Annotated in this window: 45 protein-coding genes, 1 tRNA gene and 2 rRNA genes (2 of these 48 cut by a window edge); 34 read left to right on the top strand and 14 right to left on the bottom strand. The window is 65.3% G+C overall.

Translation table 11 applies throughout. The features are described from left to right. Positions 1-573: the 5' portion of an alpha/beta hydrolase gene (locus LWC34_RS55245; protein ID WP_233734749.1), read on the bottom strand. The gene continues 822 nt to the left of window position 1, outside the view; the window shows 573 of its 1,395 coding nt (coding positions 1-573); it begins with the start codon at positions 571-573; its stop codon lies beyond the left edge, outside the window. A 139-nt stretch (positions 574-712) separates the two neighbouring features. Here LWC34_RS55245 and lipA point away from each other — a divergent pair, with 139 nt between their 5' ends. The 6 genes from lipA to LWC34_RS55215 all read left to right on the top strand — a co-directional run bounded on the left by lipA (position 713) and on the right by LWC34_RS55215 (position 4,529). Beyond that, the gene (gene lipA, locus LWC34_RS55240; protein ID WP_233734747.1) at positions 713-1,714 is read left to right on the top strand and encodes a lipoyl synthase; all 1,002 of its coding nucleotides are present in this window, start codon (positions 713-715) and stop codon (positions 1,712-1,714) included. 98 nt (positions 1,715-1,812) lie between these two features. Beyond that, the gene (locus tag LWC34_RS55235) at positions 1,813-2,484 is read left to right on the top strand and encodes a DedA family protein (protein ID WP_233734745.1); all 672 of its coding nucleotides are present in this window, start codon (positions 1,813-1,815) and stop codon (positions 2,482-2,484) included. 69 nt (positions 2,485-2,553) lie between these two features. Beyond that, positions 2,554-2,877, top strand: coding sequence for a DUF6317 family protein (locus LWC34_RS55230; RefSeq protein WP_233734744.1), 324 nt, complete (start codon positions 2,554-2,556; stop codon positions 2,875-2,877). Then, the gene (locus tag LWC34_RS55225) at positions 2,874-4,061 is read left to right on the top strand and encodes a putative T7SS-secreted protein (protein WP_233734742.1); all 1,188 of its coding nucleotides are present in this window, start codon (positions 2,874-2,876) and stop codon (positions 4,059-4,061) included. Before LWC34_RS55230 ends, LWC34_RS55225 begins: the two co-directional genes overlap by 4 nt. An 11-nt stretch (positions 4,062-4,072) precedes the next feature. Next, positions 4,073-4,234: a hypothetical protein gene (locus LWC34_RS55220; protein ID WP_233734740.1), complete on the top strand. Its 162-nt coding sequence runs from the start codon at positions 4,073-4,075 to the stop codon at positions 4,232-4,234. Next, positions 4,224-4,529 (top strand): hypothetical protein, encoded by a 306-nt coding sequence (locus LWC34_RS55215; protein WP_233734739.1) that lies wholly within the window; start codon positions 4,224-4,226, stop codon positions 4,527-4,529. The genes LWC34_RS55220 and LWC34_RS55215 overlap by 11 nt, the downstream gene beginning before the upstream one ends. Here LWC34_RS55215 and LWC34_RS55210 read toward each other — a convergent pair. Further along, complete coding sequence (locus LWC34_RS55210) at positions 4,513-5,550, bottom strand: saccharopine dehydrogenase family protein (protein ID WP_233734737.1); 1,038 nt, start codon at positions 5,548-5,550, stop codon at positions 4,513-4,515. The two genes, LWC34_RS55215 and LWC34_RS55210, sit on opposite strands and share 17 nt — an antisense overlap. A gap of 37 nt (positions 5,551-5,587) precedes the next feature. On the opposite strand from LWC34_RS55210, the gene LWC34_RS55205 reads away from it, so the two are divergent. Further along, positions 5,588-6,763, top strand: coding sequence for a GNAT family N-acetyltransferase (locus LWC34_RS55205; RefSeq protein ID WP_233734735.1), 1,176 nt, complete (start codon positions 5,588-5,590; stop codon positions 6,761-6,763). 48 nt (positions 6,764-6,811) lie between these two features. On the opposite strand, the gene LWC34_RS55200 is transcribed toward LWC34_RS55205, so the two are convergent. Next, a complete protein-coding gene (locus tag LWC34_RS55200) occupies positions 6,812-11,257 on the bottom strand; it encodes a S8 family serine peptidase (RefSeq protein WP_233734733.1) in 4,446 nt (1,481 codons plus the stop codon). Between the two features lie 274 nt (positions 11,258-11,531). Between LWC34_RS55200 and LWC34_RS55195 the strand changes: the two genes are divergently transcribed. The 3 genes from LWC34_RS55195 (at position 11,532) to LWC34_RS55185 (ending at position 18,109) form a co-directional block, all read left to right on the top strand. Next, on the top strand, positions 11,532-12,506 hold the full coding sequence (locus tag LWC34_RS55195) for a helix-turn-helix transcriptional regulator (RefSeq protein WP_233734731.1): 975 nt from the start codon (positions 11,532-11,534) through the stop codon (positions 12,504-12,506). 90 nt (positions 12,507-12,596) lie between these two features. Further along, entirely contained in the window at positions 12,597-16,640 is a 4,044-nt protein-coding gene (locus LWC34_RS55190; RefSeq protein ID WP_233734729.1) for a LamG-like jellyroll fold domain-containing protein, read from the top strand. A 254-nt stretch (positions 16,641-16,894) separates the two neighbouring features. Continuing rightward, positions 16,895-18,109, top strand: a complete 1,215-nt coding sequence (locus tag LWC34_RS55185) for an HNH endonuclease signature motif containing protein (RefSeq protein WP_233734727.1) — start codon at positions 16,895-16,897, stop codon at positions 18,107-18,109. On the opposite strand, the gene LWC34_RS55180 is transcribed toward LWC34_RS55185, so the two are convergent. The 3 genes from LWC34_RS55180 to LWC34_RS55170 all read right to left on the bottom strand — a co-directional run bounded on the left by LWC34_RS55180 (position 18,106) and on the right by LWC34_RS55170 (position 22,724). Beyond that, positions 18,106-19,515 carry a GTPase family protein gene (locus tag LWC34_RS55180; protein ID WP_233734725.1) on the bottom strand — a complete coding sequence of 470 codons (1,410 nt, stop codon included), beginning with the start codon at positions 19,513-19,515 and terminating at the stop codon, positions 18,106-18,108. The genes LWC34_RS55185 and LWC34_RS55180 overlap by 4 nt on opposite strands. Further along, complete coding sequence (locus tag LWC34_RS55175) at positions 19,512-21,311, bottom strand: dynamin family protein (protein WP_233734723.1); 1,800 nt, start codon at positions 21,309-21,311, stop codon at positions 19,512-19,514. Before LWC34_RS55175 ends, LWC34_RS55180 begins: the two co-directional genes overlap by 4 nt. Before the next feature lie 117 nt (positions 21,312-21,428). Further along, a complete protein-coding gene (locus LWC34_RS55170; protein WP_233734721.1) occupies positions 21,429-22,724 on the bottom strand; it encodes an IniB N-terminal domain-containing protein in 1,296 nt (431 codons plus the stop codon). 456 nt (positions 22,725-23,180) lie between these two features. Here LWC34_RS55170 and LWC34_RS55165 point away from each other — a divergent pair, with 456 nt between their 5' ends. From LWC34_RS55165 to LWC34_RS55150, 4 genes are all read left to right on the top strand, one after another. Beyond that, entirely contained in the window at positions 23,181-24,644 is a 1,464-nt protein-coding gene (locus LWC34_RS55165; protein ID WP_233734719.1) for an Hsp70 family protein, read from the top strand. Positions 24,645-24,682: 38 nt separating this feature from the next. Then, entirely contained in the window at positions 24,683-27,049 is a 2,367-nt protein-coding gene (locus LWC34_RS55160) for a helix-turn-helix transcriptional regulator (protein WP_233734717.1), read from the top strand. Between the two features lie 232 nt (positions 27,050-27,281). Beyond that, complete coding sequence (locus LWC34_RS55155) at positions 27,282-28,517, top strand: M14 family metallopeptidase (protein WP_233734715.1); 1,236 nt, start codon at positions 27,282-27,284, stop codon at positions 28,515-28,517. 258 nt (positions 28,518-28,775) lie between these two features. After that, positions 28,776-30,044, top strand: coding sequence for an MFS transporter (locus tag LWC34_RS55150; RefSeq protein WP_233734713.1), 1,269 nt, complete (start codon positions 28,776-28,778; stop codon positions 30,042-30,044). Here the strand turns inward: LWC34_RS55150 and aceE are convergent. Continuing rightward, positions 29,987-32,761 carry a pyruvate dehydrogenase (acetyl-transferring), homodimeric type gene (gene aceE, locus LWC34_RS55145; RefSeq protein ID WP_233734712.1) on the bottom strand — a complete coding sequence of 925 codons (2,775 nt, stop codon included), beginning with the start codon at positions 32,759-32,761 and terminating at the stop codon, positions 29,987-29,989. The two genes, LWC34_RS55150 and aceE, sit on opposite strands and share 58 nt — an antisense overlap. A 345-nt stretch (positions 32,762-33,106) precedes the next feature. On the opposite strand from aceE, the gene LWC34_RS55140 reads away from it, so the two are divergent. The 4 genes from LWC34_RS55140 (at position 33,107) to LWC34_RS55125 (ending at position 35,421) form a co-directional block, all read left to right on the top strand. Then, positions 33,107-33,538: a DUF3052 domain-containing protein gene (locus LWC34_RS55140; RefSeq protein ID WP_233734710.1), complete on the top strand. Its 432-nt coding sequence runs from the start codon at positions 33,107-33,109 to the stop codon at positions 33,536-33,538. Positions 33,539-33,622: 84 nt separating this feature from the next. Further along, positions 33,623-34,084: a peroxiredoxin gene (locus LWC34_RS55135; protein ID WP_233734708.1), complete on the top strand. Its 462-nt coding sequence runs from the start codon at positions 33,623-33,625 to the stop codon at positions 34,082-34,084. Between the two features lie 37 nt (positions 34,085-34,121). Continuing rightward, positions 34,122-34,193 (top strand) — tRNA-Val (locus LWC34_RS55130). Positions 34,194-35,259: 1,066 nt separating this feature from the next. Further along, a complete protein-coding gene (locus LWC34_RS55125; RefSeq protein WP_233734706.1) occupies positions 35,260-35,421 on the top strand; it encodes a hypothetical protein in 162 nt (53 codons plus the stop codon). Between the two features lie 128 nt (positions 35,422-35,549). On the opposite strand, the gene LWC34_RS55120 is transcribed toward LWC34_RS55125, so the two are convergent. From LWC34_RS55120 to LWC34_RS55110, 3 genes are read right to left on the bottom strand one after another with little or no spacing between them, the layout of a single operon-like run. Then, on the bottom strand, positions 35,550-36,488 hold the full coding sequence (locus LWC34_RS55120; RefSeq protein ID WP_233734704.1) for a hypothetical protein: 939 nt from the start codon (positions 36,486-36,488) through the stop codon (positions 35,550-35,552). Between the two features lie 30 nt (positions 36,489-36,518). Next, on the bottom strand, positions 36,519-37,154 hold the full coding sequence (locus LWC34_RS55115; RefSeq protein ID WP_233734702.1) for a nicotinamide mononucleotide transporter family protein: 636 nt from the start codon (positions 37,152-37,154) through the stop codon (positions 36,519-36,521). Positions 37,155-37,170: 16 nt separating this feature from the next. Beyond that, the gene (locus tag LWC34_RS55110) at positions 37,171-38,493 is read right to left on the bottom strand and encodes an NAD(P)/FAD-dependent oxidoreductase (protein WP_233734700.1); all 1,323 of its coding nucleotides are present in this window, start codon (positions 38,491-38,493) and stop codon (positions 37,171-37,173) included. 501 nt (positions 38,494-38,994) lie between these two features. Between LWC34_RS55110 and LWC34_RS55105 the strand changes: the two genes are divergently transcribed. The 12 genes from LWC34_RS55105 to LWC34_RS55050 all read left to right on the top strand — a co-directional run bounded on the left by LWC34_RS55105 (position 38,995) and on the right by LWC34_RS55050 (position 50,580). After that, positions 38,995-40,203 carry a PucR family transcriptional regulator gene (locus LWC34_RS55105; protein ID WP_233734698.1) on the top strand — a complete coding sequence of 403 codons (1,209 nt, stop codon included), beginning with the start codon at positions 38,995-38,997 and terminating at the stop codon, positions 40,201-40,203. 251 nt (positions 40,204-40,454) lie between these two features. Then, positions 40,455-41,330, top strand: coding sequence for an ACP S-malonyltransferase (locus tag LWC34_RS55100; protein ID WP_235731510.1), 876 nt, complete (start codon positions 40,455-40,457; stop codon positions 41,328-41,330). After that, positions 41,327-42,304: a beta-ketoacyl-ACP synthase III gene (locus tag LWC34_RS55095; protein WP_233734694.1), complete on the top strand. Its 978-nt coding sequence runs from the start codon at positions 41,327-41,329 to the stop codon at positions 42,302-42,304. The genes LWC34_RS55100 and LWC34_RS55095 overlap by 4 nt, the downstream gene beginning before the upstream one ends. 83 nt (positions 42,305-42,387) lie before the next feature. Continuing rightward, on the top strand, positions 42,388-42,630 hold the full coding sequence (locus tag LWC34_RS55090; protein WP_233734692.1) for an acyl carrier protein: 243 nt from the start codon (positions 42,388-42,390) through the stop codon (positions 42,628-42,630). Positions 42,631-42,705: 75 nt separating this feature from the next. Continuing rightward, positions 42,706-43,935 (top strand): beta-ketoacyl-[acyl-carrier-protein] synthase family protein, encoded by a 1,230-nt coding sequence (locus LWC34_RS55085; RefSeq protein ID WP_233734690.1) that lies wholly within the window; start codon positions 42,706-42,708, stop codon positions 43,933-43,935. An 87-nt stretch (positions 43,936-44,022) separates the two neighbouring features. Next, positions 44,023-45,072 carry a BMP family lipoprotein gene (locus LWC34_RS55080; protein ID WP_233734688.1) on the top strand — a complete coding sequence of 350 codons (1,050 nt, stop codon included), beginning with the start codon at positions 44,023-44,025 and terminating at the stop codon, positions 45,070-45,072. Positions 45,073-45,074: 2 nt separating this feature from the next. Further along, the gene (locus LWC34_RS55075) at positions 45,075-46,538 is read left to right on the top strand and encodes an ABC transporter ATP-binding protein (RefSeq protein ID WP_233734686.1); all 1,464 of its coding nucleotides are present in this window, start codon (positions 45,075-45,077) and stop codon (positions 46,536-46,538) included. Between the two features lie 56 nt (positions 46,539-46,594). Then, entirely contained in the window at positions 46,595-47,545 is a 951-nt protein-coding gene (locus LWC34_RS55070) for an ABC transporter permease (RefSeq protein ID WP_233734684.1), read from the top strand. Then, a complete protein-coding gene (locus LWC34_RS55065) occupies positions 47,542-48,396 on the top strand; it encodes an ABC transporter permease (protein ID WP_233734682.1) in 855 nt (284 codons plus the stop codon). The genes LWC34_RS55070 and LWC34_RS55065 overlap by 4 nt, the downstream gene beginning before the upstream one ends. Before the next feature lie 36 nt (positions 48,397-48,432). Beyond that, on the top strand, positions 48,433-48,966 hold the full coding sequence (locus tag LWC34_RS55060) for a cysteine hydrolase family protein (RefSeq protein WP_235731423.1): 534 nt from the start codon (positions 48,433-48,435) through the stop codon (positions 48,964-48,966). Then, positions 48,963-49,832, top strand: coding sequence for a carbohydrate kinase family protein (locus tag LWC34_RS55055; RefSeq protein WP_233734678.1), 870 nt, complete (start codon positions 48,963-48,965; stop codon positions 49,830-49,832). Before LWC34_RS55060 ends, LWC34_RS55055 begins: the two co-directional genes overlap by 4 nt. Further along, the gene (locus LWC34_RS55050; protein WP_233734676.1) at positions 49,825-50,580 is read left to right on the top strand and encodes a nucleoside phosphorylase; all 756 of its coding nucleotides are present in this window, start codon (positions 49,825-49,827) and stop codon (positions 50,578-50,580) included. The genes LWC34_RS55055 and LWC34_RS55050 overlap by 8 nt, the downstream gene beginning before the upstream one ends. 18 nt (positions 50,581-50,598) lie before the next feature. Here the strand turns inward: LWC34_RS55050 and LWC34_RS55045 are convergent, their stop codons facing one another. Both LWC34_RS55045 and LWC34_RS55040 read right to left on the bottom strand, forming a co-directional pair. Then, positions 50,599-51,207, bottom strand: a complete 609-nt coding sequence (locus LWC34_RS55045) for a hypothetical protein (RefSeq protein ID WP_233734674.1) — start codon at positions 51,205-51,207, stop codon at positions 50,599-50,601. Positions 51,208-51,226: 19 nt separating this feature from the next. Beyond that, positions 51,227-51,730 carry a DUF3145 domain-containing protein gene (locus LWC34_RS55040; protein ID WP_233734672.1) on the bottom strand — a complete coding sequence of 168 codons (504 nt, stop codon included), beginning with the start codon at positions 51,728-51,730 and terminating at the stop codon, positions 51,227-51,229. A gap of 327 nt (positions 51,731-52,057) precedes the next feature. Here LWC34_RS55040 and LWC34_RS55035 point away from each other — a divergent pair, with 327 nt between their 5' ends. The 4 genes from LWC34_RS55035 (at position 52,058) to LWC34_RS55020 (ending at position 55,626) form a co-directional block, all read left to right on the top strand. Next, positions 52,058-53,347 carry a hypothetical protein gene (locus LWC34_RS55035; protein WP_233734670.1) on the top strand — a complete coding sequence of 430 codons (1,290 nt, stop codon included), beginning with the start codon at positions 52,058-52,060 and terminating at the stop codon, positions 53,345-53,347. A gap of 272 nt (positions 53,348-53,619) precedes the next feature. After that, positions 53,620-53,970 carry a histone-like nucleoid-structuring protein Lsr2 gene (locus LWC34_RS55030; RefSeq protein WP_233734668.1) on the top strand — a complete coding sequence of 117 codons (351 nt, stop codon included), beginning with the start codon at positions 53,620-53,622 and terminating at the stop codon, positions 53,968-53,970. A 126-nt stretch (positions 53,971-54,096) separates the two neighbouring features. Next, positions 54,097-55,014 (top strand): alpha/beta fold hydrolase, encoded by a 918-nt coding sequence (locus LWC34_RS55025; RefSeq protein WP_233734667.1) that lies wholly within the window; start codon positions 54,097-54,099, stop codon positions 55,012-55,014. A 33-nt stretch (positions 55,015-55,047) separates the two neighbouring features. Next, positions 55,048-55,626 (top strand): N-acetylmuramoyl-L-alanine amidase, encoded by a 579-nt coding sequence (locus LWC34_RS55020; protein ID WP_233734665.1) that lies wholly within the window; start codon positions 55,048-55,050, stop codon positions 55,624-55,626. A gap of 116 nt (positions 55,627-55,742) precedes the next feature. Here LWC34_RS55020 and rrf read toward each other — a convergent pair. Together rrf and LWC34_RS55010 are read right to left on the bottom strand one after the other, a co-directional pair. Next, positions 55,743-55,859: ribosomal RNA gene (rrf, locus tag LWC34_RS55015) — 5S ribosomal RNA — on the bottom strand. Positions 55,860-55,948: 89 nt separating this feature from the next. Then, a 23S ribosomal RNA gene (locus LWC34_RS55010) occupies positions 55,949-57,671 on the bottom strand; it runs 1,397 nt beyond the window's last position.

Here is a 57,671-nt window from a genome sequence, read left to right as displayed (position 1 = left end):
GTAGGACGTCCCGAAGTACGAGATCTTCCGTTCCCCCAACGCGACCCGGATGCGGTCCATGTCCCGGGCGGTGTTGGCCGTCGTGACGTGTGGCAGGAGGTCCCCGGAATGCTGGAAGCACTGCTTGGCGATCTGCCGCGCGTAGTCGGCCGACACGCGAATGTCGCCATTGGCCGCCGGATACCCGAGCATCTTGGTCATGTCCGTCTGCTCAGGCGTCAGCCCGCAGGACACAGGCGCGCTACGGCCGGTACCCCGTGGATCGAACCCGATCAGGTCGTACGCCTCGACCAGGGCAGGTGGCGCGACCTGTTCGACCGCCAGCGGCATGTCCCGCCCTCTGCCGCCTGGCCCGCCAGGGTTGAGCAGCAGGACGCCGCGCGGCTTCGCGGCTTTCTTGCGGGTCACCGCGATGTCGATCTTCCTACCGGCCGGTTGGCGGTAGTCGAGCGGCACGCTGACCGTCGCGCATTCCAGCGGCAGGTCAGGGCACGGTGTCCAGGTGGTCCCGGCCGCCGCGGCAGGCACCGCGGCAAGGCCCATGAGCAGGGACGTGATCACGAGTAGTCGCACTTTTCCCCCGAAATTCGGTGATGACCTGGGCGAGGTTAGGGATCACCCGGCACCGCGCGCGTCGTCCTTGTGGATCATGTGGGCCCCTAGGGGTCCGCGTGACCCCGGACACGTCACGGCAAGGCGTAACCTTTGATCCGTGACTGTGGCGCCGGAAGGACGAAAGCTGCTGCGTGTCGAGGTCCGCAACAGCCAGACGCCGATCGAGAGAAAGCCGCCGTGGATCAAGACCAAGGCGCGGATGGGCCCCGAGTACACCGAGCTGAAAAGCCTGGTGAAGCGCGAAGGCCTGCACACGGTGTGCGAGGAGGCCGGCTGTCCCAACATCTACGAGTGTTGGGAGGACCGTGAGGCCACGTTCCTGATCGGTGGCGACCAGTGCACCCGGCGCTGCGACTTCTGCCAGATCGACACCGGCAAACCCGCGTCGCTTGACCGCGAAGAGCCACGCAAGGTGGCCGAATCGGTCCAGGCGATGGGCCTGCGGTACTCGACCGTCACCGGCGTCGCCCGTGACGACCTGGAGGACGGCGGTGCTTGGCTGTACGCCGAGACGGTCCGTCAGATCCACGAGCTGAACCCGGGCACCGGCGTCGAGCTGCTGATCCCCGACTTCAACGCCGACCATGAGCAGCTGGCCGAGGTGTTCGGCTCGCGGCCGGAGGTGCTCGCGCACAACCTGGAGACCGTGCCGCGCATCTTCAAACGGATCCGGCCCGGCTTCCGCTACGAGCGCTCGCTCGATGTGATCACCAAGGCCCGTGAGTTCGGCCTGGTCACCAAGTCGAACCTGATCCTCGGCATGGGCGAGACGCCGGAAGAGGTCACCGAGGCGCTGCGTGACCTGCACGAAGCAGGCACCGACATCGTCACGATCACCCAGTACCTGCGCCCGTCGCCCCGGCACCACCCGATCGACCGGTGGGTCAAGCCCGAGGAGTTCGTCGAGCACAAGGAGACGGCCGAGAAGATCGGGTTCGCCGGTGTGATGGCCGGACCGTTGGTCCGTTCCTCGTACCGCGCGGGACGGCTGTACGCACAGGCCATGGCCCACCGCGGCCAGCCGGTCCCCGAGCACCTCGCGCACCTCGCTGACCAGGGTCCAGCCAGCCAGGAGATCGGCTCTCTGCTTTCCCGGTAGGGTGGAACCCAAGACAGCAGGGGGACGTCCGTGGAACCAGGGCACTGGTGTATGCGTCTCTCAAGGGCGAAATGCCTTGATCGGGGAGGACGAATCCAGTGGCCTTGGTGAGCGACGTACTCGAATGGCTCGCGGCGCTGCCGCAACCCGCGCTCGTCGGGGCGACCGGCGGCCTGATCCTCCTCGAGTGCACGATCGGGCTCGGGTTCATCGCTCCTGGCGAGGCCGGTCTGCTGGTCGCGTCGACCACGGTCTCCGCTGGTCCCGGTGGGTTCTCGCTGACCAGGTTCCTGATCCTCTGGGGAGTGGTCACGGTCGCCGCGGCCTGCGGTGACTCGATCGGGTACGCCATCGGCCGCAGATTCGGGCCGTCGCTGCGGGAAACCAAGCTGATCCAGAAGTACGGCGCGGAAGGCTGGGACAAGACCACCGGCATCCTGCGTAAACGCGGGGCGTGGGCGGTGTTCTTCGGCCGCTGGCTGCCGGTCGTGCGGACGTTGATGCCTGCCGCGGCGGGGACGGCTGGGCTGCCGTACCGCAAGTTCTTGCCTGCCGCGATGCTTGGCGCGGCTTCGTGGTCGCTTGTGCACATCTCGATCGGTGCGGCGCTGGGTGAAGCGGCCAAGCAGATCGAGAAGTACCTCAACACCGGTGGCTTGATCGTGGTCGCGGGTCTGGTGCTGGCGCTGTTCTTGGTGTGGACGATTCGTAAGCGCAAGAAGGCCAAGGCCGCGGCTGCCGAGAAGAAGCCGGTGACCGAATCCGCGTGATCCGGCACCACGGTGCGTGACTGATCACTATCCTCCCCTGAGACGTACACGCGGGGGGATTTGCAAAGAATGCCGGATTACACCGTCGACATCGGCGGCTTGGACGCGCTCGGCAAGAACCTGGGCCGGACCGTCGAGAACATCGACGGCGCGACCAAGCGGCTCGACGACCTCGGTCCCGACTCGATCGGCCCGGAAGAACTGGACGAAGCCTGCTCGGACTTCCGCAAGGACTGGCAGGAAGGCCTGGACAAGATCCGTGACGCGGTGAACGAGATCCGCGGCGGTATCAACCAGAGCAAGCAGGCGTACGCGGAGTTGGAAAACGCTCTGCGCCAAGCGATGACCCAGATGGCGAGCGACATCAGCACGGCATCGGGCGGCAAACCATGACCGCGTTCCCCGCACTGGGTTTCGACCCTGCGGCAGGCAATGTCGGCACAGTCCGCGAGCTTGCCAAGCAGATGACCGACACGGGCGGCTACGCGCGCGAGGCGAACGACGTCCTGAAGTCCGTCCAGGACAAGAAGGACGTCTGGACGGGCGAAGCCGCGAAGGCGTTCACCCAGAAACTCGGCGAACTGCCGAAGTACCTGGACGACGCGCACAAGTCGCTGGACGCCGCGGGCAAAGCGCTGTCGACGTGGAGCGACCGGCTGGCGGCGCACCAGAAACGCGCCCAAGAGCTGGAGCAGCAAGCAAAGCAGGCGAAAGCCGACGCCGAAGCCAAAGATTCCGGCGCTCGAAGTGCGCGCTCCGCCGCGATGAACGACACGTCAAACTCTGCCTTGCACGACGACGCCGTCAACAAGATCGGCGCCGCGAACGCCGCGTGGGACAAGCTCGATGACATCCGCGCCGAGGCCCGGAAACTCAGGGACACCTGGGAGGACGACGGCGCCACGTGTGCCAAGGCGCTGAACGACGCTGCGGAGGATGCGCCGAACAAGGCGTTCTTCGAGTCCTTCGGTGAGCTGTTCGATGACTTCGGCAAGTGGTTCAAGGACCATCTCGGCGATATCGGTGACATCGCGGGAATCGTCTCGGCTGTCGCCGGGGCGCTGTCGTTCATTCCGATCTTGGCCCCCATCTGCGGTCCGATCGCGCTGATCGCCGGTGGTGTCGCACTGGCGGCGCATGCTGCGGACATGACCGTCAACGAGAAGTGGGACGACCCCAATGCCTGGGTCTCGCTGGCTGGCGATGCGGTTGGACTCATTCCCGGCGCAACGGCCATCCGCATGGGTTTCGGTGCCGCCGCGGATGCCATCTCCGGTGCCGAGAAGGTCGCCGACATAGGCCAGGCGGTGTCCAAAGGCAGCCAGGCCTTCGCCGAGACCGCAGGGATCCCGCCGGACGCGTCCAGGTTGTTCACCTGGATCGCGGACAGGACCGTTGGCAGTCCGTTGGTTCACCCGATCGCGGACGTCGCAGCCAAGGGGATGCAGGGCGGTTCAGCGGTCGCACTGCAGATACCTGGCGCGATCGGATTGTTCGACAGCAACTCGTCCACAGTCGAGGCCAAGAACTGGTCTGGCGCGCGCGGCAACTCGGCGGCAATACAAGAACCGATCTGAATGAGACCTCGGTGGAGGTCTGGGACTGTTACCCGTTGACCGTTCCGATGATCCGGGAATTGGCCGAATCGATGGGATACACGTTCAAGGAGGAAGGGCTGAGCCGCAGAACCGCGGCGAAAGTCCTGGTGTTCACTCCGCCCCCACCGAAAAAGAGGCGTCTTGAGCTCTAACACCGTTGGCATCTTGATGATCGTGGGCTCGTTGGGCCTGTTCCTGCTCACGGTTGCGATCACCATCGTCGTCCCGCGAAAAGGGCCAAGGCAACGCAAGCACAGCGTGCAACGGACCGCGGCAGGCGACTTCTTCGGCACTGCGAGCGGCGACAGGCTGGAGGTCGACTGGTTTCAGTTCGGTGAGGTACCCAAGCAGGAGCTGGTGACGATCGCGAGCGAGTACCACTGGCAGTTCAAGTCTGATCAGATCACCGACTCCGGCTGGATTCTCCGGTTCACGAAAGTACCGTGACGGGCCCGGCGATCACCCCGTCCAAGGTTTTCACGAAGTCCGCGCCGAAAGCGGTGGCCGGAGTGTGCGAACCCGGCTTGACCCCGCCGATTCCCATAGCGATCCGAACCACAGCATCGGCCGTGATGTCGTAAGCGCTAGGCGTGACCAAAGTGGCGGTGGCGATGCGACCATCCGCGGAACGGGCCTCGCCCCAGAACTCGGAACGGTTGTCCGCGCGACGCTTCTCCCCCGGCCCGGAAACGAGCCCAACCACAGCCTTGCCGATCCGCTGAGCCAACGGCGTACGCATGAAAGGCGCGGAAAACCGCTGCACCCGGCTGACCACCCCGGCGGGTAGCCCTACGCCCATGTAATTGGTGATGTTCGGGATCCCAGTCGATCGGTAAGCCGTCGAAATATCGCCCCACGGCAACGAGAGCACGCTCCGCTTCCCGGACGGGAACGCGGCAACCAAGGTCGAATGTCCAACCGGGACAGTCACTAACGAACCGTCCTTACGGATCCGACCACCCGTGGCCATTCCCTCAACCGTGGTCTTCAAGGTGCCGCCGCTGAGCCCACCTCCCGCGATAAACGCCAGGTTCAACGACACCGCCGAAGGCAAAGCCGCCGCCAACATGGCCGCGAGGCAGTCACTCGGCACCACGTCAAACCCCGACCCAGGCAACAGCACGACGCCAGCCGCAGCTGCCTCGTCAGATCGGGCGAAGATGGCCTCGAACACGTCCACCTCGCCGGTCACGTCCAGGTAGTGCGTGCCCGTCGCCAGGCAGGCGTCCACCATCGGCTTGGAGGTCGCCGAGAACGGGCCAGCACAGTGCGCGACCGCGGAGATCCCGTCGAGGTTGTCCTCCGCTGCGGCCAGAGTGAAGATTCTGTGCTCGAGGCCCAGCTCAGCGGCCAGTTCTCGGACTTCGTGGCTGCGTCCGGCGAGTACTGGTCGTTCGCCGCGCGCCACCGCCAGCCGGGAAACCAACTTGCCGGTATACCCGTTCGCGCCGTACACCATCCACGTCATGCGCGAGATGCTACCGCCGAGTAGATAGGTTCACCGGATGCACATTCGCCGAGTCCCTGCCGAGCAACGCCAGGAATTCCGCACCTTGGAGTACGCCTTCTGGGGCTCGCCCATCTCGTCGGACGAGCGATCGAAGCAGCTGGACGCCATCGGAACCTACTGGGGCGAGAACGCGACTCTGGCTGTCGAGGAAGACGGGGTCGACGTCGCGGAAGGCACCTCGATCCCGATGCGCCAGAACCTCCGCGGCACGGTGTACCCGATGGCCGGTATCGCGGCCGTCGCCGCACAGCCGCACGTCCGGCGCAAGGGCTACATCCGGGCTCTGCTCAACGAGCTGTTCAGCCAGGCGCGTGACCAGGGCCAGGTCCTGTCGGTGCTGTATCCGTTCCGGTCCTCGTTCTACGAGAAGTTCGGCTTTGCCAGCACGCCCAAGACCCGCACGGTCCGGTTCAACCCCGCCGACCTCGGCCGGTTGATGCGGACCGACCTCGATGGCACCGTCGAATGGCAGCAGATCGACACCGCCTACCCCACCTATCGGGAGTTCACCGAACGATTCGTGACGCAACGACACGGCTTCTCGATCTTCCCGCCCGATCGGGATCTTCAACTGCGTGACAAGAACGAGAACTGGTTGCTTGTCGCCAAGTCGGGCGACGAGGTCATCGGCCTGTCGGTGTACCGCATCGCCGAACACGGCGGCACCCTTGAGGCGCGGAACCTGTTGTACACCAACCCGTTGGGCCGGGCGCTGCTGCTGCAGTTCTTCGCACGCCACGTCGATCAGGTCGCCGAGGTCAAGGTCAAGGTCGCGGCGGACGAGTTCCCTGAGCTGTGGGCAACCGACCTCGCGGTCCAGGTCGAGACCAAGGTGAAGTACCCCGTCACCGCCGCGCCAATGGCCAGGGTGCTGTCCGTCGAAGGGTTGCAGGGCCTCAAGGCTGGCCACGCCCGGGTCGGCATCGAGATCGTCGACGACGAGTTCATCGCCGGGAAGTACGTACTGGACGGCACATCCGGCCAGCTCGAAATCACCTCAGGCGACCCGACCGTGCAACTCACCGCGGCGGGTTTCTCCGGCCTGGTCTATGGCGTGCTCTCGCCCGACGAGATCGGCGTACGCGGCTTCGGTTCCGTACCAACAGAAGCGATTCCGGAGCTGGCGAAGCTGTTCCCGCGCGCTGTTCCGTACGTCTTTTCCGAGTTCTAGGAGCGAAGGTGGCCCTTGCCCGACGGCAAGGGCCACCTTCAAGGAGTGTTACGGAGTGGCCCGATCAGGCCGTTCGGTCACTCGCACGCCGTTGACGATCGGCGCGCCCGCCCGTGACACGAACCGGACGTTGAGCTGACCGTCGTCCACCTGGGCGAACTGCGAAGTGGCCAAGGCCGCGAAGCCACCGACCTCACCAGCGACGTCCAGCGCGGGCGTGACCAGCTTGCCCTCGATGATGACGTCGAACAGCCTGGCGTTCGGGTCCGTCCAGCCGAGCTCGGCGTAGTTCAGCTCGATCTGGTAGACGCCCTTCGCCAGCCCGTCGAATCGGTACTCGTAAGCACCTTCCCGCTGGGTCTGGTACAGCGACTGCTCGGACGTGCCGGAGATCGCCTCGGTCGTGCTCGCCGGCTTGGACGACTGGCCGAGCCAGCCGATTCCGCCGGTCGAGTACGCCTGATCCGCACTCCAGCTGTCGCCGAGCGCGTCGACGCCGCCGTTGCCACCGGCGTCGAGGCTGATCCTGGTCTTCGGCACGATCACCTTGACCGGGATCGAGATCGTCGAACGCTTGGCCGCGTTCGTGATCGCGAAGATGGTCGCGCCGTGCACGCCAGGCTTGAGGTTGGTCGCGTCGACCGTGATCTCGACCTGCTGACCCGCACCCGCTGCCAGGCTGCCGCCCGCGACGCTCTGCGAGAGCCACGGGACGTCGGCGAAGCTCGGGATCGGCGATTCGACCAGCGACGCCTTGCTCTTGCCGGTCGCCGACTGCGAGATCACCCACAGGTTTCCGGTCTCGTCGAGCTCAAGACCGGCACCGGAGAAGGTGGTCGTCGCGTCGGGGTCGGGAACCGTGGCCACCTGTGCACAGGTGTCCGGGTTCAACGCGGCGATCGTGTCGGTGCCCGAGTTCGTCGCCGCCCACAGCACGCCACGCGGCGACCAGGCCAGACCGGAGATCGCGGTCAGGCCGGTGCCCGGACGGCAACTGCTGACCAGCGCACCCGGGTCCGGATAGGACAGACCCTTGACCTTGTAGATCACGCCTTCGTTCCAGCCACCTATGTAGAACGTGTCATCGTCGGCCCGGTAGGCGAGACCACGCTGGGAGATCGCGCCCCACGGACTGCCGGTGATGCTGGCGACCAGCGCACCGGTGTCCGGGTTGAGGCACTTGATCCCGTTGTCCCCGCCGACCGTGACCTGGCAGACCAGGTTGCGGCCCGGCACGAACGCCAGGTCACCCGGCCAGCCGCCGAGGTTCGACGGGAACGTCGCACCGAACGTGCCTTCGGTGCCGTAGTTCGCGATCGAGCCCGAGATGGTGGCGCTCACGTCGGAGATCCACACCTTGCCCGAGCTGAAACCCGCGCCCCAGCCCTTGGTGAGTTCGTTGAGCGGGAACGTCTTCAGCACGTTGCCCGGTGCGTCCGGCGCCGCCGCCTTGCTCACGTCGGCGGTGTCCAAACCAACCGAGGTACGGCCGTTCGGGTCGTAGTTCTTCACGCCCTGTGCCTTGGCCTTGGCCGCCAAGCCCTTGGCCGCGGTGCCTGGGTCTTCCAGCACACCGCCGGAGACCTCCTTGAGCTCCCAGTTGCCGGTGGCGGAACCGGAGTTGCGGACGGTCACCGTGCGCTTGCGGGTCTCGCCTGCCGGGACGACGACCTCGAGCGCGGTCGGGTTGACCTCGAAGGACGACGACCGCAACGCGAAGTCCTTGGTCAGCAGAACGCCTTCGGAGCCGATCGTGAGGTTGGCCCGGTCGGACTCGTAGCCACGCTGGCTCGTGACAACGGTGAAGCTGCCAAGCGTGACCTCGGCCTGGAAGAACCCGGTCGAGTCGGAGACCGCGTTCACGGTCTTGCCCGCGCGCTGCAACGCCACCGAACCACCGGCGATCGGCTGCTTGTCGTTGGCATCGGTGATCGTGCCGCGGACCAGGCCGGTGTTCGGCACCCGCGCCGAAATCGCGGTGCCGTCGGCGAGGTGAGCCTTCTTCACCGAGTACGGCAGGGCGACCGTGCCGGTCTCGTTCTCGAGGCCGACCGTGGCGCCAGCACCGGCCTCAGCCGGGTTGGACGGGTCGATTCCCTGGTACTGCAACTGAAGACGGCCACCCTCGGTCAGGATCAGCTCGGCAGACAGGCGGCTGCCTGGCGCCGACTTCACCGTCACGTTGCGCCATTCCACAATGAACCGTCGGTTGGGCGCGGCACCGTCAGTGTGCGTGCGCACACTGGCCTGCGCGTCCACGACGAGGTCGTCCCAGAAGGCGTAGATCGCGCCGTTCGGGGTGGCCGGAGCCGGAATCGCGCCACCAGGCGCACCGACACCCGCGAACGCGAGGTAACCGTCGGTGTGCACGGCTGCGGTCTTGTATGTCTTGCCGTAGAAGGTAACCGGGAACGGCAGGTTGACGTTCGCCGATGCGTTGTCACCGGTCAGCGACAGCGCGGTCGACGTGTCAACCCACGACGGCGTGGCGTGCCGCGGGGTGTAGCCGTAAGCGTCCACCTTGGCCTCAAGACCGAAGTCCGCGGTCACGTTCCCGCTGACGTTCACGCTCTTGCGCCCTGGCTGCAGCCAGCGGCCGTAGTCGGCGACAACCTCGTACGTCCCAGCGGGAACGCTGAGCGTGTACGCGCCTGCCGGGTCGGTCTTCACCGCGGCCACCGGTGTGTTCGCCAGTGAGACCTCAGCGGCACCGAGCGCCGAGCCGTCCGGCGCCTTGACCGTGCCCTTGATCGTGAAGCTCGGCGCGGCGGGCAGGTCGAAGTCGGCCGATGCCGTCTTGCCTTCCTCGACGACGACCTTCACTTCCTTGGTGACAAGGCCGAACTTGCTCGCCTTGACGGTGTAGCTGCCGACCGGGGCCCGGTCGAGGCTGAACTTGCCGTCCGCGCCCGTGGTCCGCACGATCGAGGTCGGGCCACTGATCTCGATCTTCACACCGTCAGCAGGCTTGCCAGCGCTGACGACCGTGCCCGCGATGGCACCTGTCGGACCGCGCGGTGCGGCCTCGACTGAGATGAACGCGTCCAGTTTGCCTTCGCCCCAGACGTTGTTGTTCTCCGGTGTGCCACCGCACTGCGTGCTCGGTGTGTCCACAGCGGTCTGGTTCAGCAGCGCCTTCGTGGCATTGACGTCACCCGCGAGGGCCGGAGACGCCGACCAGATCAGCGCGACCGCGCCAGCCACATGTGGCGAGGCCATCGATGTCCCGCTGATCGCGCCGTAGCTGCCGTTGGCGATCGACGAACGGACCGCGACACCAGGCGCGGAGATGTTCGGCTTGATGATGCCGCCGGAACCGGGGCCACGCGACGAGAACGACGCGATGGCGTTGTTGACGTCGAACGCACCGGCCGAATAGGACACCGCGTAGTCACCGGGCGAGCCGGAGCTGTTGCAGCCCAACGCGCCGCTGTTGCCGTTGGAGAACGCCGGGAAGATACCGGCGGCGACCCACGCGTTCACGGTCGGCAGGTACCACTGGTTGCCGCCGCCACCGCCCCAGGAGTTGTTCACGATGTCCGGCGCGAGGTCTGGCCGCGGGTTCTGTCCATTCAGGTCAGTCGGGGCCACGATGAACTGACCGGACGACAGCAGCGCGGTGTCCGAGCAGCTGCTTGCCTCGCAGCCCTTGGCCGCGATCCACTTGGCGTTCGGCGCGACACCGATCTGGTTGGCGCCACCGTCGTCACCGACCATGGTGCCCATCGTGTGCGAACCGTGGTTGTTGTTGTCACACGGAGCAAGCGACGGGTTGCCGCAGACCCGGGACGGGTCGTGCCAGTTGTAGTTGTGGTCGAAGGTGCCGTCACCCTTGTTCCCGCGATACTTCCCAACCAGAGCGGGATGGGTGTACTGGACACCGGTGTCGATGTTGGCGACGACGACGTTCTCGCCCCGTACCGAGAAGTCGCTCCAGACCTTGTTGGCCCGCACCCGGTCGATGTTCCACTCGACGGCGTTGATCTGCGCCTGCTCCTGCGCTGGCGTCAGCTCCGGCACCGGGTAGAACCGCTCGGGCAGGATCTGCTTGACCTCAGGGCGCGTGGCGATCTCGTCGACCAGCGCGCCGTCCCCAGTTACCTTGATGGTGTTGGCGATCCAGAACGGGGTGAACTCGACACCCCGCGCGGTGAGCAGCTCCCGCAGTCCGGCCTGCGTCTGGTCCGCGTGGGATGTCAACGCGGCGAACACATCCGCGGTCCGCTGCGTGCCCGCCCGGCCGGTCGAGCTCACCGAGTTGAGGTTGGCCTGCGTGGCCAGTTCGACGAAGAACGTGACAAAACCGGCCTGTGTCAGTGATTTCGTGACCGCACTGTCAATCTTGGACGCCGGGTTGACCTGTCCGGCCGCTCCAGTACCGCTGTTCGGACCAGCGGCAAGGGCATGAGTCGAATACACGGTCGCAAGGACGAAGGCGAGCACGGCGACCAAAGCCGCTCGCAGTAACCCGCCACTCCGTCTACGCGTGGACATAGCGCTCCTGTCTCGCGGCAGCCCGCGAATGGGCCGTGTCATTGGGCCGCTCGGCCCAAAAACACCGCCGTCAAACCACTTTTCGACCCTCCGAGGAGGACGTTCACCTCCCATCGATCATCAAGACGTAACGCGGAGGGATCTTTCGGATTGTGTGCATTCGGATACGCTGCGCTCCATGCCTGACCGTGGCGGACTGATGACATGACGTGATTCCGTCACGTTTTCCGGCGAGAAAACGAAGTAGCAGGAAAAGAACCAACTAGGGGGTCGCGTGCACGACGTCGCAAGCCTGACCGCCACCGAGGAAACCGCCTACCGTGCCCTGCTGCGCTTGGCCGCGGCGACCGATCTCGAACTGGCCGAAGATCTGGCCATCGACCCGCTGCAAGCCGCGCACCTGCTGCTGTCGCTGGAATCCCGCGGCATGGCGACCGTCGTTCCCGGCCCTTCCGGGCGGTACAGACCTGCCCCACCGGACCTGGCATTCGGCCCACTCGTGCAGAGCAGGGAGCAGGAACTGCGCGAGATCCGCGCCCGGATCACCTTACTTACCAACGAGTATCGAAGCCGCGCTGACCCATTCGGGTTCGTTGAGGTCGTGCACGGCAGCAAAGCGATCGCACAGCGTGTGGATCAGTTGCAGCGCAACGCCCGCAAAGAGGTGCGCGGGCTCGTCAAGCCGCCAGTCGTGGCGGTCAGCGCGCAGGACAATGACGCTGAGTACGCCGTACTGGCCCAAGGCGTCCGGTTCCGGGTCATCTACGACCGCGAACTACTGTCGCTGCCTGGAGATCCGTACGAAGTCTCCGATGCCGTTTCCAGGGGCGAGGAGGCCCGTGTCGCCTTCGACCTGCCGCTGAAGCTGGCGATAGCCGACGAGGACCTCGCGATCGTCCCAGAGACCGAACCAGAGCCCGGTGGCGAGGCCAGCGCGATCCTGGTGCACCCCAGCGGGTTGCTTGACGCGTTGATCGCGTTGTTCGAAACCCTGTGGCGGTCCGCGACACCGATCCTGCTCGGCGCCAGCGGAGAACTGGACGAAGACCACGCCGCCGACGAGCCGACCGCGGGCGACATGCGGCTGATTTCCTTGCTACTGGCCGGTCTCACCGATCAGTCGATCGCCGCGCAACTGGGGTTGAGCACCCGCACGGTGCAACGACGGCTGCACGACCTGATCAAGATCACCGGTGTCCGTACCCGAATCCAACTCATCTGGCAAGCAACCAAACGCGGCTGGATCTAGTTCCCACTTTTCATTTGCCTGAAGCGTAACGGGAGAAGCGGCCGGAGCGGATAGTGGCGTATGCGGCCACAGTGGAAGCCTCTTGCCATCATGCTCGCCTTCAGTCTCGCGCCACTGGTCGTGCTTCCCGCGGCCGAAGCGCTGGCGCTGCCTGCCGGATTCACCGAACAGACCATCTTGCGCAACCTCGAAGCACCGATGGCGGTGGACTTCAGTGAGGACGGCCGCGTCTTCGTCGCCGAGAAAAGCGGTGTTATCAAGGTGTTTGACGGTCTCGGCGACACCACGCCGACCGTGTTCGCCGACATGCGAACGAAGGTCTACAACGAACTCGACCGCGGCATGATGGGCCTCGCACTGGCGCCAGGCTTCCCGGCCGACCCGTCGGTCTACGTGCTCTACGCACACGACGCGGCAATCGGCGCAACGGCTCCGCGTTGGGGTAGCCCGAACGCCACAAGCGATTCCTGCCCCAACCCGCCGGGCGCAACCGGCGACGGCTGCGTGATTTCCGGCCGTTTGTCCAGATTGGATGCGACGTCGGGTGCGGAACAAGTCCTGATCGAGGACTGGTGCCAGCAATATCCGAGCCACTCCGTCGGTGACCTGAAGTTCGGCCCGGACGGCTACCTCTACGCCAGTGGCGGCGACGGCGCGAGCTTCAACTGGGCGGACTACGGACAAGCCGGAAGCCCGAAAAACCCGTGCGGTGACCCGCCTGTTCCAGTTGGTGGAACGCAGTCCCCGCCGACGGCGGAGGGCGGCGCGTTGCGTTCGCAGGACTACCAGACGATGAGCGACCCCATGGGTCTCGACGGCACGGTGATCCGGATCGACCCGGCCACTGGCCAAGGCGCACCGGGCAACCCGATGATCAGCAGCACCGACGCGAACGCGCGCCGAGTTGTGGCCGCCGGGCTGCGTAACCCGTTCCGGTTCGCGTTCCGCCCTGGCACGAGCGAGATCTGGGCTGGCGACGTCGGCTGGGGAACCTGGGAGGAAGTCAACCGGATCACCAACCCGATCGACGGCTCGATCGACAACTTCGGCTGGCCCTGCATGGAAGGCAACCAGCGGTCCGGCGGCTACAACTTCGGTTTGACGATGTGCGAACGGATCTACAGCGGTGCCGTGCCGCACACTCCCCCGTACTACACGTACAACCACGCGGATCCTGTTGTGCCAGGCGACGGATGCTCGGACGCGACCGGCTCGTCGGTGTCCGGCGCGGCTTTCTACAACAAGGATTCGTATCCGGCGCAGTACAAGGGCGCGTTGTTCTTCGCCGACTACAGCAGGCGTTGCATCTGGACGATGTTCCCCGGCCCGGACGGCGCGCCGAACCCGGCGAACCGGATCGTGTTCAAGAACGACGCTTTCGCCGTGGATCTGAAGATCGGGCCGAACGGCGACTTGTTCTATGTGGACATCGCGGCTGGCGAGGTTCGGCGGTTCCGTTACAACTCGGGAAACCAGCCTCCGGTCGCTTCGATCACGGCCAACCCGACGCAGGGCCATCTGCCACTGACGGTGTCGTTCAGTGCGGCCGCTTCGAATGATCCCGAGGGCAGCACGCTTTCGTACGCCTGGGATCTGGACGGCGACGGGAACTTCAACGATGGCACGGGTGCCACGATTTCCCGGACCTATACGACCGCGAAGGTGTACAACGCCGCCGTGCGGGTCAGTGATCCCGGCGGGCTGAGTGATGTCGCGTCGAAGCAGATATTCGCGGGAACCAGGCCGCCCAACGTGACGATCAATACGCCGAGCACGTCATGGGCTGTCGGGGACACGGTCAATTTCAGTGGGACCGCGGTGGATCCCGAGGAGGGCGCCCTGCCCGCGTCCGCTTTGAACTGGAACGTGGTTCTGCATCACTGTCCGACCATCGACAACTGCCACCAGCATGAGCTGACGAGCTTCCCTGGCGTGTCCAGCGGGAGTTTCGCGGCGCCTGATCACGAGTATCCGGCCTATCTGGAGTTGCGGCTCACCGCGACCGATCAGACCGGCGCGGTTGCTAAGGCGAGCAAGCGATTGGATCCTCGCGTCAGCACTGTGCGGATCGAGACGAACCCGCCTGGACTGACGGCAACGGCGAGCGGCAAGTCCGGTCCGGCTCCGTTCACGTTGCAAGCAATTCACGGGTCTCGGCTGTCGTTGTCGGCGGCGCAGACCCAGGTGTCCGGTTCGGACACCTATGAGTTCCAGAACTGGTCGCACGGCGGGCCTCGGGTTCAGGACGTCTTCGTGGGCACGTCCGATACGACATATCGGGCCGATTTCGTCCGGGTTTCCGGCGGGGATCCGTCCCTTGTGGCCGCTTACAGCTTCGACGACGGCTCGGGGACTGAGCTGATCGACCGGACTGGCAAAGGGCACAAGGGAGTTGTGTCCGGGGCTTCGTGGGCCGCCGGGCATACCGGTGGCGGGCTGTCTTTTGACGGCGTTGACGACCTGGTGACCATTGCGGACGCTGCCGATCTGCGGTTGACCAACGCGATGACTCTTGAGGCTTGGGTCCGGCCTGCTGCCGTGACCGCCTGGCGGACGGTCATCTTGAAGGAACGTCCTGACAATCTTTCCTATGGCCTTTATTCGTCGGGGCCTGGTTTTGCTTCAGCGTGGTTCACGAGTTCCGGTGGGGATCGGTTCGTGAACGGGCCCAATTTGCCCGCCAACGCGTGGTCTCATCTCGCGGTGACGTACGACGCAACGACCTTGCGGCTGTTCGTGAATGGGGAACAGGTTGCCACCGCTCCTGCCGCTGGACCGATGATCACGTCTACTTCGCCGCTGCGCTTGGGCGGGAACCTGTTGTGGAACGAGTATTTCTCCGGGCAGATGGATGACGTCCGGGTCTACAACCGTTCTCTTTCGGCGGCCGAGGTTCTGGCCAACAAGGACATTCCTGTCGCCGGGGACGGCGTTCCGCCTACCGCTCCCGCTGGGCTGACTGCCACTCCTGGGGCTGGGACCGTTTCGCTTTCCTGGGCCGCCTCGACGGACAATGTTGGTGTCACTGGGTATGACGTGCACCGGATGGTGAACTCGGGGACTGCTCCCGGCCCGACCAACAAGGTTGCGACGGTGACCGCCACGACTTTCAGTGACACCGGTTTGGCCGCGGGCCAGTACTACTACCGGGTCATCGCCCGGGATGGCTCGGGGAACTCCTCGGCTCCATCGAACCAGGCTTCCGCTGTGGTTACCGCGGACTCGACTCCACCTACCGTCTCGGTGACGGCTCCAGCAAGTGGGGCAACCGTTTCCGGGACTGTGAACGTGACCGCCAACGCTGCCGACTCCGGCGGGGTCGCTGGGGTTCAGTTCCGGGTTGACGGGGTCAATGCCGGAGCCGAGGACACTGTGGCTCCTTACGCTTTGAGCTGGAACAGCGGTTCCGTGGGCAATGGCGCACACCAGATCACCGCTGTCGCGCGGGATGCTGTTGGAAATACGGCTACCTCGACTCCGGTTTCGGTGACTGTCAACAACTCCGGGCCTCCCCCGCCGGTGGCCGCGTACAACTTCAACGAGGGATCCGGGTCCACTTTGACCGACCGGACCGGCGGTGGGCACACCGGAGTTGTTTCCGGGGCCACGTGGGGCGCTGGCCGCAATGGTGGAGCACTGTCCTTCGACGGTGTCAATGACCTGGTCACTGTGGAGGATTCGAACCTGCTGGATCTCACGAACGGCATGACCCTTTCGGCTTGGGTCAGGCCAAGTTCCGGTGCGGCGGCTTGGCGTACGGTCCTGTTGAAAGAACGGACCGACGGGCTCGCATACGGGCTTTACAGCGACAATGGGGCTTCCCGGCCTTCGGCCTGGCTGCGGGTTGGGGCGGACGACCGGTTTGTTGACGGGACCGCGGCCGTGCCTGCCAACACTTGGACTCACCTTGCCGTGACGTACGACGCTACGACGATTCGGTTGTACGTCAACGGAAACCAGGTCGCGACCGTTCCCAGCGCCGGAAGTATGACGGTTTCCGGTAATCCCCTGCGGATTGGCGGCAACTTGATCTGGGGTGAGTACTTCGGCGGGCTGATTGACGACATCCGGATCTACAACCGGCCGCTCTCAGCAACAGAAATCGGTACCGACCAGAACACCCCAGTGGCCTAGGGTTTCAACACACCGTGTCCACCGTTCCAGCACACCGTGTCCACCGTTCCAGCACACCGTGTCCACCGTTCCAGCACACCGTGTCCACCACTCCGGCACACCGTGTCCGCCTTTCCTGCAGGCTGTCTTGACCTTTGCCTCCCACCACTCCTCGCGTTCCCTCGTGACTGCAGCGTTGTCCAGCGTTGGCACCCAATCGTGTGGTTGCCTTGTATTGCAGGGACTTTCACGTTGTGGCGGCGTAATCTGGAGGCATGGGGGAGATCACATCGACACACTGGCAGCTCGACGATCGTGAGCTTGTCGCGTGCATCTCCGCTTCGGAACGCAAGCTACGCCGAGACTATGCCGAGCACCTTGCTTTTCTGGCCGAAGCGGATGCGCGGGGCACCGCGTACTGCTTGGGCTACAGCAACACCACCGCGCTTCTCATGCACACCTTGAACATCACGCGCCAGGAAGGCAACCAACGGCTCGCCCACGCGGCCGCCCTGAACGACGCCAAGACACCCACCGGGACTGTGGTTGCGGCTTCCATTCCCTTGACTGCCAAGAAACTCGACGCTGGCGAGGTCAGTATCGGACAGGTCGAGGTGATCCGGAGGTTCGTCGCAAGCTTGACCCACCTTCAACCCGACAAGGTGTCACTGGCCGAGGAGTTGCTGATCGAACGTGCCGCGCAGGACGATCCGAACGCGCTAGCCCGGTTCGGCGAACGCGTCGTGCGCGACATCGTCGACCCGGACGGGAAACCACCGAACGTCGACCAGCCGCACCGACCGGAACGGGAGTTGCGGCGACACACCTACAGCGACGGACACCTCGAGTTCAAAGGGCGGCTCGATGCTGAAACCGCTGTCTTGTTCAACGAACTGCTCAAACCGTTCGAGAAGTACGAGGCCGACGACCCTCGCGGCTACGCCGAACGCGGCGGCGACGCGTTCGCCGACGTCCTGCAACAGGCCGCCAACTGTCCAGACCTGCCAACACACAATGGCCTCAAAACCGAAATCGCCGTCACCATCTCCCTCGACGCACTCAAGACCATGGCAGCCGACCGTGTCCTGCCGGAAACCCAACTGACCGCAGCCGAGGCACGACGAATCTGTTGCGATGCCCACGTTCTGCCTGCCGTGATGGGCGGTGAATCGAAACCACTCGACATCGCCGCGCCTTCCTACACCATCCCCGCGCACATCCGGCGGGCCTTGGTCCTTCGCGATCGCGGATGTACCTTCCCCACCTGCGAACGGCCAGCGAGTGTGTCCCACGGGCACCATATAGTGGAATGGCAACACGGCGGGCCTACCGCCGTCGACAACCTCGTGCTGCTCTGCGGTCGCCATCACAGACTAGTGCACCGCAGCGACTGGAAAGTCGAGCTGAAAGACGACGTCGCCTGGTTCACCCCGCCGGACTTCGTCGACCCTGAACGCAGGCGGAGACGGAATCTGTTACACCGTCGCTAGGTCAGCATTGCTTCGCAGCTGCGGACCACGACCCTGGCCGCGTCGCGTTCCGCGCTGCCGAGCATGGGGTTTTCCGATTGCTCACGCCAGCGCGCCAGCGCGTCGTAAATGGCGTTCTGGACTTCCGCTTGGGTTACTTCTCGATCGAAACCCAAGCGGGCGCCCAGGTCTGTGCCATAACCGCCAATCAGACGTTGAGCCTCCGCACCTAGCTCCTCCGGGAGACGGGTCCGGCCGGACAACAGGCCACCCAGCAGCCGGAGCTCGTGGAATTCATGCGCGCCCGCAAGGACTCGCTCCACGTCGGTCACGAGTTTCGCCGCGCCTGGACGGGGTTCCATTCGCAGCACGACGTCCAAACCCAACAGAGCCGAGCGTGCCTTCAGGACCTCGCGGCGGTCCACGAACAATCGGCCGATCGAATCCTTGAGCTCATTCAACCCGCTGCGCTGCACCAATTCTGACGCCAGTTTGTTACGAGTGTCCGAGCCTTGCCTGATCAACGTGAGCGCCAGGCGGATTCCGAACATGCCAAGCCGGTCCGTCATCTCGCGGCGAGTTGACGCAGACAACATGTGCTCCGCGCGCGTGAACCTGTCCGCGGACAGCAACAACTCCTCTGTCTGCGCGCGAGGTGCCGTCGCCAATGCTGCCAGCGCTTGGAATTCCTCTTCTGGCATTGTCCGGCCCGCTTGGCCGATCAGTCCTGACACCGCCACGACGTTCTGGCACAGGCCACGGACTCGGGCGTCTCGCCGATACCGTCGCGCGATTTGCTTTGAGGTCGTCAGTGCGTCGATTTTCCCGCCGCCGACCTCGTCCGCGCGCGACAGCAGCATGATTCCGTTCACCGGGGCCGCACGGGCCACCGGATGGTCCTGTGTGGACTGAAGGAATCTGATGTCCATGACGTGCACTTGAGGCGTCACGTACAACAACGCGTCGGCTTCTGCCGCGATCTGCTCGGAGATCTCCGCCGCGATCGGCGGTGTGTCGATCAGGGTCGAGTCACGCAGGACACGCGCAGGCCAGTCGACCACGATCCGGTTCACGCCACCGGATTCGAACTGGCTCAGGTCGATGTCCATCCTTCGGCCCACTCGGCCGATCGGCGGCTCGACCGGCGGACCCTGTCGCATGTAGACAGTCGCCCTTGGCTGCGGCCCGTCCTGGTACCAGGTGAAGACCGGACCGTCCACTTCGATCGGAGCAACCTCGTCACCAACGACGGCGTTCACGACCGTCGACTTTCCGCTTCCCTGGCGTCCGGCCACCGCTATCCGCAGCGGCGAGTCAAACCTGGTGATGTGGTGACGCAGCCAGTTCGTCGCCCTTGGGCTGTCCTGATAAAGCCGCAGTGCTTCGTGCAGGATCGCCCAGACCGCCTCGTCGACGGTACTCGTCACGCGGAGATCTCCAATGGGTTCCTCGATGCGGGCAGCGCCCCGGCGATTCGGGTCATCTGCCCGTGCAACTCCTTCAACTGCGCCAGCGCTTGCTTGAGCTGCTGGTCCCTGCGCTGACGCGCGGCCAGTTCCGCCTGTGCCGACTTCTGCGCCGCCGCGGCCGCGTCCGCCAGGCCTTGCTGCAGCTTGTCCGCCAGCTCCGCGAAGTGGTCACGCAGTCCGCGCTGGATCCGGCGGGCCGCGTCCTTGCAGTCCTTGGAGAACCGCAGGAAGAAGTCGTCCACATGCCGCTGTGCCGCTGATTTCGCGGCTTGCTGGCGTCGCTTGAGCCGCGCTTCGCCGTCTTCGCCGATGCCTTTCGCACCGAGCGCCAGACCGGCGCCGATCGAGATCGGGTTCAGCAGTGGCAATCCGGCCATGGTCGTGATCAGACCGAACATCAGCACGCCGCCGTAGGAACCGCGCATACCGCTGAAGACCTTCTGGCCAACCGTGAACGCTTCGAGCTTCGGCTGGTTCGGGTCGCCGGGATCAAGGTCGGCTTCCGATGGAATCACGTTGTCCGGCACCAGGTCCTGACGCTCCGGGAAGCACTCGGCCACCCGGTCGGCGACCCACCACGACCGTTCGACCAGCCAGTTGAAGTTCACGGTGGCGGCTTCGGTCAGGTTCTCGTTGAGCCAGTCCTCGAACTGGTCCCAGGTTTTCGACGGGTCCGCCTCGTCGTAGGCAAGGTCCACTTCACGCAGGATCTTGCGGGTACGGTCGCGCAGGTCGTATTCCAGGTCCGCGATCAGGTCGGCCATCTCGTCGGCCAGCACGTTCTGCCACTTGCTCGACCGGCGGCGCAGGTCCGCCATCTTCTGCTGGGCGTCCATGTACTCCGCGACCGCTGGCGACTTGCTCTCATCCGGGCGCGCCGCGAGTTCCTTGTTGACCTGGCCGACGAGTTCGACCAGGACCGTTCCGGTCATGGCGGCGAAGTTCTGGCGGGCCGACGGGTTCGTCGCGACCGAGAGGACGTCTGTCCGCAGGCGTTCGATCAGGTCGGGGAAGCCGGACTCGGCGTTCAACGCTTCGTCGTCCTTGGCCACCGCGCGCAGCCTCAGCGCGGACGACACCGGCACTACCGCGGCCTGGACTCCCGCGTTGGCAAGGTGTTCACGGTTGCGCTCGGCCACCTGCCGCCAGCGGGCGGTCAGGTCGATCTTTGTCAGCGCGACCAGGATCGTCGGGCACGACCGGTGAACTTGGCGAAGCAGCTCAAGTTCTGTGGCGGACAGTTCCTGGGACGCGTCCGACGCCAGCAGGACCGCGTCGGCTCCGCTCAACGCCGCGAAGGTGTTCTGCGCGCGCATCTGGTGCAGATTGCCGACCGCGGGCGTATCGATGATCACGAGTCCGGCCGCGAGAATCTGGCGTGGGATGCGGACTTCCGTCATCACCGGGTCGCTGCCTCGGTTCGTCGCCTGGTCGACGGGAAGCGGCATGCGTTGGGGTTCGGCGCCTTGGCCGTCGTGCAGCAACTGCGCGGCCACTGGTTTCTCGGCGTAGCGCACGATTGTGGGCGCGACTGTCGTCACGTCGTCGCCAACCGCGCACACCGAAGCACTCACCAGGGCATTCACCAGCTGGCTTTTGCCTTGGTTCGCCTCGCCGATCACCATCACCCTGATCTGTGGGTCCAGCAGCTGCGCCCGCTTGGCACGCAGGCGTTCGGCCAGATCAGGTCTGTGGTGGACGACGGATGCCCCGATGGTCTGGTCCAGCACCTCGAGCCAGGTCGCCGCAGTCACCCGAACAGTGTGCCTTGTTCGACCGATCGGGTGAAGACCATCATCGACAAAAGAAACCGGAGGCCGGGTCCGCCCCCCGAGGGAGAACCCGGCCTCCGGCCGTTTGAGCTGGGCTGCTTACAGCAGGCCGCCCAGGTCAAGAGTGTTGTGCGCCACGTCGCCGACGGGGCCGTCGTCGAGCACCTTGCCGAGACCGGTCGAGTCGACGACGTCGCCGAGCACGTTGTGGCCGCTCTCGTCGCCACCGATGACCGGCAGGTTCGAGGTGACGTCCGGAACCACGTTGGTCACGACGCTGGTCACGTCCGGCACGTTGACCGGCAGCTGCGGCAGCAGGTTGGTCACGCTGCCGAGGTCACCGAGACCGCCGACGGGCAGGTCGCCGACGACGTCGGTCGGAACGGCACCGTGGACGTCGCCGACCAGGTCGGTGACACCCTCGGTGGACAGGCCGTCGACCGCGGCAGGCGCGCTGACCGGCAGCGGCAGGTCAACCGGCAGGTCCACGGGCAGCTCGGGGATCGGCAGGTCGCTGATCGGCAGCTGCGGCAGGCCCGGGATGGCGGGCAGCGCGGGCACGGCACCGAGCAGCGCGCCGGTGACGGCGGTCGGGTCGGAAAGACCCTTGCCAGCGATGTCGGTGACGTTGCCGGACAGGCCGGGCACGACGTCCTGGTGCAGGCCGAGACCATCGGTCGTGGTCAGGCTGATGTCCTTGTCCAGCGGGCCGTCGATCGAGACGCCGCCGTAGGCGAGGCCGCCCGCGTCGCCGTCGATCAGGTGCGCACCGGTCTCGATGTCACCGAACGGGGTGAACACACCGGCGTTCGCGGAGACGCTCTCCAGGCCGGCGTTCAGCTCGCCGCCGAGGCCGAGGTCACCGAGCGGGCTGGCCTGGGCGACCTGGTAGCCGACCCGGGAGCCGTCCTCGATGGTGCCGTCGACGTTGCCGGCGACACCCGTCGCGCCGAGGGGGGTCTCGGCGCCGAGGATGCCCCAGCCACCGTCCGCACCGGCTTCGCCGTCCAGGGTGATGCCGCTGGTCAGGCCGTCAATGCTGGGCACGGCAGGCACGGCGGGCAGTTCGAGGCCGGACACGTCGCCGAGGCCGCCGAGGTCGTTGAGGGCGGGCAGCGTGCCGATACCGGCGGCCGGGACCAGGTCCTGCACCAGCGGCATGATGTCCTGCACGTCAGCAGGGGTGATGTCGGTCAGGCCGACCTTGTCCAAGCAGCCCTGCGGGTCCAGCTCGAACGCCTTCAGCGCGTCGGCGTCGTTGAGCAGGTTCAGGCAGAAGTCGTGCAGGGTGGTGGGCTCAGCGGAGCCACCGGCCTGCGCGCCGGGGGCGGTCGCAGTCGCCTCAGCGGCCGGGGCAGGGGCGGGGGTCGACTGGGGAGCGTCGTCGCGAACCAACTGAATCTCTCCTCTAGGGGTACAGGGGCAACAACCGGGCAGCTGGTCGGTGATCTCGATCCGACGGTGCGGCACCCGTGGGCTGACAGTGACTGGAACACTGGAAAGCCATCGACACCGGTAGTTCGGCGGTCACCGACAACTGCTCGTTCCACTCATCTGGCGCGGCGACGTCGCTGTCGATCCGGCCGATCAGTGAGCCAGGCCTTCTTGGCTGCCCGGCGATGCCCCAGAAAGGTATGTGCCGGGGCCAACCCCCGGCATCGGGGATCACTCCGAGTCATCACATCCCCCAACTAGGGTTAGGCCAATTCCCCCATTAGGGGCATTAGGGTGTCCCCCTATGAGTTCCGATCCGATTCACCACGACAGTTGCGGGGTTGGTATGAAGATGTGACCCATCCGGGGGTAACCCGGACGGGGGTCCGATCGATCTAGTACGGAAGGCACTCCTGCATGCCATACGTCTTGGGGATCGACGTTGGCACCTGCCGCACCGCGGCCGCGCTCTGCCGTTACAACGGCTCCGCCGGGGGTCGTCAGAACGGCTCCACCTGGGGCGACCCCGAGTCGGTCCAGCTGGGCGAGCGCACCGCCACCGCACCGACGGTGGTGTACTTCGCGGCTGATGGCACGGTGGTCGTCGGTGACGCGGCCGACCGCAACGCGGCCAGCGACCCCGCCAACGCCGCGCGAGATTTCGCCAGGCGGATCGGCGACGAGGTCCCCCTCATGGTCGGCCGCGAGGTGTGCACGGCCGAGACGCTGGCTGCGGTGCTGATCACCTGGACAGTCAACGAGGTCTCGACCGCCGAAGGCGAACCCCCTGAGCACGTCGTGGTGACCCACCCCGCGGGTTGGGGGAATCACCGCAGGCGTCTGCTGCACCGCGCGCTGCGCCAGACCAACCTCGACAACGTCACCCTGCTGCCCGAACCCGTCGCGATCAGCGAGAACCACGCCGCCACCGAGGATGTACAGCCAGGCGACGCGCTGGGCGTGTACGACCTCGGCGCGACCGGCCTGGCCATCGCGGTGGTCAGGCGGTCCCAGATCGGCACGTTCGACGTGCTCAACTCGGCGGAAAGCGTCGACTCCAACGGCGGGTACAGCTTCGACGACGTGGTCTTCGAGTACGTGCGCAACCGCAGCGGCGGGATCGACCCAGCCGACCCGGACGCGTGGACGAAACTCGGCAGGATGCGCCAGGAATGCGTCGCGGCCAAGGAGTTCCTGTCCGCGAGCACCGAGGCAACAGTCCGGGAAGCCGTGCTGACCAGGGCCGAGTTCGAAGAGATGATCCGCACCTCGGTCCAGGCGGGGATCGAGGAACTGCTGCGGATCATCGGCCAGGCCACCGAGGTGAAAACCGTCGTCGTCACGGGCGGCAGCGCGCGGATTCCGCTGGTCAGCGAGCTCGTCAAGGCCGAAGTGCCTGGCCGGACGGTCATCGCGGCCGAGCCAGAACTCGCGTGCGCACGCGGCGCGGCGATCGTGGCCAGCCGTCTCGCACCGGCGCCCCAGGCCCCGCCACCAGCGGTGATCTCGGCGGAAGACGCGCCACCGGCACCGCCACGCCCGGACATCGAGATCACGCCGCTTGAGCTGCCCGCGCCACGCAAGGCGATGCGGGCCTTGACCGGCCGACCTAAGCTCATCGGCGGGGTCAGCGCGTTGGTGCTGGCCGCGGGCGTCGGTCTGACGTTCTATATGCGTGGCGAGGATCCGCCCAAACCGCAGAATCCTGCGTCCTCTGTGGTCGCGCCGGTCAACAACAGCAAGCCGACGCCGCTGTCGAGCCCGGTCGTGACACCCACCCCGCCATCGACCCAGCCCTCTGCTTCTTCGTCGTCCTCTTCGAAGAAGCCCACTGCCACCAAGTCATCCACTGCCCCAAAGACAGGCGAGGACGGCCGTTGAGCCAACGAACAGCGACCCGAGCACGAACCACCACCGTCATGGACGAGGCGGCGAAGAGAGTGCTGGACGCGACCGAGGCCGACCCGCCCGCGCCCGTGGCATTGGCGGTCATCGCCCCGGGCGGCTACGGCAAAACCACTGTTCTCAAGGCATTCCGGCGCGTGTACGAGAACGCGGGCATCCGCGTGACCGACCGGCCAGGCGACGCCGAAGCAGCCGTGATCATCGATGACGCCCACAAGCTGCCCGCTGCCCGCCTGCGGGAACTCGCCGAATCGGATGTGCCGCGCCTGATCATCGCGCTGCGCCCATGGCCACGGACCGCGGAGCTCAGCGAGCTGACGCGGATGCTCGGGCAGACCGTGATGCTCACGCCGATGGACCGCGCGCAAGTCCGGTCGCATGCGTCCGGCGCATTCGGCGCGGCGCCCGCGGCTGAACTCGTGGAGTTCCTGTTCAAGCAGACCGGCGGCGTTCCCGCGTACGTGGATCGCTTGGTGTCGTCGATGTCGTCACGGCCGGTGACCGAAGTCCCGGACGCGGCCCTGGCGGCGTTCCGCTACGACCTGGACCTGCTCGAACCGGACGTCCTGCAGTACGTCCTGGCCGCGCAGGCCGGTGCCGGACTCCGGACAGACCTGTTGGCGAGCCTGCTCGGCCGTGACTCCAACGATGTCGTGACCGTGATGGAGGCGGCCAGGGCAACCGGGTTGCTCGGGCACGATGGCGCGCTGCTGCCGATTTGCCACCGGGCGATCCGTGCGGTGATCCCTGCCGAGCGTGCTTTGGCTGTGCGGCAACGGCTTGCCGAGTTGTTGCTGGAACGCGGCGAATCCGTGCTGCCGCTGGCGCGTTCGCTGCTCGGCAGCGGTGTCGGCGGTGCTGGTGTGGCGGCTGCTTTCAACGCCGCCGCGCATGAGGCGTTGACCGAGGATCCCGCTTTGTCGGCGAAGCTGTTCGCTGCCGCGGTGTCCGCTGGGCGTCCGGTGGCTCAGTGCGCTGCTGGTTGGGCGCACGCCTCGGCTCTGGCCGGTGACCTCGATTCCGCGATGCGCCTTGCTGATCAGGCGATTTCCGGTTCGGAGGACAAGGCGAGCGGTGCCAGGGTCGCGGCGACCGCGTTGGCTCATCGTGGGCAACTGGGGCGTAGTGCGGAGCTCTACCGCTGGTCCGGGGACACGTCGTTCGCCGCGATCGGCCTGATCGGTACTGGCCAGCTGGTTGACGTCGACTCGCCGGACGGGCTGCCTACCTTGCTTTCGGGCGCGGCTTCGTTGATGGCTAAGGGAGTTCGTGAGTCCGTCTGTGGCTCGCCGGTTGACGCACTGTCCTCTTTGGTCCGTGCCGCTGGGTTGCTTGAGCCTGCCGGGCGTGGAGTCTTGCTTCCGGACAGCCCGGCGGCGTTGGCGGCACTGGTCGGATTGCACTGTGGCGAGCTGGGTGTCGCGGAGTCCGTGCTTGACCGGGCCGTGCAGTCGAACATGGGCGGACCGTTGCTGGCTACGCGGCATCGGTTGCTGCAGGCGTGGATCTGCATGATCCGCGGCCAGTTGTCCACCGCCGCTGAGCATTTGGCTGCGACTCGGCCTCGCGAGCCGCGCGACTGGCTTTTCGCTGTGGCTCTTGAGGTTGGCTTGGCCCGACGCAACAGCGACGTTCAAGCGTTGCGCCGGATTTGGGCTCAGGCGTGTGAAGCCGTTGTGCGGCATCCGGTTGACCTGTTCACAATCCTGCCGCTTGGGGAATTCGTCGTGGCAGCCGCGAAGTTGAGCGACCAGGCACGCCTGGGGCCGCATCTGCGTGAGGCGTACGCCCTGACCGCGCAGCTCGGCGATCCGGAACTGTGGACCACTTCGCTGCACTGGGGCGGGTTGCACGCGGCGATCGTCGCCGAACAGCCTTCGGAAGCCGCGGACCACGTTGCCGCACTTGCCACGAACCAAAGCCGGTTCGGACGCGCGTTGGGCGAGGCCGCGCAATGCTGGCTCGACATCGTCTCGGGCAGGGTCGACCCCGTCCGCGCCGAATCCGCTGCCCGCGGCCTGCATGACATGGGCCTCGTGTGGGACGGGTCGCGACTGGCCGGTCAGGCCGCGATCCGTACTTCGGACCGCAAAGCCATGGTCACGTTGCTGGACTGCGCGCGTGAACTGCAGGGCAAGCAGGCCGTTGCCGACCCAACCCCGGCCGCCGCTTCGCCGCTGAGCGAACGTGAGCAGGAAGTCGCAGCCCTGGTGTTGCAAGGGATGACATACAAGCAGGTCGGCGACCAGCTGTTCATCTCGGCCAAGACAGTCGAGCACCACATGGCACGCATGCGGCAACGACTGGGAGCCAGCAGCCGCAGCGAACTGCTGACACAGCTGCGCTCATTAACTACCCGATCGGGTGCTTCTGGCATCTAGCCGCCGGGTCGTAGCCCGACTGCTGCCAGCGGCGAGCGCATTCCTGGCAGTTCTCCGAGGACGTCACCAACGACCTCGGCGGCACATGCCTGGTCCGAACGGTCAACAGGACAAAGCGCATGATCGCTTTCACCGAAAGCACCAGGCACGATAACAGCTCCGGCCGGTCGGCCGTTGACAGGACACGGCGCGGTCTGGTGACGTCCCATGTGGTGTGAAGAAGGGACGTGACATGGGTTTATCCGGAAAACTGGCCGCGCTGACCGCGGCAGGCCTCCTGCTGACGGGCTTACCCGCGCTCGCCGCTGGAGATCTGCCACGCACGGGCTTCGAGAAAACCGGCGGCGCCCGCTGGACGACGGCAGCCGAAGAACAGCAACTCCTTGGGCAGCTCGGTCGGAAAGTGAACGTCGACAAGATCGGCACAACCACCCAAGGCCGCCCGATCCATCTCGTGAAGGTCGGCCAGGGCGGCCCGACCATAGTGCTTTTCCTGTGCTCGCAACACGGCGACGAGCCCGCCGGGCGAGAAGCGTGCCTGATCAAGATCAGGGACTTGGCTTACGACAAGGACTCGGTGCCCGCGGGGACCACACTTTTGTTCGTACCGAACGCGAACCCTGACGGGCGTGAAGCCGACACCCGCGGCAACGCCGACGGGGTCGACATCAACCGTGACCACATCGCTCTGGAAACTCCGGAAGGCCGGACGTTCGCCCGGGTCATCCGGGATCACCAGCCCGATGTCGTCCACGACTTGCACGAGTTCGGGCCTCGGCCTTTGGTGTACGACAAGGATGTTCTGTGGCTGTGGCCGCGCAATCTCAACGTGCACAAGAAGGTGCATGACGAGTCCGAGGTGTTGTCTCGGTCCTATGTTCGCCCGGCCGTGGAATCCCGCGGGCTGAGCAGTGGTGTGTACGGTTTTCTCATCGACCCGGTGACCGGTCAGCCGACCGAGCAGATCGCCGGTGATGGGCAGGAGCGAATCCTCCGGAACACCACCGGGTTGAAGCATGCGCTTGGTTTGCTCGTGGAGACCAATACCGATCCGAACCCGGGCGAGGACGTGCCCGCGGCCGCCCGGCGCCGAGTGGCTTCGCACTTGTACGGGGTTTCCGGGACTCTGAAGCTGGTTCAGCAACGACGGGTACAGCTGGAGACTGCGACTTCGGTGAGCCGGTCGACGGCGCCTTCCTCGCGCGACCCGATTTTCTTCGGTGGCGCGGACAATCAGGCTCCTCCCGCTGGCAAGGTCGAGCCGAATCCGCCGTGCGGGTATCGGTTGACTTCGGCCCAGTACGCGCAGGTCGCGGAGAAGTTGGCGCTGCACGGCGTGGATTCGCGGCGTTCCGGGGACGGCAGGCTTGTGCCGCTGGCTCAGCAGGCTCGATCGTTGATTCCGTTGCTGCTGGACAAACGTGCCGACTTCGAGCTGGTGGCCGGGACTCCGGTGGCTCGCTGCTGAGGGTTTGCGCCAAGGGAGCGTTGGAACACCCAGCGCTCCCGAAGTACTTGGAAGGCATCCCTCGCTGAGGGCAGAGCCCCGGCGGCACACTACCGGAGGCCACTGACACACATTCGGGTCCGGATTGAGCACCCCCAATGGCCCAGAGTACTGGGGAGGGGTGACAGGAAATCGGTGGGTGGTCGCGCTCACATGGCCACCCACCGGGACTGACCTGGAGGTTTGATTGTCCTTGTGGGTAACTCTGGGGATGTTCTGGTGAGCCGGGAGCGGGTGCCCGGCCAGGTCTGGGTGATGGTGTCGGCGTGTTTCCTTGTGGCCGTTGGGTTCGGGATGATGGCACCGGTCGTTCCCGCTTTCGCCACCACGTTCGGTGTCGGCGTCACCGCCGCTTCCTTTGTCGTCAGTGCTTTCGCGATTGTTCGGCTGCTGTTCGCTCCGGCCAGCGGGAAGATGGTTTCACGGTTCGCTGAACGGCCCGTTCTGTTGTGGGGCTTGGTTATCAACGCTGTGGCCAGCGGCGCTTGTGGTTGGGCTCAGTCGTACTGGCAACTGCTCGCGTTCCGGTCGATCGCGGGCACCGGGTCGGTCATGTTCACGGTCGCCGGTGTAGCTTTGTTGCTGCGGTTGAGCCCGATTGGGCTGCGGGGGCGGATTTCTGGGTTGTGGTCGACGAGTTTCCTGTTGGGCAACATGACAGGCCCGTTGATCGGCGGTGTGTTCGCGGGTGCGTCGCTCCGCTTGCCTTTCCTCATCTACGGTTCCGGCACGCTGCTCGCCGCCGTCGTCCTGTGGTCGCTGCTCAAGAAATCCGGCGGCAGTTCGGACACGGCAAACCTCGATCTGCCGGAATTCAAGGTGCGGCAGGCGATTCGGAACAAGGCGTACCGCTCGTCGTTGACCTCGTCGTTCGCCGTCGGCTGGATTTCCTTCGGCGTCCGGTATTCCCTCGTCCCGTTGTATGTCGTCGGCGTGCTGCATCAGTCCAGCACTGCCACGGGCATCGGGTTGTCGATCTACGCGGTCGGCACCGCGTCCGTTCTGCTGATCTCGGGCCGGTTCGCTGACTTACGCGGCCGTCGGCCAGTTGTGTTGGCCGGTCTGACGATCCTCACGGTCGGATCGGCGCTCTTGGCGTTCACCTCGACGCTGGCGATGTTCTACGTCGCGTCGCTCGTTGCCGGTGTGGGTACGGGTTTGGTCAGTCCTGCGCAGACCGCCACGGTCGCCGATGTGATCGGCTCTGGCGTCCGTGGTGGGCCGGTGCTGGCGTTCTTTCAGATGATGGCGGACTTCGGCGCCATCATCGGGCCGCTGCTCGCCGGGGCGATCGCCGACTTCTGGTCCTACCAGGCCGCTTTCCTGATGTCCTCGGTCATCTCGGTGCTGGCCCTCGGCATGTGGATATTCGCTCCGGAAACGCTTGTGGGCGGCCGGAAAAGGCCGCCCACACCAACGCCTACTGTGACTCAGGCGACGCCGGGGTCCGAAGTCTGCGGACCGGCCGCGGACACGTCGTCCAGCTGATACTTCCTTGTCGCCTCGACCACCTTGGCCTTGTCGATCTCACCGCGGCGGGCCAGCGCGGCCAGCACACCGACGACGATCGACTCCGCGTCCACCAGGAAGTGACGCCGCGCCGCCGGGCGGGTGTCGGAGAAACCGAACCCGTCCGTGCCCAGGGTGACCATGTCGCCGGGCACCCACGGCCGGATCAGGTCCGGGACCGCACGCATCCAGTCCGACACCGCCACGACCGGCCCCTCGGTCTCCGAGAGCACCGACGTCACGTACGGCACGCGCGGCTCCGCCTCCGGGTGCAGCAGGTTGTGCCGGTCCACCTCGACGGCCTCGCGACGCAGTTCCGCATACGACGTGGCCGACCAGACGTGCGCCTGGACGCCCCACTCGTCGTTCAGCATCTGCTGCGCCTTCAGCGCCCACGGCAACGCCACACCGGAACCGAGGATCTGCGCCTTCGGACCGTTGCCCGCGGGCGCACCTGTGTAGTGGTACAGCCCGCGCAGCAGGCCCTCCACGTCCAGGTCCTCCGGCTCGGCGGGCTGCTGGTACGGCTCGTTGTAGATGGTCAGGTAGTAGAAGATGTCCTCCGCCTGATCGCCGTACATGCGACGCAGACCGTCCTTGACGATATGCGCCACCTCGAACGACCACGCCGGGTCATACGCGACGACGGCCGGGTTGGTGGCCGCGAGCAGCAACGAGTGACCGTCGTTGTGCTGCAGGCCCTCGCCGGTCAGCGTCGTACGGCCTGCGGTGGCGCCCAGCACGAACCCGCGGGCCATCTGGTCCGCTGCGGCCCACAGGCCGTCGCCGGTCCGCTGGAACCCGAACATCGAGTAGAAGATGTAGATCGGGATCATCGGCTCGCCGTGCGTCGCGTACGACGTGCCCACCGCGGTGAACGACGCCGTCGAACCCGCCTCGTTGATGCCCTCGTGCAGGATCTGGCCGGTCTCGCTCTCCTTGTAGGCGAGCATCAGCTTGGCGTCGACCGACGTGTACAGCTGGCCTTGCCGGTTGTAGATCTTGAGGTTCGGGAACATCGAGTCCATGCCGAAGGTCCTGGCCTCGTCCGGGATGATCGGCACGATCCGCTTGCCGATCTCCGGGTCCTTGGCCATGTCCCGGATCAGCCGGACGAACGCCATCGTGGTGGCGACCTCCTGCTTGCCAGAGCCCTTCTTGATGACGTCGTAGACCTTGTCGCCGGGCAGCACCAGCGCCTTGGACTTGCCGCGCCGCTCCGGCACGAACCCGCCGAGCTGACGGCGCCGCTCCACCATGTACTGGATCTCCGCGGAGTCCATCCCAGGGTGGTAGTACGGCGGCAGGTACGGGTCCTTCTCCAGCTCCGCGTCGCTGATCGGGATCCGCAGCGTGTCGCGGAAACCCTTCAGGTCGTCCAGGGTCATCTTCTTCATCTGGTGCGTCGCGTTGCGCGCCGCGAAGTGCGAGCCGAGGTTGTAGCCCTTGATCGTCTTCGCGAGGATCACCGTCGGCGCGCCGTGCGTCTCGGTGGCCGCCTTGTAGGCCGCGTGCACCTTGCGGTAGTCGTGGCCACCGCGCTTGAGGTTCCAGATCTCCTGGTCGTTCAGGTTGAGCACCAGGTCCTTGGTGCGCGGGTCGCGACCGAAGAAGTGCTCACGAACATAGGCGCCATCGTTGGCCTTGTAGGTCTGGTAGTCGCCGTCCGGTGTGGTGTTCATCAAGTTCACCAGGGCGCCGTCGCGGTCGGCGTGCAGCAGGGTGTCCCACTCACGGCCCCAGATGACCTTGATGACGTTCCAGCCCGCACCGCGGAAGAACGCCTCGAGCTCCTGGATGATCTTGCCGTTGCCGCGGACCGGCCCGTCCAGCCGCTGCAGGTTGCAGTTGATCACGAAGGTCAGGTTGTCCAGGCCCTCGTTGGCCGCGACGTGGATCAGGCCACGCGACTCCGGCTCATCCATCTCGCCGTCACCGAGGAACGCCCATACTCGCTGGTCAGACGTGTCCTTGATGCCCCGGTCGTGCAGGTAGTGGTTGAACCGGGCCTGGTAGATGGCGTTCATCGGGCCGAGACCCATGGAGACCGTCGGGTACTCCCAGAAGTCCGGCATCAGCCTCGGGTGCGGGTACGACGGCAGGCCGCCGCCCAGCCCGGCGTGCGAGTACTCCTGCCGGAACCCGTCGAGCTGGTTCTCCGCGAGCCTGCCCTCCAGATACGCGCGCGCGTACATGCCGGGCGACGCGTGGCCCTGGAAGAAGATGTGGTCACCGCCACCAGGGTGGTCCTTGCCACGGAAGAACCAGTTGAAGCCGACCTCGTAGAGCGTCGCGGACGACGCGTAGGTCGAAATGTGACCACCGACTCCCACACCGGGACGCTGCGCGCGGTGCACGGTCATCGCCGCGTTCCAGCGGATCCACGCACGGTAACGGCGTTCGACCTCTTCGTCACCGGGGAACCACGGTTCCTGCTCGGTCGGGATGGTGTTGACGTAGTCGGTGCTCGTCAGCGAAGGAATGCCGACACGGCCCTCCCGAGCGCGCTCGAGCAGCCGGAGCATCAGGTAGCGGGCACGCTGCTGCCCACCGTCCTTCAGGACAGCGTCGAAGGACTCAAGCCACTCCGACGTCTCCTCCGGGTCGATGTCGGGCAGGTGGGCGGCGAGGCCGTCGCGGATAACGTGCACCCTGCCGGGGGCACTCACGCTGTTTGAGTTGGTCTGCGGGGCCAAGGGGTCTCCTCGCCTGGTTCTCTCGTTGTTTCCTACGCCAATTCAACCCGGTTGGCGTGCGTCATACCTCATCGTCGTCCCGATCGGGTCTCACGTCATCACTACTGGTGAGTAACCCGATGGCGGTGTCCCCCACACTCACAGGAGTGGTATTGCCTCTACATGGCACGGGACGATCCGATGCATACCGTCACCATAGTGCGGGCACGGTTGGACTCACGCGCGGACACAGTTGGGGCTTAACCCGGTGTGGACGGTTGCGCACACGGGTACTGAAAGTGTTCGCTATCGCCTAACACGCGGTGCCTCCGGCGCCGCATTGGTTCACATGGAGGAGTGGAAGCCGTGGTGGCCGCGGGAGACGCCGGCAAAGCAGGCGTCGCCGAGAAGCTTGGGATCGAACCAGGCATTGTCGTCCAGGAGATCGGCTGGGACGAGGACGTCGATGACGACGTGCGTGCCGCCATCGAGGAGCGCAGTGGATCTGACCTGCTGGATGAGGACGCCGACGAGGTGGTCGACGTCATCCTGCTGTGGTGGCGGGAAGACGATGGTGACCTCGCCGACACGCTCCTCGATGTCCGCAGTCCGCTCGCCGACACCGGCGTGATCTGGGTGATGACACCCAAGAACGGGCGGGACGGGCACGTGGAGCCGAGTGAGATCTCGGAGGCGGTGTCGACAGCCGGGATGGCGCAGACGTCGAATATCAGCGTCGGCGACGACTGGATGGCGACAAGGCTGGTGTCGCCGAAGTCCGCGAACACCCGCCGCTGAGATCCGCCGGTAGCGAACCGTCTGGGACGTCGCCCAGACGGGCGCACTAGGCTGGGCTCCTCAACTTCACTGGGAGGACACAGCATGGCGGTCGAGGTCGGTACGCAGGCCCCGGACTTCACGCTCAACGACTACAACAAGCAGCCGGTCACCCTCTCGTCCTTCCGGGGCGAGAAGAACGTGCTTCTGGTGTTCTACCCGTTCGCGTTCAGCGGCCTCTGCCAGGGCGAGCTCTGCCAGGTACGGGACGAACTGGCGACATACGAAGGCGCCGACGTCCAGGTCCTCGGCGTGTCCGTGGACACCCCCTTCGCCCTCAAAGCATGGGCCGAGCAGCAGGGCTACCAGTTCCCGCTGCTCTCGGACTTCTGGCCACACGGAGCCGTAGCCACCACCTACGGCGTGTTCAACGACAAAGCAGGCATGGCCCTGCGCGGCACGTTCCTGATCGACAAGGCAGGTGACGTGCGATACGCGGAGGTCAACCAGCCTGGTGAGGCACGCGACCAGGAGGCCTGGAAAAAGGCCGTGACCGACCTGGCATGATTGTCACCGGGCGACACCCTCGCGTGTCGCCCGAGAAGGGCGCATAGCTCAGCGGAAGAGCACCTCCCTTACAAGGAGGGGGTCGCAGGTTCGAACCCTGCTGCGCCCACGGGGGGCCATCGTTTGGGGTTTCCAGCGTGGCCCCGTGGGCGCAGCCCGCGCCCCCTGTGTCTTCTGGGGGCCGAGCCCCCCAGACCCCACGGTGCGAGCTTCTTCTGAACCAGCGCTGGGCACGTTGCGCTTGAACCAGCGCGGCTTTAGTTCTTGTGGCCCTCCTTCGCCCCTTTCCATTCCGGGCCTTCTCCTGCGCTGGTCCCTCTTTGCCGCCTCAGGCTCTTCTCCCGGCCTTCCATGCTCTTCTTGTCCTCACCTGGCGCTTCCCCAGCCTTCCTGCGGTCGCTCTTGCTCGGCTGGCCTTCCGCCGCCTCTTCTCCGGTCTTCTTCCCTGTCGCGCGGCGCTTCTGGAGCGGCGGGCTTCTGCTTCTTCGGCCTTTTCCTTGGCTGGCCTGTCCGCCGCTCTCCTGGGATTTCTTTGGTTTGGTTTTGTTGACAGATTTTTGTCCTGTAATTGGGGGGCTTTTATCTGGGATCGGCGAAAGCGGGTGGGTTCACTCGGATGGGCTATCAAGTGTCAGTTCTGACGGTCGACGTAACTGTTCTGGCTTGGTGTGACGATAGGTAGGACACAAGTGCCGCTTCTGTCCGTGGGATGCTGCCGACGAGGCGCGGTGGCTTGCGCCGAACGGCATGAGGGGTCGGCAAAGCTTCTGCCGGGCCGATCTGGGCCGTGTCAGAATTCAGGACTCTCGACGCCTGTACGCAGTCGGGGTTTGACGAACTTCCCTGATCAGGTGACACACGGCCTAGCTACTAGAGCACTGGGGGTAGATCGGGTTCGGAGCCGTGACCGAGGTTTCGATCATTCTCCCGCGCATAAACGGATGGGCCGTTCAGCGTTGTTTTCGGTCCGCTCGTCGCTTCTTTGATGGCGACGGCTAAAGCTACCGGGCAGTTCGGCCTTCACTTACGAGGCTGCCTTGGTTGAGTTCCGCAACGGGACTCATTCGGATGGTAGTTTCTGGTTGCGGAAAAAACGCGGCCCCCTGCTTCACCAGGAGACCGCGTGATTGTTGATATCTCCGACTCCCGCCAAGAAGTGGAGGCGCAACGTCCCCATGTTAACCGTAGAACCAGCGGATGAGCCGTCGCCCGGTCGGGCGACTTCCCAGCATGGGCGGCACCGCCGGGCCGGACAGATCAGTTGGGCCATGGCAACGATGGTCATCCTGTTCAGTGGCGTGATCACTTTGGTGATCATCGTCATCGGTCTTGCCTGACCAGTGAGCCGGGGCGCGTCAGAAGTGTCCCGGCTCACTGACGCACACGACCACGAGGGGCGGTCGTGTTCACGTCAGGAGCCGGTCGGCCGCACGCCACGCGTGCGGCGACCGGGGCCAAGAAAACATCAGTTCGGCAGTTTCGCGATCACCTGGCCGGCGCGCTCGATCATGTCGGTCGCGAAACGCTCACTGAATCCGGCCGCGAACCCGGCCAGCGCGAACAGTCCGAGCGTCGCGTTGATCGTGCCCGCCGTCAAAGCGAACTGGGCGACCGCGCCGAAGATCCCGCCGACCAACGGGCGGAACCCGCCCAACGCCCGCAGATGCCGGGTCGAGGTGTTGAAGTCGAGGATCAGGTTGCCCTTCGACGTCCGCTGGAAAATGCTGACCACCGCACCCAACGCGCCGAACAGCGAAGACACCACCAGACCAGGCGTGTTCAGCACCCCAGGCCAGAACTGCACGCTCGCCACGCCCACCAGCACAACCAACGCGGCGGTACCGATGGTGCCAACCAAAGCACCCTGGAAGTAGTTGAAGCGGGCCTGACGCTGGATCGCCGCCTGCACGCGAGTGGTGGCGTGCAGGACTTCCTTCTGCGCGGTCGCGAGAATCGCGGCGCGGTCGGCCTGAGGCTCGCGCAACAGGTCTGCCGCCAGCAGAACCCGGGTCATCGCGGAGTACAGCGTCTCGACGAGTGTCTTGATCTGCGAGCCCGGCAACATGTCCCGCGCCTGGTCGACCGACGCGCGGCAGTCTGCCTCCAGCTTGACCAGGTCGGCGTCGGCTGAGTCCAGCGTTGTGTGCAGCTCCCAACTGGTCTCCGACTGCACGAGCGCGACCCCGCCGCGCTCGCGTGAGCAGAAGAAACTGTTGTGGATGACACCGGTCTGCTTCTCGAACTTCGCCCGCAACGCGCGCTCGAGAGCCTCTGCCTCGTCCTGTTTCGAGGAAGCGTGGACGACGACGATCATGCCGAACGTGACCCGCGCGTTGTCGTTGGTCACGCGGGACCAGTGCTCCATCGTGGGCTCACCGGCCCAGCCGAACTCCTCGGTGGCCATGCCCCACTCTCGGGCCGACCGCGACAATCGTTACCCGGTGGCTGCCTTCCGCACGCTCGGCACGTTTCGCCGAGCGTCCCGGATCCAGCTGAGCCAGCCCCAGATCACCAAGCCCGCGAACACCGTGTAGACCAGCGCGCTGAACCACAGGCCCGAGTTGATCTGCAGCGGTACGCCGACCGCGTCAACCACCAGCCAGACCAGCCAGAACTCGACCAGTCCACGGCCCTGCAAAGCGAATGCGACGACCGTCCCCACGAAGATCGCGGCGTCCGGCACCGGGTCCCAGGAAGCATTCAACGCGTGCAGCAACCACGCCACGCCAGCGGTGCCGACGATCAGAACGCCGATCGTCACGAAGATCTCTGGCCACGTCGACCGGCGCACCACAACCCCGAAGATCGGGTCGCGGTGACGGGTCCACGCCCACCAGCCGTAAATGCTGATCAGCAGGATCACGACCTGCCGGGACGCGAGGCCGCCCAGGTGCGCGGAGACGTAGACACTGAACAGCAACACCGTGGCCGCGACTTGCACGGGCCACGTCCACAGGGTGCGGTACTTGGCGAGAAACACCACCGCCAAAGCACAGATCTGGCCGATCAGCTCGGCGTACGAGGTCCGCTGCCCCAGCACGGTGATGCCGTGCTCCAGAAAGAACCGCACCCCACCCCCAACATTGTCATTGGGTCCGAGTATTCCCCTTCATGCTGTGCGTTGTCTCCCGTACGACGAGTTCCCAGTCCCGGCGCGGGTTCTGGATCTGGCCGAGCGACACGATCTCGCGCCGCGAGAAGAACACCGTCATCCAGTCGAGCAACACGCGCAGTTTCCGGCCCGCGGTCGGCACGCGGCTCCAGTGGTACGCGCGGTGCATCAGCCACGCGGGCCAGCCGCGCAGCCGGATGCCGTAGACCTGGGCAACGCCTTTGTGCAGACCGAGGCTGGCCACCGAGCCCGCGTGTTTGTGCTTGTACGGCTTCAGGTTGCCGTTACGCAGCGAGGCGATGATGTTGTCCGCCAGCACTTTCGCCTGACGGACCGCGTGCTGAGCACTGGGTGTGCACAGCGCGCCGAGGCCTGTCAGGTCTGGCACGGCCGCGCTGTCGCCCGCGCCCCAGACACCTCGCAGCCCCCTGGCCTGCAAGGTTTCCGTGCAAATGAGCCTGCCCCGGTAGTCGATCGGCATTCCCGATTTCATCGCGAGCGGGTTCGCTTTCACGCCAGCCGTCCAGACCACGGTGTCGGCTTCGAACGATGTCCCGTCGGACAGCTCGACGTGCCCGTCGACCATCGAGACCAGCTTGGTGTTCAACCGAACCCGCATTCCGCGCTCGGTCAGCCGTCGGATCGTGTAGTCCGACATCGCCGGGCTGATCTCGGGCAGGATCCGGTCGCTCGCCTCGACAAGCACCCATCGCATGTCCGAAGGAGACAGTCCCTTGTGGACGCGTACGGCGTAGCGGGCCATGTCCTCGAGTTCGCCGAACACCTCGACGCCCGCGTATCCCCCGCCGACCACGACGAACGTCAGCGCGCGCCGCATGCGTTCCGGCGTGCTCGACGCGACATCCAACCGCGAGAGGACGTGATTGCGCAGATAGATGGCCTCGCCGACAGTTGCGAACCCGATGCCGGACTCGGCAAGGCCGGGGATCGGCAACGTTCGTGCTACAGAACCTGCTGCCATCACAAGGATGTCGTAGGGCATCGACGTCGGCAGGCCTTCGGCTGGGACAACGGTCGCGACCTTGTGTTCGTGGTCGACATTCGTGACCTTCCCAGTCACCACCGTGCATTTCGGCAACGCCCGACGCAGCGGGACCACGACGTGCCGCGGTTCGATCGATCCGGCGGCCGCTTCCGGCAAGAACGGCTGGTACGTCATGTTCGGTTGAGGATCGACGACGGTCACCGTCGCTTCCCCCTGCCGCAGCTTCTTCTGCAAGCGAATGGCGGTGTACATCCCGACATAACCGCCACCGACGATCAGGATGTGTGTCATAGCTTGAGCGTGCTCCGGCAGACGCGGGCCGACCTCCCCTGTCCGACCCGGCTTTCTCCCTCTCCAGCGGGATCCGCGCCCAGGACCTTGGTCCCACGATAGGGGGACACGAGTGGCGTGGAGATCAAGAACAGTCCATAGTGGATCTACCGGTGGGGACCGGGGAGAAGGCCCTCTGGAGTGCAGCGCACCACTACACTCCAGAGGGCCATTTACTTCGGTGCTGGCGCACCTTCGCACATGGCCTGTCGTCCTATTTGGGGGGCCGAGCCCCCCATACCCCCCACGGTGCGAGCTTCTTCTGACCCAGCGCTGGGCACGCCGCGCTTTTGACCAGCACAGATTTATGCCACCATCTGCGCTGGGCACGCTGCGCTTTGACCAGCACAGATTTACGTCACCATCCGCGCTGGGGCGCGTTGGGCTTGAACCAGCAACAGATCTACCGGCAGTCCACACTCCCCTTCCATCTGTCCTTCCCCTTCGTGTCAAGCTGTCAGGATGAGAGCAGGGGCCATTTCGGCGAAGACGCTTGGCGAGCTGGAACGCGCGTCCGGCAAACTCGCCTCGGCCACCCTCGCCGCGATGGACTCGCAGTTCCCCTGGTTCAGCCGAATGCCAGCCGACCAGCGCGCCAGCGTGCTGCTGATCGCGCAGTCCGGCGTCGCGGGTTTCACCGCGTGGCTCAAGGACGAGACCGCGTCGCTGCGACTCACCACCGACGTCTTCCGCGCGGCCCCGCGCGATTTGTCCCGGTGGATCAGCCTGAGGCAGACCGTGGAGCTGGTCCGGGTCGCCTTGCAGGTCTTCGAAGGGCAGGTTCCTGATCTCGCGGCCAACGACGAGGAACGCGCCATCCTCGGCGAAGCGGTCCTTCGCTACGGGCGCGAGGTCGCCTTCGCGTCAGCGATGTCGTACGCCTCCGCGGCCGAAGCCCGAGGCGCCTGGGACGCGCGGTTGGAAGCCCTGGTCGTGGACGGCATCGTGCGTGGCGACGCCGAAGAGGCCCTGTTGTCACGGGCCGCGGCGTTGGGGTGGGACCCGGCGGCCGAAGCGACCGTGCTCGTGGGCAACCGGCCGTCCGATGACCCGCCGACGGTCGTTTACGAAGTCCGTAGCCGCGCCGCGAGGTTGGGGCGAGCGGTCCTGCTGAGCGTGCAAGGGACCCGTCTCGTGGTTGTCCTCGCGGGTCCGACGGACGACCTGGTCGGTGAGGAACGCCGCGGCCGCGCGCCCAGCAAAGCCGTGCTTGACCGGATCACGGCCGCGTTCGGTGACGGTCCTGTCGTCGCGGGCCCAACCGTGGCGAGCCTCGCCGAGGCTCATCGCAGTGCGGCGGATGCGCTGTCCGGACTGCGTGCGGTGGTGGGTTGGCCCGCGGCTCCGCGCCCGGTCCGGTCAACCGACCTGCTGCCCGAACGAGCGCTTGCTGGCGATCCTGAGGCGGAGTGGCAGCTGGTGGACCGGATCGCACGGCCGCTGGAGGAAGCCGGCGGGTCGCTGCTGGAGACCGTGGACACGTATCTCGAGGTCGGGGGCGTGCTGGAGACGTGCGCGCGGCAGCTGTTCGTGCATCCGAACACGGTCCGCTACCGTTTGCGTCGCGTCGCCGAGCTCACTGGGCGTAACGCGAATGATCCACGGGATTCACTTGTACTTCGGGTCGCGTTGGCCGTTGGGCGCCTGGCCAGAGCGAGAGGCCTGTGGTAATCGACACCGTGAACGGCGGAAAATTCAAGAGAGTGACACACATAACGCGTGTCACGCGTTCGTGTTAACCGTTCACCTCCACAACGTTTTCCCGTTTCAGCACGTCATCTCCCGGTAACGGTTGTAGACACGCTACAAAAACTCCGGACAGACTTCGTGAGTGGCGGCATCCCGTCGGCTGACCTGCAAAGTGTTCAGTGAGCGGTGTGATCGCGATACTCGCCCCTGGCCAGGGCTCCCAGGCGCCCGGAATGCTTTCACCGTGGCTCGAGCTTGACGGTGCCGAGGAACGCCTCGCCGGCTGGTCCGAGCGCGCGGGCCTCGACCTGCGCAAGCTGGGCACCACGGCGACCGCCGAGGAGATCGTCGACACCTCGGTCACGCAGCCGCTGGTCGTCGCCGCCGCGCTGCTGGCGCAGGCGGAGATCGAGAAGCGATTCACGGTGCCCGCCGATACGATCGTCGCCGGTCACTCCGTCGGTGAGCTGGCCGCGGCCGCCGTCGCTGGAGTGCTCACGGCCGATGACGCCGTCGGGCTCGCGAGCGTGCGTGGCCGCGAGATGGCCGCCGCGTGCGCACTGCACCCGACCGGGATGACTGCGATACTTGGTGGTGAGCGCGAGGTCGTGCTCGCGAAACTGGCCGAGTACGACGTCGAACCGGCCAACCAGAACGGCGCTGGCCAGATCGTCGCCGCCGGTGACACCGACGCGCTTCAGCGGCTAGCCGCTGATTTGCCCGCTGGCGTGAAGTCGAGGGCGCTGAAGGTCGCGGGCGCGTTTCACACGAAGTACATGGCGCCTGCGCAGGATGCGTTGCGCGCGTATGCCGGTACGGTGCCGACGAAAGATCCGGTGTGGACACTGTTGTCCAATGCCGATGGCGGCCAGGTGACCACCGGCACGGAAACCTTGACCAGGCTGGTCGACCAGGTGACGCGGCCGGTGAAGTGGGACGCCTGCATGGCGACCCTTGGCCAGCGCGGTGTCACGGTGGCGGTCGAACTGCCGCCGGCAGGCGCACTGGTCGGACTGATCAAACGGGAACTGCCGTCGGTAGCACGAATCCGGCTCAAGACCCCGGCGGACTTGGACTCCCTGACGGAGTTCGTGGAAGGCAGCAAGTGAGCACCTCGCTGAACATCGCGACCGGACCGGCAGGCAGCCGGATCCTCGGCGTCGGCAGCTTCCGTCCTGAGCAGATCGTCACCAACGACGACCTGTCGCAGCGGATGGACACCAACGACGAGTGGATCCGCACACGGGTCGGCATTGTCGAGCGCCGGTTCGCACGCGCCGACGAGTCCCTTGTGGACATGGCGGTCGCCGCGGGGATCCGGGCGATCGAGGACGCCGGACTGCAGCCGTCCGATCTGGACACTGTGATCGTGGCGAACTGCACGATGCCGTCACCTATCCCGAACGCGGCCGCGCAGGTCGCCGACCGGATCGGCGTCAAGGCCGCTGGCGCGTTCGACCTGAACGCCGCGTGCGCCGGGTTCTGCTACGCACTGGCCACCGCGTCCGACCTGGTGCGCTCCGGCTCTGCCGGGCGGGTGCTGGTGATCGGCGCGGAGAAGCTGACCGACTGGGTGGACCCGACCGACCGGGCGAACGCGATCATCTTCGCCGACGGTGCCGGTGCCGCCGTTGTCGGTCCGTCCGACGAGCCGGGCATCGGCCCGGTCGCGTGGGGCAGCGCGGGTGACATGGTCGACATGATCTACAACCGCGACAACAGGTACATCTATCAGGAAGGCCAGACGGTCTTCCGCTGGGCGACAACGCAGATCGCGCCGATCGCGTTGCGCGCGCTCGAACTCGCGGGCCTGCAGCCGTCCGATGTGGACGCTCTGATCCCGCACCAGGCGAACCTGCGGATCGTCGAGGCGATCGCCAAGCGGCTGCGCAAGGAAGGCGCGCGGGAGAAGATGGAGGTGGCCGACGACATCGTCTACACCGGCAACACCTCGTCGGCGTCCATCCCGATCGCGCTGGACAACATGCGCAAGGCCGGCCGCGTGAACACCGGCGATGTGCTGCTGATGGTCGGTTTCGGGGCTGGCCTGTCCTACGCGGGACAGGTCGTGATCAGCCCGTAGCTAGACTCCCCCGTAGTTAGAGTCCCACAGGGCGCCCAGTCGCCCGCGGTGGATTTATCGGTAACCAGAAAGGGAAAAGATCGATGGCGAACGAAGAAGTCCTGACAGGTCTCGCCGACATCGTCGAAGAGGTCGCGGGCGTGGCCAAGGACGACGTCACCGTCGAGAAGTCCTTCGTGGACGACTTGGACATCGACTCGTTGTCCATGGTGGAGATCGCTGTTCAGGCCGAGGACCGCTTCGGTGTGAAGATCCCGGACGACGAGCTGGCGAACCTCAAGACGGTCGGCGACGCGGTCGACTACATCACCAAGAACACCGTGTGACGAAAGCCGACGCTACCGCCTCAGCGTGATCGCCGAGGCGGCGTCGGTGGCACCCCAAGGGCGGAGAAGAGGGTAATGAGCAACGACATCGTCATCACCGGGCTGGGCGCGACCACACCGCTCGGCGGCGACGTGACGTCCACATGGGACGCATTGCTTGCCGGAAAGAGTGGCGTGGCCCCGATCGCGGCGAGCTGGCCCAAGGACTTGGGGTTGCCTACCTGGATCGCCGGCGAGCTCGCGGTCGAGCCGACCGAGATCCTGCCGCGCGTCGAAGCCCGCAGGCTGGACCGCTGTGAGCAGGTCGCGGTGATCGCGTCCCGCCAGGCATGGGCCGACTCCGGGCTGGACGCCGAGACGATCGACAACGATCGCCTCGGGGTGATCATCGGAACCGGCATCGGCGGCGCGCACACCCTGCTCGGCCAGCACGACCTGCTGGAAGGCCCGGGCCTGCGCAAGGTGTCGCCGTTGACCGTGCCGATGCTGATGCCCAACGGGCCCGCCGCGCACGTCGGCATCGAACTCAAGGCCCGTGCCGGTGTGCACGCGCCGGTGTCCGCCTGTGCGTCCGGTGCCGAGGCCATCGCCTGGGCGTACCGCATGCTCAAGTCGGGCGAGGCGGACGTGGTCCTCGCCGGTGGCGCGGAAGCCGCGATCGCCGGGATCACCATGGCCGGTTTCTGCCAGGCCCGCACCATGAGCACCAACAACGACGAGCCGACGAAGGCCTCGCGCCCGTTCGACGTGCACCGGGACGGTTTCGTGCTCGGTGAAGGCGCCGGGATCATGGTCCTCGAACTGGAGGAGCACGCGAAGGCCCGCGGCGCCAAGATCTACGGCAGGCTGGCCGGTATCGGCACCAGCTCCGACGGCTACCACATCACCGCGCCGGACCCGGAGGGCGCTGGCCAGTCGCGGGCGATGACCGCGGCGATGCGCACCGGTGGCCTCAGCCCCGCCGACATCGGACACGTGAACTGCCACGCGACGTCGACTTCGGTCGGTGACGTGACCGAGACCGTCGCCATCCGCAAGGCGATCGGTGAGCACCCGATCCTGACCGCGCCGAAGGGCGCGCTCGGGCACATGCTCGGCGCGGCAGGCGCGGTCGAGGCGATCATCACCGTGCTGTCCATTAAGGACAGTGTCATTCCGGCGACGCTGAACCTCGATGAGCTCGACCCCGGCGTCGTGCACGACGTCGTGGCCGGCGAGCCGCGCAAGGTCGACCTGAAGGCCGCCATCAACGACTCGTTCGGTTTCGGCGGGCACAACGTGGCACTCGCCTTCACCTCCGCCTGACAGATGTAACAATTTCGCGACTGAGGGCCGTCCTTCCGACGAAGGGCGGCCCTCTTGGCGGTTTTAGTCGGTGTAAGTTGCGAGGTCATGCGAACCCGTCTGGTCTCGTTAACCGTCTTGTCCGTGGTCGCGCTGGTGGCGACCGGGTGTGCTTCGGAGACAACCTCGCAGGCGCCACCCAAGAAAGCCGCACTGGTGATCGCGCAGGGCGGGCTCGGCGACGAGTCGTACAACGACCTCGCGATGTCCGGTTTCACCGCGTCGACCAGGGAAAAGGGCATCGAGGGTCACCCCATCGAGTCCAATGACGTGGTCGCGCAGGGCGAGCAGTCGCTGCGCCGCGCGGGCACGTCGGGCTACGGCCTGGTGATCGACCTTGAGTTCTCGCACGGCGAGATCCTGCCGACCATCGCCTCGGCCTACCCGAATGTGCAGTGGGCGTTCCTGAACAACAAGATCGACGGCCCGAACATCACGTCGGTGCTGTTCGCCGAGCACGACGGGTCCTACCTGGCCGGTGCGCTCGCGGCGATGATGACGACGCAGACCGGCAACCCGAAGATCAACCCGGACAAGAAGATCGGCGTGATCGGCGGTACCAAATCTGTCGGTATCGACAAGTTCCTGTCGGGCTACATCCAGGGCGCCAAGGACGTCGACCCGTCGGTCGAGGTGTTGACGGCCTACAGCAACGCCTTCGGCGACCCGACCAAGGGTTCCCAGCTGGCGGAGACCATGTTCCAGCGGGGCGCGGACATCGTGTACCACGTGGCCGGTGGCACTGGCGCGGGCGTGATCGAGGCGGCGAAGAAGAACAACCACTACGCGATCGGCGTCGACGACAACCAGGACAAGCTGGCTCCCGGGTTCGTGCTCACCAGCGTGCTCAAGCGCGCTGACCTGGCGGTACGCCGCCTTGTCGACGCGTACGCGGACGGCAAGCCGCTCGGCGGTCAGGTGATCAACCTTGGTCTTTCGGATGGCGCGGTCGGCCTGACGGACTTCGAGTTCACCCGCAACGAGATCCCGGAATCGGTCCGTACCAAGGTCGACGAGCTCAAGCAGAAGATCATCGGCGGCCAGCTGAAGGTGTGGAACGTGATCGACCAGGGCTATCCCGCCTGGTTGCAGGGCTGAGAATGACCGTCCGCCTTGGCGCACGGGACATCTCGCGCGCGTTCGGACCGGTGCGCGCCAACGAAGGCGTCAACGTCGAGGTCCAGGCGGGCACGGTGCACGCGGTCGTCGGCGAGAACGGCGCTGGCAAGACCACGTTGATGCGCATCCTTTACGGGCTTGACCAGCCGGATTCGGGCACGGTCGTGATCAACGACCACCCGGTCCGGCTGCGCGGCCCGGCCGACGGCATCGGCCACGGAATCGGCCTGGTGCCGCAAGAACTGGCGATGATCGGGTCACTGACCCTGCTGGAGAACCTCGTTCTTGGCACCGAGCCTCGTCGTGGGCCACGGATCGATTGGGCTGCCGCGCAGACCGAAGCTTCAGAACTCGCGGCCAGGGTCGGCGTCGAACTGCCGTGGACAGCCTTGGCGGACAACGTGTCCATCAGCGTCCGTCAGCAGGTGGAGATCCTGCGCGCGTTGCGGCGTGGCGCGGACGTGCTGATCCTCGACGAACCCACGGCCGCGTTGGCGCCCGCGCAGGTCGATGATCTGTTGCAGTTGTTGCGCGGCTTGCGGGATGCCGGTCGTACAGTCGTTTTCATCAGTCACAAAGTGGACGAAGTGCTCGCGGTCGCCGACGAGATCACGGTTCTGCGTGGCGGCAAGGTGATCACCACACGTCCAGTGGACGAAGTGGACCGTGGTTCGCTGATCGAGCTGATTGTCGGTCAGCACGTGCGGTTCAGCGAGTTCGCGTCCTCGGCCGTGATCGGCGACGAGGTTCTGGTTGTCTCCGGTGACGTGCCGCTTTCCGTTCGTGCCGGTGAGATCGTCGGTGTCGCCGGGATCGCGGGCAGCGGCCAGGACGAACTCGTCGAACGGATCGTCGGACTGCGCCGATCGGCCGATCGGATCACCTTGGCTGGCAAGGACATCACTACGCTGCCAGTGGACCGCAGGCGGCTGGCTGGGCTCGGGTACATCTCCGGTGAACGCCGGTCGGAAGGCCTGTCGATGGACGCTTCTCTTGCGGACAACGCAATCGCGGGCGCCCATCGGACGCTTGGCCGGTACGGCTGGCTTCGGCCATCAGCTGTTCGCGCGTACGCCAAACGGGTGCTGGATGGTTACTCCGTCCGATATGGACGGATCTCGGCCGCCGCACGGACGCTGTCTGGCGGCAACCAGCAGCGCGTGGTCATCGGCCGTGAACTCGACCGGCATCCGAAACTCCTGGTCGCCGCGGGGCCGACGCGCGGGGTCGACGTGCTGGGCATGTCGTACATCCACGACAAGCTCAGGGCGTTGCGGGACAACGGATCCGCCATCCTGCTGGTGTCCGAGCAACTGGACGAACTCCTGGACCTGTCCGACCGGATCATCGTCCTGCACGGCGGCCACATCGCCGGTGAAGTCCCCGGCGGGCCTGACAGCCGCAACGCCGTCGGCACCCTCATGCTGGGCAGGAAAGCCTCGTGAGTGTTTATAAGGGTTCTAACACGGATAACCACTCACGAGCTTTTATCAGGGCCGTTGTGCCGTTTGTGATCGCGTTGGTGCTCGGCGGGATCGTGCTGCTGGCTACCGGGCACAACCCGCTTGAGTTCTACCAATTGCTTGTTCGGGAGGCGTTCGGCGGGACCGACCGGATCGCGGCGACGCTCGCGGCCGCCACTCCCCTGCTGTTCACCGGTCTGGCCACGGCGATCGCTTTCCGGGCCGGGGTTTTCAACGTCGGCGTCGAGGGTGGTTTCGTTTTCGGCGGCCTGATCGGCGCGACTGTCGCGGTGCACGCGGATTTGGTTGCCGGGATGTTGGCGGGTGCGCTCGCTGGCGTGCTGGTCAGCGCGGTGCCTGGGTGGTTGAAAGCGCGGTGGAACGTCGACGAGGTCGTCACCACGTTGATGTTCAACTTCGTAGTCGCCGGGCTGACCGGCTGGCTGGTCACCACGTTCTTGCAGGCAAGGGGTGTCGCGAACTCCGCGACGCCGTTGATCCCGCAGAGCTCGTGGCTGCCTGATCTGCTGCCGCCGTATGGGCTGACCTCAGGTGTGCTCGTCGCGTTGGCGTTGGTCGCGTTGTACGCGGTGTGGATCCGGCATTCGGTGCTTGGGTACGAGTTGCGTCAGACCGGGTTGAACTCGCGGTTCGCCGCCGCGCAAGGGATCCGCGTTGGGCGCGTGATCATCGTGTCGATGCTCATTTCGGGTGCCATCGCTGGGCTAGGTGGCGCAGCGCACGCGTTGGGTGTCGTACACCGATTCGTTGACGGGTTCTCTCCCGGCTACGGCTTTACCGGAATTGCTGTGGCACTTCTTGGCCGCAACAGTGCTGTCGGGGTTGTGCTCGGCGCGATCCTGTTCGGCGCGTTGGCTTCCGCGGGCACGACCGCGCAGCTGTTCAGCCACATCCCCTTGGACATCGTCGACGTGTTGTCCGGGACTGTGATGATCTTCGCGGTGGTCCGGCTCTGGCGGCAGCGATGATCACTGGACTGCTGATGTCCGCGCTGCTGCTGTGGACCCCGCTCGCGCTGGCCGCGCTGGGTGGCTTGCTGCATCGCGTCGGCGGGGTCGTGAACATCGGCCTTGAAGGGCAAATGCTCGCCGGAGCACTGGTCGGGGCGCTCATTTCAGGCGCGACCGGCAACTGGGTGCTCGGCGTGCTCGCGGCTGGCGCGACCGGTGGGCTGCTCGGGCTGCTGATGTCGTTGACCATCACCAGGCTCGGCGCGAACGAGATCATCGCGGGGCTCGGCTTCACGATCGTGATCAGCAGGCTGATCGGGTACCTGCTGCGCAGCGTTTTCGAGGTGTCCGGCACGTTGCGCGTGGCCGGGCTCGATCCGCTGCCGCGCGTCCTCGGCGTCGATCCGTTGTTCTGGCTGGCGATCCTGCTTGTCCCGGTGATCGGCTGGTCGTTGCGAAACACGGTTGGCGGACTGCGGCTTCGTGCCACCGGCGACGGATTCGACGCGGCAGGCGCACTCGGGTTGCCGGCCAGCGGGATACGGGACATCGCGGGCGTTTTGGCCGGTGTGCTCGCCGGAATCGCTGGATCGCACCTTGTTCTCGGCCAGGTCGGGCTTTTCAATGAAGACATGGTGGCTGGGCGCGGGTTCATCGCATTGGCCGCGTTCTACTTCGGCCGCGCGCGTCCGTTGCCGACGGCGCTCGCGTGCCTGCTGTTCGCGGTGTTCGACGCCACACAGGCGCGGCTGCAGACCGGCGGAGTGCCGGCCCAGCTGATCCAGACGCTGCCGTATCTTGTGGTCATCGCGGTTCTGACGGCAACGGCCGTGCGCGATGTTCGGGGAAAAGCTCGAAGGGCAGGCTGACATATGGCCGATAGCGGCAAAACAGTCGCGTTAATTATGATCGACGTGCTCGACGCGTTTTTCGCGCCCGGCAAGCCGGCCTACTATCCGGATTCGGTGAAAGTCCTCGAGCCGTGCAGGCAGCTTTTGGACAAAGCCCGCGAAGCCGACCGGTTGGTCGTGCACGCGGTGGAACGCCACCGGCCAGGACTCGCCGACTTCGAGCACAAGAAAATTCCGGTGCACTGCGAAATCGGTGACGACCAGTCACCGTACGTGGCTGGGTTTGCGCCGGTAGATCGGCCGAACGAGGTGGAGCTGCCCAAGCGCCGCTACTCCGCGTTCTACGGCACGGATTTGGACCTGATGCTGCGGGAACAAGGCGTTGAAACGCTCGTGATCGGCGGCGTGAAGACCAATGTGTGCGTCCGGGCAACGGTTCAGGACGCGTTCGCGGCCGGATATGAGATCCTTTTGGTGAAAGAGGCCACCAACTCGAACCGGCCACACCTGGCCGAGGCGTCACTCGAGGACATCGACCGCTATTTCGGGTCCGTGGTATCGCTCGAGCAGGCATTGGAGCGACTGTGAGCAGCCGGGTCGCTGTCGTCGGTTACGCCAGCATGGACCACTCGATGGAGTGCGACGAGTTCCGTGCGGCGGCAGGCACAACGTTGATCAAACGCCGTCTGTCCGACCCGTGGCCAGGAATCGGCGGCATCGCGCACACGGCGCGCGGCCTAGCGGCAGCAGGCCACGAAGTGCACGCCATCACGTGGGTAGGTGACGACGAGCCGGGCAAGGAGTACATGGACCGGCTGAGTGCCTACGGCGTGAACATCTCGGGCATCTCAACGGACAGCATCCGCACCCCGTCGTGCTACCTGTTCTACGGCCCCGACGGCGAGACGGTCGTCGTGTACGACCCAGGCGACCGCGCAGCAGGCAACCTGACGGATCGTCAGCGCGAGATTGTCGAAAGCTGCGACTGGGTGTGCCTGATGGTCGGCCCACGTCCCGCGAACCTCGAGGTGCTCGACCTGCTGACGGACTCGCAGCAACTGGCGTGGGGCGTGAAGGGCGACCCGGACGCGTACTCCCCGGGCGTCGTGCACCGGATCCTCGCGCGTGCGAGCGTTGTCAGCTTCAGCGCCCGCGAACGCGTGTTCCTCGACCGCATCGTCGCTCCGCGTACATTGCTCGAACGCACACGCCCGAACGCTCTGCTGGCGGAGACCCACGGCCCGGCTGGTGTCCGTATCTGGCGCGGCGACCTGCACGACATGGTCCCGTGCACAGAGATCGACGCGGTGGACACGACGGGCGCAGGCGACATGTTCTTCGCGGGCATGGTGGCCAGCCTGCTTGAGCACCCAGAGGAGACGCGGCAAGCCGCCGAGCGTGGTGTTGAGGCCGCGACGGCCATGCTGCTTGAGCGATTGCCTGTCAATGGGTAGCCAAGAGGTATCGAAACAGGCGTGGTTCCTTCGGTGCTCAGCCGACGAGGTTGCCGACCGCGCTGTGTTGGTCGGCGACCGTGGCCGCGTCACCAAGGCGGCTGGCCTTCTCGACAACCCTCGGGTGCTCAATGAGGACCGTGGGCTGAGCGCCGTGACCGGTACCTATGAGGGCCGTCTCGTGACCGTGGCCGCGTTCGGCATGGGTGCACCCATTGCCGGGGTTGTCCTGCACGAGCTGGCCATGCTGGGTGTTCGGCGGTTCCTGCGCCTGGGGACCGTGCTTGGTATCGGCGGGACTTCGCTGGGGTCTTTCGTGCTCGCCGAGGGAGGAGTGCGGAACGAATCCACGTCTGGCACGTATTTGCCAGCGGGCTTCCCGGCTATCGCGTCCCACGCTCTCAACACCTCGCTGCGCTCGGTGCTGTCGGCCGGGTCGCGGCCGTGGACGGCCGGGTTGATCGCGTCGTACGACGGCTTCTACACCGAGATGTTCGCCGCCGAACCCGCCCGTGCCGCGGAAACACAGGCCCGGATGGAGGAACTCGGGCGCTACGGCGTGAAGGCCGTGGATATGGAGACCTCAGCGGTGCTGGTGGTCGCCCGCGCGGTGGGTGCGGAGGCCGCGTCGCTGTGCTTGGCCAGCGTGGACGGCCTCACCCAGGAGAAACTGGTCGACGGCCGCACGGAAGCCGAAGTCGAACTGATGGCGACGGGGATGAAGGCACTGGCCGCGGCCGGGGACTGAACGAACCGGAATTGTCCCCTATTGGCCAGTCTGTGCTGGGCATTTCTCGTGGCGGGGTGAGGCGCCTTCGGTGCCGACGTCGATCTTCCACTTGTTGTCCTCCTTGGTCAGCGGGAGGACGATGTGCCAGATGATGCAGCCTTCCGGCAGTTCGAGCGGGGCGTCTTCAATGGCCTGGGTGCTGGTGAAGCTCAGCAGCACACGCAGCTTCCGGTCGGGCGCCGTGTCGATTCGGTGCATCACGATGGTGCCGTCTTTGGTCGTCTTGTAGTCGCTCTGCCAGGCGGCGCGTTCGAACCCGGCGGCCCTGGCCTTGGTGACCGTGGTCCGCCACTTGTCGTAGTCCCTCGAATTGATCGAGTCGAAGTGGGTCTGCAGCATCGGCCAGATCGCGTTGGCCAGCGGATGGTCGACGACGTCCTGCAGGGCCTTCACCTGACCGTCGCCAGGTTGGTCCTCAGCCTGTACCGACGTGTTGGGCGGTGCCGGTATCTCCTGCACGGTTGTGCGCGTTGGCGGTTGGCGGTAGATCTCGCGCGCGGCGTAACCCGCTGCCGCCGCGACGACGGCAACGGCCAGCGCGACCACCCATATCCGTGGTCCGCGCTGGCCCTTGACTGCTTGCACAGTACGAGCGTGCCACGGATCAGCCGACGCGGTGAAGCCAGGTCACCGGCGCGCCGTCACCGGCACGGCGGAATGGCTCCAGTGCCTCGTCCCATGACGAGCCCAGCATCTCGTTGACCTTGTGGACGAACGACTCGCCGCCACGGCTCGCCGCGGCGACCGCGCGCAGCTGGTCTTCGCCGACCACGATGTCGCCGTTCGCAGATGTCTTGGCGCGCCACAGCCCCAGACCGGGTGCGAAACAGAACCGCTCGCCGTCCACCCCGGCGCTCGGCTCCTCGGTGACTTCGAACCTGATCATCGGCCACGCCCGCAGAGCCTGGACCAGCTTGGCTCCTGTGCCTGCGACGCCGGTCCACGAACATTCGGACCGCAGCTGACCAGCGGCCGCCGGTTGGGCGGTCCACTTCAGCTCGGCCCGGACACCGAGGGTGCCCGAAATCGCCCACTCGACGTGCGGACAAACCGCAGACGGCGACGAGTGGACGTACACCACGCCACGGGTGCTGCCACTTGTGCTCACTGCTGACCTCCGCTACTCGACGAGGAAACGTCTTCCCCTACGACCTCGCGAAGCGTGCGGTCCATCGTGGGTACAAGTCGACCCGGCGCCTATTCTGCCTCCTCACTGTGCAATTTCGCCACAGGAACTATCAGATGGCACACCAGTCACTCCGATCGGCTGATATTTTTCGGCGTGTCGCTCCGGCGTGTCGCCCCTACCGGCACTTATTCACCGGTGGATACCTCCTGCCGGTGTGGCGGCGCCCACTGGTCACCTCCTCGATTCGGATCCCGTGGCCAGGCGGGGATACGGTGGCACGCGAAGGTGGGACGGGGGAGAGATGCCATGCGGCTGATCCGGCTGGGCGACGAGACGTCCACGGTCGGTATCGACGTCCGGGCGGCACTCGCGTCGTGGGGACGTGGCGAGTCAATTGCCGGCGGGCTCGGCCTGATCGGCTGCCGACCGCCGGATTGTCCCGAACCGGTCGACGCGATCGTCATTCTGCCGCGCGGCCTGCTGGTCATCGTTGGCGTCGACTTGCCGGACCCGGCGATGCGCCTTGACGCCCCGGTCAACGGCCAATGGAAAGTCGACGGCTGGCCGTTGGTCCGCGCCGACAATGCGGTGAATCCGGCGAGTGAGGCCGTCCAAGCGGCCACCGCCGTCGTCGCACGACTTCAGTCGCAGGGCGTCGAACCGATGCTTGTCGGAACGGTCATCGCCGTCGGGCCGTACGTCTCCCGCGTGACTCAGCCGACCACCGATCTGGCCCGCGGTATTCGCATCCTTCATCCCGAACCGACGACGTTGTTGACCGCTGCCCGGGAATTGGCCGTCTATGAGGGACGCGTCTCGCCCCGTCGCGCGAATGCCATTCTGGCCGCGTTGGCGCCCAATCAACCGCCGTTCACCGATGAGGACCTCGCGGGCGAGGGCTTTACCGAATCGGCGGGCGCTGGCCTTGCCGCCGCGAGCACGCTGCTCATTCCCCGGGTACCACAGCAGGCGCCAAGCCATGCGGCTGAGCCGAAGCCTGCGGCAAAACGGTTGGGCTGGTTACCGGTAACGGCTGTTTTGTTGGTCGGACTTCTGATCGTCACCGGCATCATCGTCGCGATTGCGGCGACAGGTGACGAACCTGAGGCCACCGAAGGGCCGCAGACATCGGTGAGCGTCGCGCAACAAGCCAGTCAAGTGGTCGACGGTGTCGCATACACCCCGAAAGGCAAGGTAGAGGACACCGACTGCGCCGCTCGGACATTCGGTGATATGCAAGTTTGGCTCCAAGCGAACCGGTGCGTCGGACTCACGCGATCGCGGTATGAGAGCACTGCGGGTAATGACGCAATCGCAGTACTGGTCGCTGATCTCACATTCCAAGATGCCACAACCGCAGAAGCGTTCTTGAAAGTCGCGACCGCCCCTGGTACTGGCAGCGTCACCGATCCGGCCGCACAGGGAACGCCATGGCCGGACGGCCGCAAGCCGATCTTCGAGTCGGCCGCATATCAGGCAAAGCAGACCGGCTCGGTAGTCCGGATTGTTCAGCTGATCTGGTTGAACAAGGCAACCACGCCGGACGATCCAGCACTGCAGACCGCGGCGACCAGGTCACTGAACCTACCTGCTTAATGACCAAATGGCCACGCTGTCAACCCGATCAAGCGGCGGGAGAACTTCGCTCTGGTTCCGCCAGTCGGAGCACTGGCTATCGCAATGTGCTAAGAGCGGGGAGGAGTCCGCTCGCGTAGGAAAAGGATCGCCCAGGTCACGCGAGGCCAGCCGGGTAACTTCTGGACTAAAAGACAGAAGAAAATGCCGGACGGGTTTATTTCGATGGCATCGCCGTGGTTATCATTGACACCAGGCTGGGGCTACACCGAAACTCACCACACGGAGGAACCGTGGCACAGAAGACCGTCGTCGAGCTCGTCGACGACCTGGATGGCGGAATAGCCAACGAGACTGTCGCGTTCACGCTCGACGGAGTCGAGTTCCAGATCGATCTCTCCGAACAGAATGCGACCAGGCTGCGGGACTCTCTCGAACCATATGTCGCGGCCGCGCGCCGAACCGGCGGACGCAAGCAGCGACTTGCCCCGGGTGGCGACGCCGCCGGAAAGAAGTCGACAGAAGACGCCGCACAGAATCAAGCGATCCGCGAGTGGGCGCGTTCGCAGGGCAAGACTGTCGCGGAACGCGGCAGGCTGCCGCACGCGCTGGTGGTCGAGTTCAAGGAAGCCCACGGCGGCTGACTTCCATAGCTTGAGGAAAAAGCTCCCCGGTATGCCACCAGTCGCGTACCGGGGAGTTGTGCGTAAACGGTAAGTCACCAACTCGGTAGCCTTCGGTAGCAACACGTGTCGATCATGTTGCGGGGCGTGAGAACCTTATTGACATTGGCCGCACTTATGCCGTTGGTTTATGGGCAGCATCAGCCCTTCACGAGAGGCAGCCGGGTGGCGGCCACACAGTTTTTGGACATACCAGGCGGTCGGCTGGCGTATGACATACAAGGCCAGGGCCCCTTGGTCGTCTGCGCGCCCGGATTGGCCGACGTCCGGTCGACTTACCGCGAGCTGACCGCGTTGCTGGTCACCGCGGGTTTCACCGTCGCGACAATGGACTTACGCGGCCTCGGCGAATCATCGGCGAACTGGCCGTCGTACACCGACTCGGACATCGCGAGCGACATGATCGCCTTGGTACAGGCATTGGACGCGGGTCCGGCGATATTGGTGGGATGCGACTACAGCGCGGGCGCGGCCGTAGTGGCGGCGGCCAATCACCCGGAGAAGGTCGTAGCCCTGCTGTTGACGGGTCAGCGCATGCGGGAACACGCGGCGAATTACATCTCCGCGGCTGGCCGATGGTTGATCAGGAGACCGCGAATAGGCCGGTTTCTCTGGAACCGCGCGTGGCCATGGCTATGGGGCCCACACAAGCCCGCGGACTTCACGGCGCGACAGGAGGCCGTCGCCGCGAATCTGGCCGAGCCTGGGCGCTACGACGCCGTGCGAGCGATGCTGCGGCCGGGAACGCAATGCTGCGAGATCGCGATGCCGCACGTAACCTGTCCGGTGTTGATCACGTCCGGCGACGCCGATCCCGCGTTTTCGAACGTGAGCCCGGAAACCGAAGCCCGATATGTGGCCGCCCGGCTCGCCGGACCGACAGTCATCCAGATGGTGCACGGAGCCGGGTATTACCCGCACGCCGAGCAACCCGATCATGTCGCTTCGATCTTCCGCGATTGGTTGGCAACCAACCATCAGTTAAAGCTCTTGGGAAACGATTGACAACCCGGTTGACCCGGCGTCACAGTTCCACGCATGACCATCTCCCGCCGAAACCTCATGCTGGCGGGCGCCGGAACACTTGCGGCCGGTGCCTCGCTGGTTTCCCCTGCGTCGGCAGCGGCCTCCGCGGTTGACTATCCCGGCGCAGAATGGATTCCAGCTACTTCGTCGAACTACACGGCGAGCAACCGGCCGTCGACGTATCCGATCAATGTCGTGGTCATTCACGTGACCCAGGAGTACTACCGGGACGCGATCGCGATCTTCCAGAATCCGGCGCGGAAGGTCTCATCGCATTATCTGGTCCGTTCCGGCGACGGCCACATCGCGCAGCTGGTCAGGGAGAAGGACGTCGGCTGGCACGCGGACAACTGGAACTACAACACCCGGAGCATCGGCATCGAGCACGAGGGGTGGGTTGACCAGCCCCAGTGGTTCACCGCGCAGATGTATGCGGCTTCGGCGGCTCTGGTGCGGGCAATCTGTGCGAAGTACGGGATTCCTCGGGACCGCGGGCACATCATCGGGCACAACGAGGTTCCTGGCGCGACTCACACGGACCCAGGCCCACTGTGGGACTGGAACAGGTACATGCGCCTGATCAACAACTAAAACCCCAGGTCATCCGTCGTGAGTGGTTACGCCGGTTAGAACCGACATAACCACTCACGACAAACAAATGCGGAAAGGGCCCCACAGTCACCCATGGAACCCTTCCCGAAAGAATATTGCGGCAGCGACCTACTCTCCCACACCGTACCCAGTGCAGTACCATCGGCGCTGAAGAGCTTAGCTTCCGGGTTCGGAATGGGACCGGGCGTTTCCTCTTCGCTATGACCACCGCAAACCTATGAAAATATCAGACCACACCCGCCGTGTTCAGGGTGCCCGGTCTAGTATTTCAGAAACCGTACAGTGGATGCGTAACATCTTTGTGAGCAAGTCCTCGGCCTATTAGTACCAGTCAACTCCACACGTTACCGTGCTTCCATCTCTGGCCTATCAACCCAGTCGTCTAGCTGGGAGCCTTAACCCACAAAGGGTGGGAGACCTCATCTTGGAACGAGCTTCCCGCTTAGATGCCTTCAGCGGTTATCCCTTCCGAACGTAGCCAACCAGCCATGCCCTTGGCAGAACAACTGGCACACCAGAGGTTCGTCCGTCCCGGTCCTCTCGTACTAGGGACAGCCTTCCTCAAGTCTCCTACGCGCGCGGCGGATAGGGACCGAACTGTCTCACGACGTTCTAAACCCAGCTCGCGTACCGCTTTAATGGGCGAACAGCCCAACCCTTGGGACCTACTCCGGCCCCAGGATGCGACGAGCCGACATCGAGGTGCCAAACCATGCCGTCGATATGGACTCTTGGGCAAGATCAGCCTGTTATCCCCGGGGTACCTTTTATCCGTTGAGCGACCACGCTTCCACAAGCCATGGCCGGATCACTAGTTCCGACTTTCGTCCCTGCTCGACCCGTCAGTCTCACAGTCAAGCCCCCTTGTGCACTTGCACTCAACACCTGATTGCCAACCAGGCTGAGGGAACCTTTGAGCGCCTCCGTTACTCTTTAGGAGGCAACCGCCCCAGTTAAACTACCCACCAGGCACTGTCCCTGAACCAGATCATGGTCCGAGGTTAGACACCCAATTCGACCAGAGTGGTATTTCAACAACGACTCCACCCTAACTAGCGTCAGAGCTTCACAGTCTCCCACCTATCCTACACAAGCCGAACCGAGCACCAATACCAAGCTATAGTAAAGGTCCCGGGGTCTTTCCGTCCTGCCGCGCGTAACGAGCATCTTTACTCGTAGTGCAATTTCACCGGGCCTGTGGTTGAGACAGCCGAGAAGTCGTTACGCCATTCGTGCAGGTCGGAACTTACCCGACAAGGAATTTCGCTACCTTAGGATGGTTATAGTTACCACCGCCGTTTACTGGCGCTTAAATTCTGAGCTTCGCCCCACAAGGAGACTAACCCGTCCTCTTAACGTTCCAGCACCGGGCAGGCGTCAGTCCATATACATCGTCTTACGACTTCGCATGGACCTGTGTTTTTAGTAAACAGTCGCTTCTCGCTGGTCTCTGCGGCCACACAACGCTCCACGCGCAAGACGCTTCACGCCACACGGCCCCCCTTCTCCCGAAGTTACGGGGGCATTTTGCCGAGTTCCTTAACCACAGTTCACCCGAACGCCTTAGTATTCTCTACCTGACCACCTGTGTCGGTTTAGGGTACGGGCCGCTTAAACACTCGCTAGAGGCTTTTCTCGGCAGCATAGGATCATCCACTTCGCCTCAATCGGCTACGCATCACGTCTCAGGCTATATGAACAGCGGATTTGCCTACTGTTCGCCCTACACGCTTACACCAGTACATCCACTCACTGGCGGAACTACCTTCCTGCGTCACCCCATCGCTTGACTAATACCAAATCAGGTCCCACGCTCCACAACGCTTATCGCCCGAAGGCTCCAAACACCGCTTTGGGTGGTTAGTATCAAAGGGTTCATCATGGTCGCATCTACGCGGGTACGGGAATATCAACCCGTTGTCCATCGACTACGCCTGTCGGCCTCGCCTTAGGTCCCGACTTACCCTGGGCGGATTAGCCTGGCCCAGGAACCCTTGGTCATCCGGCGGCAGAGGTTCTCACTC

Source organism: Kibdelosporangium philippinense, assembly GCF_021390435.2.
Classification (GTDB): domain Bacteria; phylum Actinomycetota; class Actinomycetes; order Mycobacteriales; family Pseudonocardiaceae; genus Kibdelosporangium; species Kibdelosporangium philippinense.
Note: the sequence above shows the minus strand (reverse complement) of the source record. Positions and strands in the feature narration are given on the sequence as shown.

Coding starts and splice junctions, on each gene's coding strand:
- LWC34_RS55230 (WP_233734744.1), top strand. CDS start 2,554: ATGCCGGATTACACCGTCGACATCGGCGGCTTGGACGCGCTCGGCAAG.
- LWC34_RS55225 (WP_233734742.1), top strand. CDS start 2,874: ATGACCGCGTTCCCCGCACTGGGTTTCGACCCTGCGGCAGGCAATGTC.
- LWC34_RS55210 (WP_233734737.1), bottom strand. CDS start 5,550: ATGACGTGGATGGTGTACGGCGCGAACGGGTATACCGGCAAGTTGGTT.
- LWC34_RS55205 (WP_233734735.1), top strand. CDS start 5,588: ATGCACATTCGCCGAGTCCCTGCCGAGCAACGCCAGGAATTCCGCACC.
- LWC34_RS55200 (WP_233734733.1), bottom strand. CDS start 11,257: ATGTCCACGCGTAGACGGAGTGGCGGGTTACTGCGAGCGGCTTTGGTC.
- LWC34_RS55190 (WP_233734729.1), top strand. CDS start 12,597: ATGCTCGCCTTCAGTCTCGCGCCACTGGTCGTGCTTCCCGCGGCCGAA.
- LWC34_RS55185 (WP_233734727.1), top strand. CDS start 16,895: ATGGGGGAGATCACATCGACACACTGGCAGCTCGACGATCGTGAGCTT.
- LWC34_RS55165 (WP_233734719.1), top strand. CDS start 23,181: ATGCCATACGTCTTGGGGATCGACGTTGGCACCTGCCGCACCGCGGCC.
- LWC34_RS55160 (WP_233734717.1), top strand. CDS start 24,683: ATGGACGAGGCGGCGAAGAGAGTGCTGGACGCGACCGAGGCCGACCCG.
- LWC34_RS55155 (WP_233734715.1), top strand. CDS start 27,282: ATGGGTTTATCCGGAAAACTGGCCGCGCTGACCGCGGCAGGCCTCCTG.
- LWC34_RS55135 (WP_233734708.1), top strand. CDS start 33,623: ATGGCGGTCGAGGTCGGTACGCAGGCCCCGGACTTCACGCTCAACGAC.
- LWC34_RS55125 (WP_233734706.1), top strand. CDS start 35,260: ATGTTAACCGTAGAACCAGCGGATGAGCCGTCGCCCGGTCGGGCGACT.
- LWC34_RS55120 (WP_233734704.1), bottom strand. CDS start 36,488: ATGGCCACCGAGGAGTTCGGCTGGGCCGGTGAGCCCACGATGGAGCAC.
- LWC34_RS55110 (WP_233734700.1), bottom strand. CDS start 38,493: ATGACACACATCCTGATCGTCGGTGGCGGTTATGTCGGGATGTACACC.
- LWC34_RS55105 (WP_233734698.1), top strand. CDS start 38,995: ATGAGAGCAGGGGCCATTTCGGCGAAGACGCTTGGCGAGCTGGAACGC.
- LWC34_RS55100 (WP_235731510.1), top strand. CDS start 40,455: ATGCTTTCACCGTGGCTCGAGCTTGACGGTGCCGAGGAACGCCTCGCC.
- LWC34_RS55090 (WP_233734692.1), top strand. CDS start 42,388: ATGGCGAACGAAGAAGTCCTGACAGGTCTCGCCGACATCGTCGAAGAG.
- LWC34_RS55085 (WP_233734690.1), top strand. CDS start 42,706: ATGAGCAACGACATCGTCATCACCGGGCTGGGCGCGACCACACCGCTC.
- LWC34_RS55080 (WP_233734688.1), top strand. CDS start 44,023: ATGCGAACCCGTCTGGTCTCGTTAACCGTCTTGTCCGTGGTCGCGCTG.
- LWC34_RS55075 (WP_233734686.1), top strand. CDS start 45,075: ATGACCGTCCGCCTTGGCGCACGGGACATCTCGCGCGCGTTCGGACCG.
- LWC34_RS55065 (WP_233734682.1), top strand. CDS start 47,542: ATGATCACTGGACTGCTGATGTCCGCGCTGCTGCTGTGGACCCCGCTC.
- LWC34_RS55060 (WP_235731423.1), top strand. CDS start 48,433: ATGATCGACGTGCTCGACGCGTTTTTCGCGCCCGGCAAGCCGGCCTAC.
- LWC34_RS55050 (WP_233734676.1), top strand. CDS start 49,825: ATGGGTAGCCAAGAGGTATCGAAACAGGCGTGGTTCCTTCGGTGCTCA.
- LWC34_RS55035 (WP_233734670.1), top strand. CDS start 52,058: ATGCGGCTGATCCGGCTGGGCGACGAGACGTCCACGGTCGGTATCGAC.
- LWC34_RS55020 (WP_233734665.1), top strand. CDS start 55,048: ATGACCATCTCCCGCCGAAACCTCATGCTGGCGGGCGCCGGAACACTT.